This is a genomic window from Bacillus sp. JJ1532, from assembly GCF_036965085.1.
Classification (GTDB): domain Bacteria; phylum Bacillota; class Bacilli; order Bacillales; family Cytobacillaceae; genus Cytobacillus.
Genome location: NZ_JBALOW010000016.1, coordinates 88,143 through 145,813, shown reverse-complemented (window position 1 = coordinate 145,813; position 57,671 = coordinate 88,143). Strand labels below are relative to the sequence as shown.

At 38.3% G+C, this 57,671-nt stretch carries 53 protein-coding genes, 1 tRNA gene, 1 pseudogene, 1 riboswitch and 2 other annotated features (1 of these 58 only partly in view); of the genes and pseudogenes, 51 read left to right on the top strand and 4 right to left on the bottom strand.

Features of this window, described 5'->3' with window-relative positions; translation table 11 throughout:
• The 6 genes from thrS to V7122_RS07655 form a co-directional block, all read left to right on the top strand.
• Nucleotides 1-134, top strand: the end of a protein-coding gene (thrS, locus tag V7122_RS07680) for a threonine--tRNA ligase (protein ID WP_335344231.1). Its footprint begins 1,798 nt before the window's first position; 134 of the gene's 1,932 nt are visible here — the last part of the coding sequence; the start codon falls outside the window, past its left edge; its stop codon occupies nucleotides 132-134.
• Nucleotides 135-343: 209 nt separating this feature from the next.
• Nucleotides 344-472 (top strand) — a sequence feature (ribosomal protein L20 leader region).
• Between the two features lie 150 nt (nucleotides 473-622).
• Nucleotides 623-1,126: a translation initiation factor IF-3 gene (gene infC / locus V7122_RS07675; RefSeq protein WP_066292582.1), complete on the top strand. Its 504-nt coding sequence runs from the start codon at nucleotides 623-625 to the stop codon at nucleotides 1,124-1,126.
• 15 nt (nucleotides 1,127-1,141) lie between these two features.
• Complete coding sequence (gene rpmI, locus V7122_RS07670) at nucleotides 1,142-1,342, top strand: 50S ribosomal protein L35 (RefSeq protein WP_066292584.1); 201 nt, start codon at nucleotides 1,142-1,144, stop codon at nucleotides 1,340-1,342.
• 25 nt (nucleotides 1,343-1,367) lie between these two features.
• Complete coding sequence (rplT, locus tag V7122_RS07665; protein WP_335344229.1) at nucleotides 1,368-1,727, top strand: 50S ribosomal protein L20; 360 nt, start codon at nucleotides 1,368-1,370, stop codon at nucleotides 1,725-1,727.
• Nucleotides 1,728-1,781: 54 nt separating this feature from the next.
• Nucleotides 1,782-2,054, top strand: coding sequence for a DUF1294 domain-containing protein (locus tag V7122_RS07660; RefSeq protein ID WP_335344228.1), 273 nt, complete (start codon nucleotides 1,782-1,784; stop codon nucleotides 2,052-2,054).
• Nucleotides 2,055-2,124: 70 nt separating this feature from the next.
• Complete coding sequence (locus V7122_RS07655) at nucleotides 2,125-2,694, top strand: TVP38/TMEM64 family protein (RefSeq protein WP_335526213.1); 570 nt, start codon at nucleotides 2,125-2,127, stop codon at nucleotides 2,692-2,694.
• A 31-nt stretch (nucleotides 2,695-2,725) separates the two neighbouring features.
• Here V7122_RS07655 and V7122_RS07650 read toward each other — a convergent pair whose 3' ends face one another.
• The gene (locus tag V7122_RS07650) at nucleotides 2,726-3,142 is read right to left on the bottom strand and encodes a sigma-w pathway protein ysdB (RefSeq protein WP_335344226.1); all 417 of its coding nucleotides are present in this window, start codon (nucleotides 3,140-3,142) and stop codon (nucleotides 2,726-2,728) included.
• A 129-nt stretch (nucleotides 3,143-3,271) separates the two neighbouring features.
• Between V7122_RS07650 and V7122_RS07645 the strand changes: the two genes are divergently transcribed.
• Nucleotides 3,272-3,763, top strand: a complete 492-nt coding sequence (locus tag V7122_RS07645) for a dUTP diphosphatase (protein WP_335344225.1) — start codon at nucleotides 3,272-3,274, stop codon at nucleotides 3,761-3,763.
• Between the two features lie 73 nt (nucleotides 3,764-3,836).
• Nucleotides 3,837-4,922: a M42 family metallopeptidase gene (locus tag V7122_RS07640; protein ID WP_335344224.1), complete on the top strand. Its 1,086-nt coding sequence runs from the start codon at nucleotides 3,837-3,839 to the stop codon at nucleotides 4,920-4,922.
• Nucleotides 4,923-5,186: 264 nt separating this feature from the next.
• On the opposite strand, the gene sspI is transcribed toward V7122_RS07640, so the two are convergent.
• Nucleotides 5,187-5,393, bottom strand: a complete 207-nt coding sequence (gene sspI, locus V7122_RS07635; protein ID WP_335344223.1) for a small acid-soluble spore protein SspI — start codon at nucleotides 5,391-5,393, stop codon at nucleotides 5,187-5,189.
• Between the two features lie 119 nt (nucleotides 5,394-5,512).
• On the opposite strand from sspI, the gene V7122_RS07630 reads away from it, so the two are divergent.
• The 3 genes from V7122_RS07630 to pheT all read left to right on the top strand — a co-directional run bounded on the left by V7122_RS07630 (nucleotide 5,513) and on the right by pheT (nucleotide 10,289).
• Entirely contained in the window at nucleotides 5,513-6,265 is a 753-nt protein-coding gene (locus tag V7122_RS07630; protein ID WP_335526211.1) for a TrmH family RNA methyltransferase, read from the top strand.
• Between the two features lie 522 nt (nucleotides 6,266-6,787).
• Nucleotides 6,788-7,825, top strand: a complete 1,038-nt coding sequence (pheS, locus tag V7122_RS07625; protein ID WP_335347214.1) for a phenylalanine--tRNA ligase subunit alpha — start codon at nucleotides 6,788-6,790, stop codon at nucleotides 7,823-7,825.
• A gap of 49 nt (nucleotides 7,826-7,874) precedes the next feature.
• Nucleotides 7,875-10,289 carry a phenylalanine--tRNA ligase subunit beta gene (gene pheT, locus V7122_RS07620; protein ID WP_335526209.1) on the top strand — a complete coding sequence of 805 codons (2,415 nt, stop codon included), beginning with the start codon at nucleotides 7,875-7,877 and terminating at the stop codon, nucleotides 10,287-10,289.
• 36 nt (nucleotides 10,290-10,325) lie between these two features.
• On the opposite strand, the gene rnhC is transcribed toward pheT, so the two are convergent.
• Entirely contained in the window at nucleotides 10,326-11,267 is a 942-nt protein-coding gene (gene rnhC, locus V7122_RS07615) for a ribonuclease HIII (protein ID WP_335484283.1), read from the bottom strand.
• 126 nt (nucleotides 11,268-11,393) lie between these two features.
• Here rnhC and zapA point away from each other — a divergent pair, with 126 nt between their 5' ends.
• The 13 genes from zapA to V7122_RS07550 all read left to right on the top strand — a co-directional run bounded on the left by zapA (nucleotide 11,394) and on the right by V7122_RS07550 (nucleotide 26,661).
• The gene (gene zapA / locus V7122_RS07610; RefSeq protein WP_335345238.1) at nucleotides 11,394-11,657 is read left to right on the top strand and encodes a cell division protein ZapA; all 264 of its coding nucleotides are present in this window, start codon (nucleotides 11,394-11,396) and stop codon (nucleotides 11,655-11,657) included.
• A gap of 3 nt (nucleotides 11,658-11,660) precedes the next feature.
• On the top strand, nucleotides 11,661-12,203 hold the full coding sequence (locus tag V7122_RS07605) for a CvpA family protein (protein WP_335484281.1): 543 nt from the start codon (nucleotides 11,661-11,663) through the stop codon (nucleotides 12,201-12,203).
• Between the two features lie 102 nt (nucleotides 12,204-12,305).
• Nucleotides 12,306-14,027 (top strand): DNA polymerase/3'-5' exonuclease PolX, encoded by a 1,722-nt coding sequence (gene polX / locus V7122_RS07600; RefSeq protein WP_335526207.1) that lies wholly within the window; start codon nucleotides 12,306-12,308, stop codon nucleotides 14,025-14,027.
• 64 nt (nucleotides 14,028-14,091) lie between these two features.
• Nucleotides 14,092-16,446, top strand: coding sequence for an endonuclease MutS2 (locus V7122_RS07595; RefSeq protein WP_335526205.1), 2,355 nt, complete (start codon nucleotides 14,092-14,094; stop codon nucleotides 16,444-16,446).
• 18 nt (nucleotides 16,447-16,464) lie between these two features.
• Nucleotides 16,465-16,872 (top strand): DUF350 domain-containing protein, encoded by a 408-nt coding sequence (locus tag V7122_RS07590; protein ID WP_335345234.1) that lies wholly within the window; start codon nucleotides 16,465-16,467, stop codon nucleotides 16,870-16,872.
• A 369-nt stretch (nucleotides 16,873-17,241) separates the two neighbouring features.
• Nucleotides 17,242-18,945: an AMP-binding protein gene (locus V7122_RS07585; RefSeq protein ID WP_335526203.1), complete on the top strand. Its 1,704-nt coding sequence runs from the start codon at nucleotides 17,242-17,244 to the stop codon at nucleotides 18,943-18,945.
• Between the two features lie 232 nt (nucleotides 18,946-19,177).
• Nucleotides 19,178-19,765 (top strand): TetR/AcrR family transcriptional regulator, encoded by a 588-nt coding sequence (locus V7122_RS07580; protein WP_335345233.1) that lies wholly within the window; start codon nucleotides 19,178-19,180, stop codon nucleotides 19,763-19,765.
• A gap of 35 nt (nucleotides 19,766-19,800) precedes the next feature.
• Nucleotides 19,801-20,574 carry an enoyl-CoA hydratase gene (locus V7122_RS07575; protein ID WP_335526201.1) on the top strand — a complete coding sequence of 258 codons (774 nt, stop codon included), beginning with the start codon at nucleotides 19,801-19,803 and terminating at the stop codon, nucleotides 20,572-20,574.
• A gap of 301 nt (nucleotides 20,575-20,875) precedes the next feature.
• Nucleotides 20,876-21,649 (top strand): electron transfer flavoprotein subunit beta/FixA family protein, encoded by a 774-nt coding sequence (locus V7122_RS07570; RefSeq protein WP_335526199.1) that lies wholly within the window; start codon nucleotides 20,876-20,878, stop codon nucleotides 21,647-21,649.
• A 40-nt stretch (nucleotides 21,650-21,689) separates the two neighbouring features.
• The gene (locus tag V7122_RS07565) at nucleotides 21,690-22,667 is read left to right on the top strand and encodes an electron transfer flavoprotein subunit alpha/FixB family protein (protein WP_335526197.1); all 978 of its coding nucleotides are present in this window, start codon (nucleotides 21,690-21,692) and stop codon (nucleotides 22,665-22,667) included.
• Between the two features lie 193 nt (nucleotides 22,668-22,860).
• Complete coding sequence (trxA, locus tag V7122_RS07560; RefSeq protein WP_335345229.1) at nucleotides 22,861-23,175, top strand: thioredoxin; 315 nt, start codon at nucleotides 22,861-22,863, stop codon at nucleotides 23,173-23,175.
• A gap of 71 nt (nucleotides 23,176-23,246) precedes the next feature.
• Nucleotides 23,247-25,019 carry an excinuclease ABC subunit UvrC gene (gene uvrC / locus V7122_RS07555; protein WP_335526195.1) on the top strand — a complete coding sequence of 591 codons (1,773 nt, stop codon included), beginning with the start codon at nucleotides 23,247-23,249 and terminating at the stop codon, nucleotides 25,017-25,019.
• 64 nt (nucleotides 25,020-25,083) lie between these two features.
• Nucleotides 25,084-25,263: riboswitch (Lysine riboswitch) on the top strand.
• Nucleotides 25,264-25,431: 168 nt separating this feature from the next.
• Nucleotides 25,432-26,661, top strand: coding sequence for an aspartate kinase (locus tag V7122_RS07550; protein WP_335526193.1), 1,230 nt, complete (start codon nucleotides 25,432-25,434; stop codon nucleotides 26,659-26,661).
• A 50-nt stretch (nucleotides 26,662-26,711) separates the two neighbouring features.
• On the opposite strand, the gene V7122_RS07545 is transcribed toward V7122_RS07550, so the two are convergent.
• Nucleotides 26,712-27,167, bottom strand: a complete 456-nt coding sequence (locus tag V7122_RS07545; protein WP_335526191.1) for a YslB family protein — start codon at nucleotides 27,165-27,167, stop codon at nucleotides 26,712-26,714.
• A 374-nt stretch (nucleotides 27,168-27,541) separates the two neighbouring features.
• Here V7122_RS07545 and V7122_RS07540 point away from each other — a divergent pair, with 374 nt between their 5' ends.
• From V7122_RS07540 to lonB, 27 genes and pseudogenes are all read left to right on the top strand, one after another.
• Nucleotides 27,542-28,150, top strand: a complete 609-nt coding sequence (locus tag V7122_RS07540) for a succinate dehydrogenase cytochrome b558 subunit (protein WP_335345225.1) — start codon at nucleotides 27,542-27,544, stop codon at nucleotides 28,148-28,150.
• A 67-nt stretch (nucleotides 28,151-28,217) separates the two neighbouring features.
• On the top strand, nucleotides 28,218-29,969 hold the full coding sequence (gene sdhA / locus V7122_RS07535; RefSeq protein ID WP_335345224.1) for a succinate dehydrogenase flavoprotein subunit: 1,752 nt from the start codon (nucleotides 28,218-28,220) through the stop codon (nucleotides 29,967-29,969).
• Nucleotides 29,970-29,988: 19 nt separating this feature from the next.
• Entirely contained in the window at nucleotides 29,989-30,750 is a 762-nt protein-coding gene (gene sdhB, locus V7122_RS07530; protein WP_335345223.1) for a succinate dehydrogenase iron-sulfur subunit, read from the top strand.
• Nucleotides 30,751-30,871: 121 nt separating this feature from the next.
• On the top strand, nucleotides 30,872-31,339 hold the full coding sequence (locus tag V7122_RS07525) for an acyl-CoA thioesterase (protein WP_335489187.1): 468 nt from the start codon (nucleotides 30,872-30,874) through the stop codon (nucleotides 31,337-31,339).
• Nucleotides 31,340-31,482: 143 nt separating this feature from the next.
• Complete coding sequence (locus tag V7122_RS07520) at nucleotides 31,483-31,707, top strand: helix-turn-helix domain-containing protein (RefSeq protein ID WP_057771856.1); 225 nt, start codon at nucleotides 31,483-31,485, stop codon at nucleotides 31,705-31,707.
• 186 nt (nucleotides 31,708-31,893) lie between these two features.
• Nucleotides 31,894-32,352: a MarR family winged helix-turn-helix transcriptional regulator gene (locus V7122_RS07515; RefSeq protein ID WP_335345221.1), complete on the top strand. Its 459-nt coding sequence runs from the start codon at nucleotides 31,894-31,896 to the stop codon at nucleotides 32,350-32,352.
• Between the two features lie 10 nt (nucleotides 32,353-32,362).
• Nucleotides 32,363-33,157, top strand: coding sequence for a glutamate racemase (gene racE, locus V7122_RS07510; RefSeq protein WP_335345220.1), 795 nt, complete (start codon nucleotides 32,363-32,365; stop codon nucleotides 33,155-33,157).
• A 303-nt stretch (nucleotides 33,158-33,460) separates the two neighbouring features.
• On the top strand, nucleotides 33,461-35,596 hold the full coding sequence (gene recQ, locus V7122_RS07505; RefSeq protein WP_335489184.1) for a DNA helicase RecQ: 2,136 nt from the start codon (nucleotides 33,461-33,463) through the stop codon (nucleotides 35,594-35,596).
• Between the two features lie 144 nt (nucleotides 35,597-35,740).
• Complete coding sequence (locus tag V7122_RS07500) at nucleotides 35,741-36,811, top strand: GerMN domain-containing protein (RefSeq protein WP_335526189.1); 1,071 nt, start codon at nucleotides 35,741-35,743, stop codon at nucleotides 36,809-36,811.
• 98 nt (nucleotides 36,812-36,909) lie between these two features.
• Nucleotides 36,910-37,680 carry a ribonuclease PH gene (gene rph / locus V7122_RS07495; protein WP_335526187.1) on the top strand — a complete coding sequence of 257 codons (771 nt, stop codon included), beginning with the start codon at nucleotides 36,910-36,912 and terminating at the stop codon, nucleotides 37,678-37,680.
• Between the two features lies 1 nt (nucleotide 37,681).
• Nucleotides 37,682-38,287, top strand: coding sequence for an XTP/dITP diphosphatase (locus V7122_RS07490; RefSeq protein ID WP_335526185.1), 606 nt, complete (start codon nucleotides 37,682-37,684; stop codon nucleotides 38,285-38,287).
• A gap of 3 nt (nucleotides 38,288-38,290) precedes the next feature.
• On the top strand, nucleotides 38,291-38,800 hold the full coding sequence (locus V7122_RS07485; protein WP_335345215.1) for a metallophosphoesterase family protein: 510 nt from the start codon (nucleotides 38,291-38,293) through the stop codon (nucleotides 38,798-38,800).
• A gap of 140 nt (nucleotides 38,801-38,940) precedes the next feature.
• Nucleotides 38,941-39,017: transfer RNA gene (locus V7122_RS07480), tRNA-Arg, on the top strand.
• A 408-nt stretch (nucleotides 39,018-39,425) separates the two neighbouring features.
• Nucleotides 39,426-39,611 (top strand): annotated as a pseudogene (locus tag V7122_RS07475) (tyrosine-type recombinase/integrase); the annotation flags it as partial.
• A gap of 311 nt (nucleotides 39,612-39,922) precedes the next feature.
• Nucleotides 39,923-40,633, top strand: coding sequence for a hypothetical protein (locus tag V7122_RS07470; RefSeq protein WP_335526183.1), 711 nt, complete (start codon nucleotides 39,923-39,925; stop codon nucleotides 40,631-40,633).
• A gap of 262 nt (nucleotides 40,634-40,895) precedes the next feature.
• Complete coding sequence (locus V7122_RS07465; protein ID WP_335526181.1) at nucleotides 40,896-41,606, top strand: hypothetical protein; 711 nt, start codon at nucleotides 40,896-40,898, stop codon at nucleotides 41,604-41,606.
• Nucleotides 41,607-42,515: 909 nt separating this feature from the next.
• Nucleotides 42,516-42,770: a binding site (T-box leader), on the top strand.
• 82 nt (nucleotides 42,771-42,852) lie between these two features.
• On the top strand, nucleotides 42,853-44,574 hold the full coding sequence (gene ilvB / locus V7122_RS07460) for an acetolactate synthase large subunit (protein ID WP_335526179.1): 1,722 nt from the start codon (nucleotides 42,853-42,855) through the stop codon (nucleotides 44,572-44,574).
• A complete protein-coding gene (gene ilvN, locus V7122_RS07455) occupies nucleotides 44,571-45,089 on the top strand; it encodes an acetolactate synthase small subunit (protein ID WP_335344276.1) in 519 nt (172 codons plus the stop codon). The genes ilvB and ilvN overlap by 4 nt, the downstream gene beginning before the upstream one ends.
• 96 nt (nucleotides 45,090-45,185) lie before the next feature.
• Nucleotides 45,186-46,208 carry a ketol-acid reductoisomerase gene (ilvC, locus tag V7122_RS07450; protein ID WP_335344277.1) on the top strand — a complete coding sequence of 341 codons (1,023 nt, stop codon included), beginning with the start codon at nucleotides 45,186-45,188 and terminating at the stop codon, nucleotides 46,206-46,208.
• Entirely contained in the window at nucleotides 46,195-47,733 is a 1,539-nt protein-coding gene (locus tag V7122_RS07445; RefSeq protein ID WP_335526177.1) for a 2-isopropylmalate synthase, read from the top strand. Before ilvC ends, V7122_RS07445 begins: the two co-directional genes overlap by 14 nt.
• Nucleotides 47,734-47,796: 63 nt before the next feature.
• The gene (gene leuB, locus V7122_RS07440) at nucleotides 47,797-48,909 is read left to right on the top strand and encodes a 3-isopropylmalate dehydrogenase (protein ID WP_335344279.1); all 1,113 of its coding nucleotides are present in this window, start codon (nucleotides 47,797-47,799) and stop codon (nucleotides 48,907-48,909) included.
• Nucleotides 48,910-48,985: 76 nt separating this feature from the next.
• Entirely contained in the window at nucleotides 48,986-50,398 is a 1,413-nt protein-coding gene (gene leuC, locus V7122_RS07435) for a 3-isopropylmalate dehydratase large subunit (RefSeq protein WP_335344280.1), read from the top strand.
• 25 nt (nucleotides 50,399-50,423) lie between these two features.
• Nucleotides 50,424-51,017, top strand: coding sequence for a 3-isopropylmalate dehydratase small subunit (gene leuD / locus V7122_RS07430; protein ID WP_335353300.1), 594 nt, complete (start codon nucleotides 50,424-50,426; stop codon nucleotides 51,015-51,017).
• A 514-nt stretch (nucleotides 51,018-51,531) separates the two neighbouring features.
• The gene (locus tag V7122_RS07425) at nucleotides 51,532-52,560 is read left to right on the top strand and encodes a tetratricopeptide repeat protein (RefSeq protein ID WP_335526175.1); all 1,029 of its coding nucleotides are present in this window, start codon (nucleotides 51,532-51,534) and stop codon (nucleotides 52,558-52,560) included.
• A gap of 161 nt (nucleotides 52,561-52,721) precedes the next feature.
• The gene (gene tig, locus V7122_RS07420; protein WP_335526173.1) at nucleotides 52,722-54,005 is read left to right on the top strand and encodes a trigger factor; all 1,284 of its coding nucleotides are present in this window, start codon (nucleotides 52,722-52,724) and stop codon (nucleotides 54,003-54,005) included.
• Between the two features lie 408 nt (nucleotides 54,006-54,413).
• Nucleotides 54,414-55,676 carry an ATP-dependent protease ATP-binding subunit ClpX gene (clpX, locus tag V7122_RS07415; RefSeq protein ID WP_335526170.1) on the top strand — a complete coding sequence of 421 codons (1,263 nt, stop codon included), beginning with the start codon at nucleotides 54,414-54,416 and terminating at the stop codon, nucleotides 55,674-55,676.
• Between the two features lie 217 nt (nucleotides 55,677-55,893).
• The gene (gene lonB, locus V7122_RS07410; RefSeq protein ID WP_335526168.1) at nucleotides 55,894-57,561 is read left to right on the top strand and encodes an ATP-dependent protease LonB; all 1,668 of its coding nucleotides are present in this window, start codon (nucleotides 55,894-55,896) and stop codon (nucleotides 57,559-57,561) included.
• Nucleotides 57,562-57,671: the final 110 nt, after the last annotated feature.

The window sequence follows — 57,671 nt, the reverse complement described above, 5'->3', positions numbered from 1 at the left end:
CATATATGCTTGTAGTCGGCGATAATGAGGTAGCCGAAAAGGCGGTCAATGTTCGTAAATATGGAGAGCAGAAATCTGAAACAGTTCCATTTGCAGATTTTATTGCGGGATTGAAGGAAGAAGTTAAAAGATAATTGAGATATATCGACAACTTTCCGAATATATCAGCGACTTTCTAGAGCTCTAAAGTTTGAGAAACTCTGCTCAATTATTGGAAAATCTCAAAAATGTATTGCATGATTCCGATACATTTGTTACAATTTTCTTCGTTGCAACAGAAATGAACGTTTGACATGAAAACATCTTTTGTGATATAGTTGCTAAGGTAAATTGAATACAGTTTGAGGAAAAGAAGAAGCACCCGCTTCTCACCTGATTGACGCAAAGAGCAGTTGGCAGGTTTTACGTAAACATTGTTGTTTAAATTTTGTACGTAAAGTGTGGGTGTTGTCATCCACACTTTTTTTATTGGATTTAAACAGATCTGCGTCTCTTTGGAACAGATATGTTATGTATTCTTGCGAATGTAGCTTTCGTCCGGTGCAATAGGCTCTAATGCCTTCTTGACCCAAATGTTGTGTTCGCATATTAACCTTGGAGGTGTCTAACTATTAGCAAAGATATGTTGTTAAACGAGGGCATTCGCGCCCGTGAAGTTCGTCTTATTGACCAAAACGGCGAGCAATTAGGAATCAAGTCAAAAATCGAAGCACTTGAAATTGCTGCACGAGTTAATCTTGATGTTGTTCTTGTTGCACCGAATGCAAAACCTCCTGTAGCCCGTATCATGGACTATGGAAAGTTCAAGTTCGAGCAGCAGAAGAAAGATAAAGAAGCTCGCAAAAATCAAAAGATTATCAGTGTTAAAGAAGTTCGTCTAAGCCCAACAATTGATGAGCATGATTTTAATACAAAGCTTCGCAATGCAATTAAATTCCTTGAAAAAGGCGATAAAGTTAAAGCATCGATTCGATTTAAAGGACGTGCCATTACCCATAAGGAAATTGGTCATCGTGTATTAGTTCGCTTTGCTGAGGCTTGCACAGAAGTAGCTACTGTAGAATCACATCCGAAAATGGATGGCCGCAGTATGTTCATGATGCTAGCACCTAAAAACGAAAAGTAAGAGGAGGAATTCCAAATGCCAAAAATGAAAACTCACCGCGGCGCTGCTAAGCGTTTCAAAAGAACAGGATCTGGAAAACTTAAGCGTCACCACGCTTACACAAGCCACTTGTTCGCTAATAAATCTCAAAAACAAAAGCGTAAGCTTCGCAAAGGAACTCTTGTTTCTTCAGGCGATTACAAACGCATCCGTTTCTTATTAGTAAATCTTAAGTAATATCCGATATTAGGAGGGAAATCATATGCCACGTGTAAAAGGCGGTACAGTTACTCGCAAACGTCGTAAAAAAGTTCTTAAATTAGCTAAAGGTTATTTCGGTTCAAAACATACATTATATAAAGTTGCTAACCAACAAGTAATGAAATCTTTAATGTATGCTTACCGTGATCGTCGCAACAAAAAGCGCGATTTCCGCAAACTATGGGTTACTCGTATTAACGCAGCAGCTCGCATGAACGGTCTTTCTTACAGCCGTTTAATGCACGGTTTAAAGCTTGCTGGCATCGAAGTAAACCGCAAAATGCTTGCTGAATTAGCAATCGCTGACGAAAAAGCATTCGCTGAATTAGCATCTGTAGCTAAGCAAAACTTAAGCAAGTAATATATCTGCCATTCTCGATTAGAGGATGGCTTTTCTATTTTGGAGGTATAAATCATGCTAAAGATATTTATTACTTTGTTTATCATTATTAATATAGCGGGTTTTTACTTGATGAAAATCGATAAGAATAAAGCAAAAAACCATCAATACCGAATAAGCGAAAATACATTATGGCTTGTAGCCATTTTTTTCGGTGCTACTGGCATGACGCTAGGGATGAAAACCTTCCGTCATAAAACAAAGCATTTCCAGTTTAAATACGGTTTGCCGGTACTATCTCTCCTTGAAATAGGTCTCCTCCTATTTGCATTTAATCTTTTGTCATAACTGTCGGAATCCCTCAATAAGCTGTAAAAGAAGACAGCAAGGATTTTAAGCATTAAGAGGGTGAGTGAAGATGAATGATCAATTATCATTGCTATTTGTGATGATTGAAACAGCCGGAATTTTAGCCCCCATTGCCTTTATATTATTTCATATTTTAAGGCAATTTTTCTTTATTCCTGTTCCTCTCGTATGTCTAACAGGAGGAATTTTATTTGGCAGTTTTTTTGGCAGTTTATACTCGTTAATTGGTTTAATGCTAAGCAGTATTCTTTTCTATTTTCTTATTAGCCGTATGCCGAAAACACATGCTAAACTATCAAACTTAAAAAAACGATGGTTTGGGGAGTATCGGAATCTAAGTGTAGGTCAAATAGCTGTATTAAGGCTTATCCCCTTTATTCATTATCATTTACTGAATTTTTGCCTAATTGAGCGAAACAAAAGCTTTCAGGATTATCTTAAGAATTCATGGATAACAAATCTGCCTTTAGCCATTTTCTACACGGTGTTTGGAGAATTTATAAGTAGGTTTACTCCATCAATGTTTCTCATCATCTTACTCTCCCTTGGGGTCCTTGTTTTCATATTAAGGGAAAAAGTAACTGTGATTAAGTGGAGGGAATTTTTTAAAGCTGCATAAAGAAAAAACGTTCGGGATTTTCCGAACGTTTTTAACTGTGTTCATTGAATGGTGTTTCGGGTGTCTTACTTTTTTCCATAAACTCTTTGATGGGACTTTTCCAGTCGATTTTTGCATTCGGGTAATTTTCGTATACTTTTCTTTCGATAAATTGTAAATCTTCTCGAACCATTCCTTTCAGTGAGGCAAGGTTTCTAGGCCAAATAAAGATAGAGATGACCTCAAAAGCGTTTTCAGTTGTCCCTAAGTATTTTTCCCCTTCAAACAAAACTCCTTTATAAGTAATCAAAAAGTTTTTACGCACATTGTTAGAATCATCTAAGAAATAATACCGTTTCTGCTCATGGGCCAGTTCGAGCTTCCGTTTCGGATTTAATAAATATTTGAACACGCTATAGATGAGAAAAATTATAATAGCAAATAGCAGGAAGCGTATTAGCCACATCATAAGAAGCCCCTCCAATTGTATTTTCCTTTCATTACGAATAACCCAACAAAAAAGTTTCAACTTTCTATACTTTTGTTATAATTTTTTTATAATTATTTATAAGTAGACCTAAAATTAGGATGGTGTAAAATGAATTATCAAAAATTATTTACTATGCAAAAAGGACTGGATGAACATATTGAAACAAAGCATCAGCTGCAGAATGAAAATTTAATTGATCGTAAAGTGCTGGCATTACTTGTAGAATTAGGAGAACTTGCGAATGAAACGAGGTGCTTCAAGTTTTGGAGTTTAAAACCCTCATCCCCTAGGGAAACTGTTTTAGAAGAATTTGTGGATGGTGTTCATTTTATTCTTTCACTTGGAATAGAGTGCGGTTTTTCACAGGAAAGTGAATATTTAGGACAGAAAGAAGCAAAAACTTCTATAAGTGATCAGTTTTTGCATGTGTTTGAGTTAGTAAGTATGTTCAAAAACAGCAAGGCATTAGAGGATTATAAAGAACTTGTTCAAGCCTACATACAATTAGGAGAGCTTCTGGGCTTTAATGCAAAGGAAATCGAGAAAGCATATATTGATAAAAATGAAGTTAATTATGAAAGACAACGACAAGGGTACTAAATGGGTATTTTCTTTTTGTTATTAGAAAATTTTAGTATAATAAAACCGAATACATATTAAGGGAGTCGAAATAATGACGAAATTAGATGCAACGTTAACGATGCTAAAGGATTTAACTGATGCAAAAGGGATTCCTGGCAATGAGCGTGAACCCCGCGAAGTCATGAAGAAATACATAAGTGAATATGCCGATGAAGTGACAACTGATGGACTTGGCAGTTTAATTGCCAAAAAAGTCGGGAAAGAGGACGGCCCGAAAATAATGGTTGCCGGCCATTTAGACGAAGTAGGTTTTATGGTTACAAATATTGATGATAAAGGATTTCTTCGTTTTCAGACCGTTGGCGGCTGGTGGTCACAAGTCATGCTTGCTCAGCGGGTAACGATTGTGACAAACAAAGGGGATGTAACTGGAGTCATCGGTTCAAAGCCTCCGCACATTCTTTCTCCAGAAGCAAGGAAAAAGCCAGTAGACATTAAAGATATGTTTATTGATATCGGTGCTTCTAGCAAGGAAGAAGCGAAGGAGTGGGGCGTGAAACCTGGTGATATGGTCGTTCCATATTTTGAATTTACAGTGATGAATAATGAAAAGATGCTTCTTGCAAAAGCATGGGATAACCGTATTGGCTGTGCGATTGCCATTGATGTTCTAAAATCACTTAAAGATGCTGATCATCCAAACATTGTTTATGGAGTAGGAACAGTTCAGGAAGAGGTTGGACTTCGTGGTGCCCGTACATCCGCACAAAAAATTGAACCGGATATTGCTTTCGGGGTGGATGTAGGAATCGCTGGAGATACTCCTGGCATCACAGAAAAAGAAGCATTAAGCAAAATGGGTAAAGGCCCTCAAATCATTCTTTATGATGCGTCCATGGTTTCTCACAAAGGCTTGCGTGATTTAGTAACAGATACAGCTGATGAATTGAATATTCCATATCAGTTTGATGCTGTGCCAGGAGGTGGAACAGATTCAGGTGCTATTCACTTAACACATAATGGAGTACCTGCATTATCCATTACGATCGCTACCCGCTACATTCATTCGCATGCAGCCATGCTTCACCGTGATGACTATGAAAATGCTGTAAAGTTAATTGCCGAGGTCATTAAACGCCTTGATAGAGAAACGGTTGAAAAGATTACGTTTCAATAATTACAAAGAAAAAAGATGAGCCAACTAGGTCATCTTTTTTCGCTTATACTATTTATCGCAGATTAACGGGCTGTAAGATCCCCACTTAAAGAATTTGATTAAAACGAAAATTTCTAGGTGGGAGATCAACAGCCCGTAAATGCCCGATTGGTTCAACTAACAATCAGTGTGGGATGAAGGCCGACTAAGATTGCCACGTACTGTGGTAACATCGGCACTAGCACGTCCTGTGCATTGAAAACACCCACTGATTGAAGTTTCACTTTATTTCAATCCATTCTCCAATGTTTGAAGCATCTCCTGTTTATCTTGATCAGAGGAGTTCTTCCAAATCACTTCGAATAATACTCCTAATCCAGGGAGCATTTTTTCCTCTCCGTTTTGGATAGCATCAACAATTGTATCCTTTAATTCGTCTTGTGAATTACCTGAAACATTGTGTATAATTGCGTTTCTTAAGTTTAAGTTCATTGACAGCACTCCTTCCGTATAATCGAATCGTTATTATGATTTCATTTTTTGGATTTATTATGTATTTTATTTGGGCTATAATAAGAAAATTGGAGCAAAAAATAAAGGAGAGTGAGAGTGTGAAGTATATTCACTCTGCGAATAACCCTCAAGTTAAGCAATGGAAAAAGCTTTTAACGAAAAAGGAAAGAGACAAAACGGGAACCTTTTTAGTCGAAGGCTTTCATCTCGTTGAAGAAGCATTATTAAACGGACGTATTGAAGAAATTGTGGTCAGTGAAAATACTGGATTGCCGCCTTCATGGAATTATGGAGAAATTCCAGTAACGTTAGTAACGAATGACATTATTCAAAGTTTATCTGATACGGAAACACCTCAAGGGGTAATCGCCATTTGCCGTCAGCCCGAGTTTAACGCTGATCAAATTAATGGAAACAAATATTTGCTAATTGATGCGGTTCAAGACCCTGGAAATTTAGGCACGATGATTCGAACAGCGGATGCTGCGGGCGTGGATGCTGTAATCATTGGGGATGGTAGTGTAGATAGCTATAATCCGAAAGTACTCCGCTCCGCACAAGGCAGTCATTTTCACCTCCCGATAGTTAGAGGAAATCTTTTTGACTGGATTAGTAAGCTTACGAAGGAAAACATCCCTGTGTACGGCACGGCATTAGAAAATGCAAAAGAGTATACAGAAATTGAAACTAAGGGGAGATTTGCCTTAATAGTCGGCAATGAAGGAAGCGGCGTACGAAAGTCGATTTTAGGAGAAACAACTGATAATCTTTATATCCCCATTTACGGAAAAAGTGAATCGTTGAATGTTGCGATAGCAACAGGAATTTTGCTATATTACTTAAGAAATTAGTAATTGGGCGCTTTTTTTCAGAAAACCGTTTGAAACTATGTGAAGAATATACTATAATTACAGGAAAATTATATTGTTATAAAACAATGATGGAGAAAAGTAGCTTGCAGGGAACTTTTCAGGGAGAGAATGCCTAGACTGAGAGCATTTTCAGAGGGAAAGCAAGAGAAATTTCACCTCCTGAGTTGGCATCGGGACCATTAAAAAGCTTTTTGAGTTAGATTGCTGTCTAGCTCCAGCGGCTAGCCCCTCGAGGTCATAAGCCAATTCTCCCAGAAAGGAAAAGTACACCTTTCCGGGAGCCTTGTCTTATGCTTGTCAGGGCTGACCAAGCCGCTTCCGCTTTTCGGTGTAAAGATGTTCCGGCTTATTGCCGTTATCCGAATGAAGCGAATACATAAAGCGATCAATACATGCTTTTTGTGTTAAAAAGGGTGGTACCGCGAATCCAAAACCTCGTCCCTTTATGGGATAGAGGTTTTTTATTTTGGAAAAAAACAGATTTAAAGGAGGATTTTTTAGATGCAAGAGCGTTTAAAAGAACTGCAAAGCGAAGCGTTGGACAAAATCAGTCAAGTGTCCGATTTAAAAGAGCTAAATGATATTCGAGTATCCTATTTGGGAAAAAAAGGACCCATTACAGAAGTATTGAAAGGCATGGGGAAATTATCTGCCGAAGAACGCCCAGTCATGGGGGCACTAGCGAATGAAGTACGTGATGCTATTGCAGCAGGAATTGAAGAGAAGCAAATACATTTAGAAGAGGCAGCTGTTCAAGAAAAACTGGCAGGTGAAAAAATTGATGTTACCTTGCCAGGCCGTCCAGTGAAAACGGGAAATCATCACCCTCTTACAAGCATCGTAGAGGAAATTGAAGACTTATTTATTGGGATGGGTTATACAATTGCTGAAGGACCCGAGGTAGAAAGTGATTATTATAATTTCGAAGCGCTAAACTTGCCAAAGGATCACCCAGCTCGTGATATGCAGGATTCCTTCTATATTACAGAAGACATTCTTCTACGTACCCAAACATCCCCTGTACAAGCGAGAACAATGGAAAAGCACAAAGGGAAAGGTCCTGTGAAAATTATTTGTCCAGGAAAAGTGTTCCGACGTGATAATGACGATGCTACACACTCCCATCAGTTTATGCAAATTGAAGGTCTAGTTGTCGATGAAAACATTCGCATGAGTGATTTAAAGGGAACTTTAGAATTGTTCGCGAAGAAGTTATTTGGAGAAGACAGAGAAATCCGCTTACGCCCAAGTTTCTTCCCATTCACTGAGCCTTCAGTAGAGGTGGATGTATCCTGCTTTAAATGTGGTGGGAAGGGCTGTAACATTTGCAAAAAAACCGGCTGGATTGAAATATTAGGAGCTGGTATGGTCCATCCGAATGTACTTGAAATGTCAGGCTTTGATTCAAAGAAATACTCTGGATTTGCATTCGGAATGGGAGTGGAGCGGATTGCCATGCTGAAATACGGCATCGATGATATTCGCCATTTCTATACAAATGATGTGCGTTTCTTAAAACAATTCTCTATTAATGAATAGTTTACAGCTGCTAAAAGGGTTAGAAAAATGAGATACAGGAGGATATAACATGTTTGTTTCATATAAATGGCTGCAGGATTATGTTGATTTATCAGGTGTGACCCCAGCAGAGCTTGCAGAAAGAATTACGAAAAGCGGTATAGAGGTTGAAGGCATAGAGGTTCTAAATGAAGGGATTCGGGGTGTTGTCATTGGGCATGTTCTTGAAAGAGAGCAGCATCCGAATGCTGATAAATTAAATAAATGCTTAGTCGATATTGGTGGTGAAGAGCCTGTACAAATCATTTGTGGCGCACCTAATGTTGATAAAGGGCAAAAGGTTGCAGTCGCAACAGTTGGTGCCGTTCTACCAGGCAATTTCAAAATCAAAAAGGCAAAGCTTCGCGGAGAGGAATCAAATGGAATGATCTGTTCCCTTCAGGAGCTTGGGATTGAAAGCAAGCTTATGGCAAAGGAATATTCAGAGGGCATTTATGTATTCCATCAAGGGGCCGAGGTTGGAACAGATGCAATTGAACAATTACATCGAGATGACCAAGTGTTAGAGCTTGGCTTAACTCCGAATCGTTCTGATTGCTTAAGTTTACTTGGAGTTGCCTATGAAGTGGCAGCGATTTTAGGAAGAGAAGTGAAGCTTCCTGAAACAGATCATGCTGAGTTATCAGAAAATGCTTCTGATTATATTCGAGTTGATGTGGAGGCACCTGAAGATAACCCGTTATATATTGCAAAAGTCATTAAAAATGTACAAATCAAGCCATCTCCTCTATGGATGCAAGGAAGATTGATGGCATCAGGCATTCGTCCGCATAATAATGTTGTTGATATTACAAACTATATTTTGCTTGAATATGGCCAGCCGCTTCATGCTTTCGACTATGACCGTTTTGGGTCAAAGCAAATTCTCGTTCGCCGTGCGAAGGATGGAGAAATCATCCAAACACTAGATGAAGCAAAAAGAGAATTAACTTCAGACCACCTACTTATCACAAATGGCAAAGAGCCAGTTGCCCTTGCGGGTGTTATGGGAGGCTTGGACTCTGAGGTACAATCCGATACAAAAACGGTTCTTCTTGAATCTGCATTTTTTAAAGGCGCAACAGTCAGAAAAGCATCTAAAGATCACGGTTTACGAAGCGAAGCAAGCGCGCGTTTCGAAAAAGGCGTTGATCCAAACAGAGTAAGAGCAGCAGCAGAAAGGGCTGCACATCTGCTCGAAAAATATGCTGGCGGAGAAGTGTTAGCAGGTTCTGTGGAAGCTAATACATTAAAGGTTGAACCGGCCATCGTTTCTGTTACATTAGATAAAATCAATCGTGTACTGGGAACATCATTAGAAATGAAAGACATTGAGGATATTTTTGCCCGTCTTCAATTTGAAACAAGTGTGGACGGAGATTCTATTATCGTAACAGTTCCTACCCGCCGTGGTGATATCACCATTGAAGAGGATTTAATTGAAGAAGTAGCTAGACTATTTGGCTATGATAATCTTGGATCAACTCTTCCATTTGGTTCATCAACACCGGGCCATTTAACAGCCTATCAAAATAAGCGCAGAATCGTCCGCAGATACCTTGAGGGAGCAGGCCTATACCAAGCGATCACTTATTCATTGACAAGCGGATCGAAAGCAACGCAATATGCATTAGAAACGCGGGAGCCCATTCGTTTGGCGATGCCGATGAGTGAGGAGCATAGCACACTTCGACTAAGCATCATTCCACAGCTCCTGAATGTCTTAAAACACAATGCTGCACGACAAAATGAACATCTTGCTGTTTATGAGATCGGAGATGTATTCCTTTCAGAAGGCAAGGATGTATTGCCAGAAGAACGAGAACATCTTGCTGGTGCAATAACAGGTTTGTGGCAAAGCCATCTATGGCAAGGAGAAAAGAAGCCAGTTGATTTCTTTGTTGTAAAAGGAATTCTTGAAGGCTTATTTGCTAGTATCGGTCTAGAAAATGTAATTGAGTATCGTCAAGCTGTAAGAGATGGATTGCACCCAGGCAGAACAGCAGACATCATCTTGAATGGCGAAGTAGCTGGTTTTGTAGGCCAAACGCATCCAACAGTAGAAAAAGAATACGATTTAAAAGAGACTTATGTTTTTGAGCTAAGCTTAAAGGCTATTTTAGAAGCAGAGACAGCGCCTTTACATTACCAAGCCATCCCGCGCTATCCATCTATCACACGTGATATCGCGCTCGTTGTCGATAAAGCTGCAGCTGCTGGAGAATTAGGAAGTATTATTAAGGAAGCAGGCGGAGCATTATTGAAGGAAGTTCAAGTATTTGATTTATACGAGGGCGATCGAATGGAGGAAGGTAAGAAATCTATTGCCTTCTCGCTTAAATATTTTGATCCTGAACGTACGTTAACGGATGAAGATGTTGTGAAAGCCCATGATAAAGTATTACAGGCAGTGAAGGATAAAGCTGGAGCTGTATTAAGAGGATAAACAACTAGGGGATGCCATTTGTGGCATCCCCTGTTTTTATTTTCGGTACTTCGATGCTACTAATCGCTTCGCCTTTTCTGTATTAGCAAAATGAAGCTTTACGAAGGCTGGCAGGCATTCAAGCCCTTTTTCATGAATAAGCCTCGCAGCTGCCTCATCAACCTTTGCCCCAGCCCCTTTTGTAATCTTAAATCCAGCGGCTTTGCTCAAATTGTCAAAGTGCTTGATGAACGCATATCTTGCGAGAATCGATGCAGCTGCTACTGCTAGGTGAATGCCCTCCGCTTTCGTACTAAAATACACATTTTCCGTTTGGACGACTGACTCCTTTTTTAAGTATGAATAATACACTTCCTCTTTAGCAAACTGGTCAATTAAAATCGCTTCGGGAACGTTTGGAGCAATTTTTTTTAGGAGATGCCCGATTGCTTGATTATGAAGCAAAGCTTTCATTTTGCCCTGTGACATGCCTGATTGCTGCAGTTTATTATATTTTTCATTGTGTAATGTTAATAGACTAAAAGGGACAATATCTTTAATTTCCTTGGCAATGCTCACAATCTTTTCATCATTTAAGTCTTTCGAATCCTTCACGCCTAATTCCTTCAGCAAGGGAATTTGATCCCTATTCACATAAGCTGCCACTACGGTAATAGGTCCAAAATAATCTCCTGTCCCAACTTCATCTGAGCCAATAACAGAAAGAGAGCTAATATTTTTAGGCAAGTGATTTAACTGGTAGCTTTCCTTTTTGGCAGAACTAGAAGGTTTGGCGGGTTTGCCCCATTTCGAAGATTCTTCTTCGCTGCCGCTTCCTTGAAATAATACTTTTCCGGATTTATAAGCGGTAATGGCACAGGATGGCGTTTTCGCGGCAAAGATACTCCCAGGCGGATTTTTATCTGATAGAAAGCGATCGTAATATATTTTCATCTCAGCAATTTCATTTAAAGCTTTAACAAGAACAATATTGCTCATACATTTTGCCCCTTTCCTATAGGCGTTTACATATTCTGTGTTTTTTTGACACGCTTCTACTTCCCACGTTTTTATGTTTCATGTTATGATATGGATTAGGATTCTAACGGAATGGAGGCATAACGATTGTCAGATGTACAAAAAAACCGTACGAGTGTAGATATATATGGACAGCAATATATTATTATCGGTACTGAGAGTCATAGCCATGTTCGGCTTGTTGCCTCAATGGTTGATGATAAAATGCGTGAAATCAGTTCCAAGAATCCTTATCTTGACAGCAGTAAATTAGCCGTTTTAACGGCTGTCAATGCCGTTAATGATTATATCAAGCTGAAGGATCGTCTAGAAAGGCTTGAAATTGAATTAAAAGAGAAAAGGACTGAATAAGTCATGCTAGATCTTGCCATACTCATTATATTAATAATAGGTTTTTTCGTTGGCTTAAAGAGGGGCTTTATTCTGCAATTGATCCATTTAGTCGGCTTTATTATCGCATTTATTGTTGCTCATATGTATTTTGAAAAGCTGGCCCCTAAATTAACCTTATGGGTTCCTTACCCAAATCTCCAAAGCAATTCAACAATGCGAATGCTATTTGATCAAGTCAATCTTGAAGATGCTTACTATCGCGCCATTGCCTTTGTCGTGATTTTTTTTGCGGTAAAAATTGTCCTGCAAATGATAGGAAGTATGCTTGATTTTGTTGCACACCTGCCGGTTCTAAAGCAATTAAATGTTTGGGCAGGCGGAATATTAGGTTTTATAGAAATATATCTTATCATGTTTATTCTATTATACATAGCAGCATTAGTACCAGTAGATTCCATTCAAAATGCCATAAATGAATCCTTTATGGCAAAAGGAATTGTAAAAAATACTCCGATATTTTCTCAGGCTATAAAGGAGATGTGGATTGAATACATAGCTTCTTAACTTCTCTAAAGCAGAGAAGTTTTCTTTTTAAGCAGATAAAAACTGATATTTATAGGAAACAATATTCACAATACAAGTTTTTCAAAAAAGTAGGTGTTCAATATGGGAATTAATAAAAAAGATGCTATTCGGCTCTTAGAAACGATTGCGATTTATATGGAGCTCAAGGGAGAAAACCCTTTTAAAATAGCTGCTTTCCGTAAAGCGGCTGCTGCATTAGAGGCAAATGATCAGAGTTTGACCGAAATAGAAGATTTTACGAAAATTTCTGGGATTGGAAAGGGAACTTCTGCGGTCATTGAGGAGTATATAGAGTTAGGACATTCAACTGTTTTGAATGAACTGAAGGAAGAAGTGCCAAAAGGATTAATTCCGCTGCTTCAATTGCCTAGTCTCGGAGGTAAAAAAATTGCGAAGCTGCATAAGGAGCTAGGGATAGAAAATGCAGCTGACTTGGAAACGGCTTGCCGAAATAAACAAGTACGGGAACTTGCCGGATTTGGGGAAAAATCAGAAGAAAAGATTCTTGCTGCATTAAGTCAAGTGGGAGGCAGACCGGAACGGCTGCCACTCGCTTATATGCTTCCGATTGCAGACTCCATCGAATCTGTTTTAAATGACATAGATGAGGTTGAGAATTTTTCACGAGCGGGCAGCTTAAGAAGAATGAGAGAAACTATTAAGGATTTAGATTTTATCATTGCAACGACTAAACCAGAGGTCGTAAAAGAAAAACTATTAGCCCTTCCACTGATTAAGGAGACGATTGCGGCTGGGGATACAAAGGTTTCAGTCATTCTAGAACATAGCTATGATATATCCGTTGATTTTCGTCTAGTCATGCCTGAGGAATTTGCAACTACGCTTCATCATTTTACTGGCTCCAAGGAACATAATGTAAGAATGCGTCAGCTTGCTAAAGAACGCGGGGAAAAGATTAGTGAATATGGAGTAGAAAATATTGAAACCGGCGAAGTTGCCACTTTTACAACTGAAAGGGAGTTTTATGCACATTTCGGGCTCCCTTATTTTCCACCCGAAATCAGGGAGGACGGAAAGGAAGTAGATGAATACTCTGCTGAATTGGATTTAATCACTCTTTCCGATATAAATGGTGATCTCCATATGCACACGACTTGGAGTGATGGTGCCCATACGATTGAAGAAATGGTTGAGGCCTGCCGTGCACGAGGCTATAAATATGTTGCCATAACGGATCACTCTCAATATTTAAAGGTTGCAAATGGATTAACTTCTGAACGCTTAAGAAAGCAAAAAGAAGAGATTAAACGGCTAAATGAACGCTACGATGATATAACTATTTTATCTGGTGTTGAAATGGATATTTTACCTGACGGAACATTAGATTATGATGATGAACTACTTGCGGAAATGGATATCGTCATCGCGTCTATTCATTCGTCCTTTTCCCAGCCGAAAGCAAAAATAATGGAACGGTTAAAAACAGCCTTGAAGAATCCCCATGTTGACATCATCGCTCACCCAACTGGCAGAAAAATTGGCCAAAGGGATGGCTATGAAGTAGATATAGATCTATTGATTGAACTCGCAAAAGAAACGAATACTGTCTTAGAATTAAATGCAAATCCGAACAGGCTAGACCTTGCCCCTCAGTATATTCGCAAGGCCCAAGACGCTGGTGTGAAAATAGTGATTAATACAGATGCCCATAAGATGGACACATTGACTCATATGTCTATCGGTGTATCGACAGCAAAAAAAGGCTGGATTAAGAAAAGCAGTGTCCTTAACGCCATGGATATTGGAGAGCTGCTGGAATTTATAAACAATAAGGATAGATAGGAGGCTAGCAGAACTTGTTAGCTTTAGCTGTCCTTTTGCATTTCGAATAGGAGGTCACATCCTCATGCAGGAAAGAATTTTTAAAGTGCTGGAGTTTAATAAAGTAAAGGAACAATTACTCGAGCATGTATCATCTGAGTTAGGAAGAAGAAAAGCAGAACATTTAATGCCATCTGTCGATTTTGAAGAAGTTCAGCAGTGGCAGGAAGAAACAGATGAAGCTGTAAAGGTGCTTCGAATTAAAGGCAACGTCCCGCTAGGCGGAATATATAATATACGGCCGCATGTCAAAAGGTCACTCATTGGCGGGATGCTAAGCCCGCATGAATTAACACAAGTAGCAAGCACTGTTCATGCAAGCAGACAAATTAAAAGATTTATTGAAGAGTTTGTAGATGAAAATGAGAATTTACCTATATTAAGCAGCTATGTTCTTCGTATTATCGTCTTAGCTGATTTGGAAACAACGATCAAAAATGCAATAGATGACAACGGAGAAGTATTGGATAGTGCGAGTGATACGCTTCGGTCTCTTCGAAATCAATTGCGTACGAAAGAATCCCGGGTTAGAGAAAGACTGGAAAGCATGATCCGTTCGTCAAATGCGCAGAAGATGCTTTCTGACGCCATTATTACGATTCGTAATGATCGCTTTGTTATTCCAGTCAAACAGGAGTACAAAGGGCATTATGGCGGAATTATCCATGACCAAAGCTCTTCAGGTCAAACATTATTTATCGAACCTCAATCGATTGTCCAATTAAATAATGAGCTTCAGGGAATTCGTGTGAAAGAGCAGCAGGAAATTGAAAGGATTTTAATAGAACTTTCAAGCAAGGTAGCAGAAAATAGTTCGGAGCTAGAAGCAATTGTTGATGTTCTAACCGAAATAGATTTTATGTTTGCTAAAGCGCGTTACAGCAACCGGATGAAAGCATCAAAGCCTAAGGTAAATTATGAGGGGAGAATATCTTTATTTAAGGCGCGTCATCCGCTTATTCCTGCGGACGTTGTAGTAGCGAATGACATTTCATTAGGAAAAGACTTTTCGACCATCGTTATAACAGGTCCAAATACCGGAGGGAAAACCGTCACATTAAAAACAGTTGGCTTATGTACGCTAATGGCCCAAGCCGGACTGCAAATCCCAGCCTTAGATGGATCTGAAATTGCTGTCTTTGATGCTGTGTATGCAGATATTGGCGATGAACAATCTATCGAACAAAGTCTTAGTACCTTCTCCTCTCATATGGTGAATATTGTTGACATTCTAAATAGGGTAGACTTTAACAGTCTTGTTCTCTTTGATGAATTAGGTGCAGGAACAGACCCTCAAGAGGGGGCCGCTCTTGCTATTTCCATATTAGATTATGTATATAAACGAGGAGCAAGGGTCATTGCAACGACTCATTATCCTGAATTAAAAGCATATGGTTATAATCGGGAAGGAGTCATCAATGCGAGTGTAGAATTTGATATTGATACACTTAGCCCGACATATAAGCTGCTGTTAGGGGTTCCCGGCCGAAGCAATGCATTTGAAATTTCCAAGAGGCTTGGCCTCCAAGAAGATGTGATTGACACAGCCCGTTCCTATATAAGTGCAGACAGCAATCAGGTTGAGAATATGATCGCTTCGTTAGAGGAGAGCAGAAAACAGGCTGAAGCAGACAAGGAAGAAGCAAGTGACCTTTTAAGAAGTGCTGAAATGCTTCATAAAGATTTGCAAAAGCAAATGATCGAATTTTTTGAGCAAAAAGATACTTTACATGAAAAAGCGGCAGAAGAGGCCGAAGCTATTATCGACCAAGCGAAGGCCGAAGCTGAAAAAGTCATCCGTGATTTAAGAAAAATGCGTATCGAAAAAGCAGCAGAGATAAAAGAACACGAATTAATTGAAGCAAAGAAACGTCTGGAAGAGGCAGCGCCTAAAATTAAAAAGACAAACAAACTAATTACAAGTAAAGCTAAGCATATATTTAAGCCCGGGGATGAAGTAAAGGTTTTAAGCTTTGACCAAAAAGGAACCCTGATTGATAAGACATCTGACAAAGAATGGCAAGTACAAATTGGGATTCTAAAAATGAAGGTAAATGAAAAGGATTTGGAGTTTATTAAAAGTCCAAAACCAGTGGAAACAAGACCAATGGCGATTGTAAAGGGAAAAGACTTTCATGTTAGTCTTGAACTAGACCTGCGAGGGGAACGATATGATAATGCTCTGCTTCGAGTGGAGAAATATATCGATGATGCACTGCTAGCTGCCTATCCTCGTGTTTCCATCATACATGGAAAAGGAACTGGTGCACTTAGACAGGGTGTACAGGAATACTTAAGAAATCATCGTTCAGTCAAAAAAATCCGGTTCGGTGAAGCAGGCGAAGGCGGATCAGGTGTAACGGTTGTTGAATTTAAATAACGGATTGGGAGAGAAGAAATGAACCAATTTTGGGAAAATGATTTTGTACAAACGGCGGGGTATTATAGTGTTGTCATTTTATGTATGATCGTATTCTTAGCTGTTTTCGAATTGGTCACGAAATATCGGAACTGGGATGAAATCAAAAATGGGAATATAGCGGTTGCTATGGCAACAGGGGGAAAGATATTCGGGATTGCCAATATTTTTAGACATTCCATCATGATAAATGATTCACTTTTCACCATGATCAGCTGGGGAGTATTCGGCTTCTTTCTACTGTTAACTGGTTATTTTATCTTCGAATTCCTTACACCGAAATTTAAAATTGATGAAGAAATTGAAAAAAATAATAAAGCTGTTGGATTCATATCCATGGTTATTTCGATTGGTTTGTCCTATATTATTGGGGCAGGCTTATCTTAAGGAGCGGGGATATAAGTGGATAAATTAGCAAAAGTATTATTTGGTTTTTGTGGGTTGTTTGTTGTAATCGGTGCTATTTACTTATTATTTATTGCCTAATCTTTTTTTAATATAGTTTTCAAATCGCCATAATCATATGGCGATTTTTTTGTAACCTGATGTATTTAGATATAAATCCAGTTCTTCTCTATCGAGAGTGTAAATAAGATAAATATATTAACTCTTACAATAAAGTAATTGATTATTTGGACATGTTAAAAATATACAGAAACCTATTATTCCAATTGTCATGTAAACTTCATTATATTATAATAAGAACGAACAATTGGAATGTTCTAAATATTTAATACTTTAGAAGGAGGGAATATGTTGTTACCTAATAAGCCTTGGCTTCAAACGTATCCGGAAGAAATACCCTCATCTTTGACATATCCAAATCAGCCTGTTCAAGACTATTTAAAAAAAGCGGCTGATGATCATCCAGAGAAAATTGCCATTCATTTCATGGGAAAGGAATTTACTTATCGAACCATTTATGAATCCTCTTTAAAGCTTGCTTCCTATCTTCAGGAACTTGGAATTGGGAAAGGTGATCGGGTAGCTATTATGCTGCCGAATATTCCGCCTGCTGTTATTAGTTATTTTGGCATCCTAATAGCTGGAGGAATTGTCGTACAAACGAACCCTCTTTATACGGAGCGGGAGCTTGAATACCAAATGAAGGATTCAGCGGCGAAGGCGATCATTACGATGGATATATTGTTTCCAAAGACAACGAAGGTTAAGCCGCAAACTGATTTACAGCATATAATTGTAACCGCTATCAAAGACTTCCTTCCTTTTCCGAAAAACTTAGTTTATCCTTTTCTGCAAAAGAAGCAATATGGAATCGTTGTAAACGTCAGGCATGAAGGAAACAACCATTTATTAACTGAAATTCTAAAGCAGCCAGCGAAAAAACTGAAGGAATATGAATTTGATTTCGAAGAAGATTTAGCGCTATTACAATATACAGGTGGAACGACTGGATTTCCGAAAGGGGTTATGCTGACACATCGGAATCTTGTCGCAAATACGTCCATGTGTAAGGCTTGGCTTTATAAATGTAAACGTGGGCAAGAGGTTGTTCTAGGCTTATTGCCATTTTTCCATGTGTACGGAATGACAACGGTGTTAATTTTATCGGTTATGGAAGCGCACAAAATGGTTTTGCTGCCAAAATTCGATGTAGAGACAACATTGAAGACGATTCAAAAACAAAGACCGACTCTGTTCCCAGGGGCTCCAACCATCTATATTGGACTATTAAATCATCCGGATTTGGGGAAATATGATCTTTCCTCTATTGATTCGTGTATAAGCGGTTCAGCAGCTCTACCTGTAGAGGTACAGCAAAAGTTTGAAGAGGTAACAGGCGGCAAGCTTGTTGAAGGCTATGGTTTAACAGAATCTTCACCGGTAACCCATGCTAATTTTCTCTGGGATCGTCCGCGTGTAAAGGGAAGTATTGGTGTACCATGGCCAGATACAGATGCAGCAATTCTGTCATTAGAAACTGGAGATTTTCTTCCGTCCGGTGAGATTGGAGAAATTGTCGTTAAGGGTCCGCAAGTCATGAAGGGATATTGGAATCGTCCAGAGGAAACAGCTGAATCCTTAAAGGATGGCTGGCTTTTAACGGGTGACCTCGGGTATATGGATGAACAAGGCTATTTCTATGTTGTTGACCGTAAGAAGGATATGATTATCGCTGGCGGCTATAATATTTATCCGCGTGAAATTGAAGAAGTCCTTTATGAACACCCTGCCGTACAGGAGGTTGTAGCAGCTGGAGTACCTGATCCATATCGTGGAGAAACGGTAAAAGCTTATATTGTCTTAAAAGAAGGGACAAACGCAAATAAAGAAGAATTAAATGAGTTTGCCCGAAAATACCTAGCAGCTTATAAGGTTCCACGACTTTACGAATTCCGGGATGCGCTTCCGAAAACAGCTGTTGGAAAAATATTGAGAAGAGCCCTGATAGATGAAGAAAAAAAGAGACTAAATGATGATCAGGAAAAGCAGGCTTAATTTTGAGTCCGAGCTTCTACTTCGGCTCTTTATTTTTGAAGAATTAGGCTTGTACCATTTTTTAATAAATGACATAATAGATCCGTCCATCAAAAATTGCACAACAGTTTCTTGACAGAACGGAATTGTAGAACTATTATAAAAATATGAATGACGATTCATTCATTATGATTAGCAATCATTCGCCCTTTATACAGATAAAAGCCTACACTTTCTTGGAAGGAGGGACACGATGAAAAAGAACAAACCTAAATATCGTCAAATCATTGATGCCGCAGTCATAGCCATTGCAGAGAACGGGTATCATCAGGCACAGGTTTCCAAAATTGCCAAGCAGGCTGGCGTTGCTGACGGAACGATTTACTTATATTTTAAGAATAAAGAAGATATCCTTATCTCTCTCTTTCAAGAAAAAATGGGATACTTTGTTGAGAAATATGAAGAGAAAATTGCAGGAAAAGAAACAGCCGCAGAGAAATTATTAGTATTGGTTGAAACACATTTTAATATGCTTTCTGAGGATCGTCATCTTGCCATCGTGACTCAATTGGAACTCAGACAGTCCAATAAGGAGATCCGTCATAAAATTAATGAAGTTCTAAAAGGAGTTCTTTCTTTAGTTGAAAAAATACTAGTAGAAGGAAAAGAAAACGGTGAGTTTTCTGCCGCTTTAGATACCCGATTAGCACGCCAAATGATTTTTGGCACGATGGATGAGACAGTCACAACTTGGGTGATGAATGAGCAAAAGTATGATTTAACCTCGTTAGCAGGACCCGTGCATCAACTGCTTCTCAATGGCTGTGCCGCGCGTCAATAACCATTGAATTTTTTTGAAAGAAAAGGGGATGAAATATGGAGTATTTAAAATGGTCAAATCAGGATATGGTAGCTACTATTACGATTGAACGCCCTCCGGCAAATGCTCTTTCTTCAGGATTATTGAAGGAGTTATCGGCTTTATTAGATGAAATTGAAGCCAATGACGAAATCAGGGTCATCTTAATACACGGAGAAGGGCGTTTCTTTTCAGCAGGAGCAGACATTAAAGAATTTACAACAATCAAAACTGGAAATGATTTCTCTAAACTTTCAACCTATGGCCAAGAATTATTTGAACGAATGGAAACATTCCCTAAGCCTATCATAGCTGCCATTCATGGTGCCGCACTTGGCGGTGGGTTAGAGCTTGCTATGGGATGTCATTTTCGATTAGTCGCCGAGAATGCTAAGCTAGGGTTGCCTGAGCTGCAGCTTGGATTAATCCCCGGGTTTGCAGGAACACAGCGTCTTCCGAGGCTCGTTGGTACAGCTAAGGCTGCCGAAATGCTTTTTACAAGTGATCCGATAACAGGATTAGAGGCAGTACAATATGGTCTTGCCAACCATGCTTACCCTGAAAGCGAGCTTTTAGAAAATGCCTATAACATAGCAAAGAAAATTGCCAAGAAGAGTCCAGTTTCCATTAAGGCTGCTATCGATCTTTTAAACTATTCAAAGCCTAAAGAATACTTTGAAGGAGTAAAGATGGAAGCAAAACTGTTCGGAGATGTATTTGTCTCAGAGGATGGAAAAGAAGGAATTTCTGCATTTATCGAGAAAAGAGAACCGAAATTTACAGGAAAATAGAAATAATTATTTTTTTTCGATAACAATTTTTCTAGCAATCTATTATAATTATCATGTACGGGGTGTACGACCCACGTATGAAATGAATTTTCTTAATCTTTAGAAGTGGTGAAATTTTTTGCTACAAGTTTAACCTTCATTTTTCAGTCATTAGCTATTTTTATCTAGCTACAGTGCCTAGGGGCTCGCCGACTAAAAACGCCACGTCCTAATGTCTTCGTCGGCACTAGTACGTCCTGTACGTCGGAGGTCATAAGCCCCTGGGCGAGGCACTTACGCTTTTACTATTAGGAGGGATATCATGAACATCTATGTTTTAATGAAAAGAACCTTTGATACAGAAGAGAAAATTACGATTTCAGGCGGTCAAATAAACGAAGATGGAGCAGAATTTATCATTAACCCTTATGATGAATATGCAATCGAGGAAGCTATTCAAGTTCGTGATGAAAATGGCGGGGAGGTAACGGTTGTCTCTGTCGGAAATGAAGAAACTGAGAAACAGCTCCGTACTGCCCTTGCTATGGGTGCTGATAAAGCTGTATTAATTAATACTGAAGATGATCTAGAATACGGTGATCAATTTACAACTGCAAAAATTCTTTCCGAATATTTAAAAGACAAGGATGCTGACTTAATCATTGCTGGAAACGTTGCGATTGACGGCGGTTCGGGTCAAGTTGGACCTCGTGTAGCTGAACTTCTAAACATTCCTTATGTCACAACGATTACAAAGCTCGATATTGCGGGCAGTAATGTAACTGTTGTTCGTGATGTTGAAGGGGATTCTGAAATAATTGAGACAAGCCTGCCTTTATTAGTAACAGCTCAGCAAGGATTAAATGAACCACGCTACCCATCATTGCCAGGGATTATGAAAGCAAAGAAAAAACCGCTTGATGAGCTTGAGCTTGATGATCTTGACCTTGAGGAAGACGATGTTGAGGCAAAGACAAAAACAATTGAAATCTATCTTCCGCCTAAAAAAGAGGCAGGAAAAATCCTCGAAGGCGAGCTTGCAGATCAAGTAAAAGAACTTGTACAACTTCTTCATACTGAAGCAAAAGTAGTCTGATCGGAATATACAAGAATATGAACGCAGGGGGTAAAGCATAATGGCTAGAAAAGTATTAGTTTTAGGTGAAGTCCGTGACGGATCATTGCGTAATGTATCCTTTGAAGCAGTGGCTGCAGCAAAAACCGCAGCAGAAGGCGGAGAAGTTGTAGGAATATTAATTGGCGATTCTGTAAGCGCTTTAGGCGGAGAATTAATCCAATATGGTGCGGACCGTGTTGTAACCATTGAAAATGAAAAACTTAAGCAATATACATCAGATGGCTACTCACAGGCTGTTATGGCTGTCATTGATACGGAAAAGCCGGATGGACTGATTTTTGGCCATACAGCTTTAGGCAAGGATCTAGCTCCAAAAATTGCAGCTAAATTAAGCTCAGGATTGATATCCGATGTAACTGCCTTAGAAATAACAGGAGGCAACTTAGTTTTCACTCGTCCTATTTATTCAGGAAAAGCATTCGAAAAGAAAATTGTTACTGATGGTTTAATTTTCGCTACGATCCGCCCGAATAATATTAGCCCGCTTGAAAAGGACGAATCTAGAACAGGAGACGTTTCTTCTCTATCAGTTGATATTAAAGATCTCCGCACCATTATTAAAGAGGTTGTCCGCAAGGCAAGCGAAGGAGTCGATCTATCTGAAGCGAAGGTTGTAATTGCTGGAGGGCGCGGAGTCAAGAGTGAGGAAGGCTTTGGTCCATTAAAAGAGCTTGCAAAAGTTCTAAATGGTGCGGTTGGGGCTTCTCGTGGCGCCTGTGACGCAGATTATTGCGACTATTCATTGCAGATTGGGCAAACAGGAAAGGTTGTTACACCTGACCTTTATATCGCGTGCGGAATTTCAGGAGCGATTCAGCATCTTGCCGGTATGTCAAACTCCAAAGTTATTGTGGCGATTAATAAAGACCCTGAGGCAAATATTTTTAAGGTTGCAGATTATGGGATTGTCGGAGACCTGTTTGAGGTAGTTCCGATGCTTACAGAAGAGTTTAAGAAGCTGTTAATAAATGCATAAGCTAACTATATAAACGAGCGGCTATATGCCGCTTGTTTTCTATATAGGAATGATTTCAAACCAAAAATTCAATATGAATAGTTATTGAAAATATAGGGGAAATTACGGTCGAAGCAAATCGTTAGCATGTGGGAATAAACAATGGTATACTGTCGTTATATTTATTATTCACTTAAAAATAGGAGGCATTTCGATGGCTATTATAAACGCTACAGATCAATCTTTTTCTACTGAGACTGGTTCAGGAGTTGTCCTTGCAGATTTTTGGGCACCATGGTGCGGACCTTGTAAAATGATCGCTCCAGTACTTGAAGAGCTAGATACAGAAATGGGCGATAAAGTAAAAATCGTCAAGCTAGACGTAGACGAGAACCAAGAAACTGCAGGAAAATATGGTGTTATGAGCATCCCGACTTTAATCGTTTTTAAAGACGGAGAAGTTGTAGATAAAGTAGTTGGCTTCCAGCCGAAAGAAGCTCTTGCAGAACTTCTTTCAAAACATGCATAATAAGATTAGATTTGTAAGGGGTCTGACTTGTAGTCTGACCCCTTAAGTATTTCTATTCCGGAAGTGATCAAATGAATGAAATTATTAAAAATAAATTAATGCTATTGCCTGATCAGCCAGGCTGCTATCTAATGAAGGACCGTCAAGGAACTATCATCTACGTAGGAAAGGCAAAGGTTTTAAAAAATCGTGTCAGATCCTATTTTACTGGTTCACATGACGGAAAAACACAAAGATTAGTCAATGAAATAGAAGACCTCGAATATATTGTGACATCCTCTAATATAGAAGCTTTAATTCTTGAGATGAACTTAATTAAAAAGTACGATCCTAAATATAATGTTATGCTCAAGGACGATAAAACCTATCCATTTATTAAACTAACTGCTGAGAGACATCCCCGCCTCATAACTACCCGAAAGATCAAAAAAGATAAGGGGAAATATTTTGGGCCTTATCCAAATGTCCATGCTGCAAATGAAACAAAGAAGCTGCTTGACCGAATTTATCCATTAAGAAAATGTACAACCTTGCCTGACCGTGTCTGCCTTTACTATCATTTAGGACAATGTTTAGCTCCTTGTGTGAAAGAAGTAAGTGAGCAGGAATATAAATTAATGGTTGATGAGATTACCCGTTTCTTAAATGGAGGCTATAAGGAAATAAAAAAAGAATTAACAGAAAAAATGACAGCCGCTGCTGAAGAACTTGACTTTGAAAAGGCAAAGGAGTTCCGTGATAGGATCGCTCATATTGAAGCAACAATGGAAAAGCAAAAGATCACAACAACAGACTTTACAGATCGAGATGTATTCGGCTTTGCTGTCGATAAAGGCTGGATGTGTGTTCAGGTATTCTTTATCAGACAGGGGAAACTCATTGAACGGGATGTTTCAATGTTTCCAATTTATAACGAGCCTGACGAAGAAATGTTAACATACCTAGGTCAATTTTATTTAAAGGCCAATCACTTTAAGCCAAAAGAAATATTGCTGCCTAATACGGTTAATTCAGATATGGCTGAAGAGCTTTTAGAAGTAAAAACATTTCAACCTCAACGAGGCCAGAAAAAAGATTTAGTCCAATTAGCTTCTAAAAATGCAAAAATCGCCCTTCAAGAAAAGTTCTCCCTTATTGAGAAGGATGAAGAACGAACCATTAAAGCGATTGAAAATTTGGGGAACCAACTAGGTGTTTATACCCCTCATCGAATTGAGGCTTTCGATAACTCGAACATTCAAGGAACAGATCCCGTATCAGCCATGGTTGTTTTTATTGATGGCAAGCCCGAGAAAAGAGAATATCGTAAATATAAAATAAAATCTGTGCAGGGACCGGATGATTATGATTCTATGCGAGAGGTCGTACGTAGAAGGTATTCTCGGGTATTAAAAGAAAACCTGCCTCTTCCAGATTTGATCATCATTGATGGAGGAAAGGGGCATGTTGAGGCAGTAAGAGATGTATTGGAAAATGAATTGGGCCTTGATATCCCTATCTCAGGTTTGGTAAAAGATGAGAAGCATAGAACTTCACAGCTCTTGTACGGGAATCCATTAGAAATTATTCCACTTGGGAGAAACAGTCAGGAGTTCTATCTGCTGCAAAGAATTCAAGATGAAGTCCACCGTTTCGCCATAACGTTCCATCGCCAGCTTAGAGGGAAAAATGCTTTTCAGTCAGTGCTGGATGAAATTCCTGGTATTGGGGAAAAGCGCAAGAAGCAGCTCCTAAAATCCTTTGGGTCTGTCAAAAAGATGAAAGAGGCTAGCATAGAGGAATTTAGAAAAATTGGTATTCCCGCAAATATTGCGGAAGAATTAAAAAGAAAATTAACGGAATAGTATTGTTAGAAGAAAAAGAGCATGCTATAATTACTGAAAATTCAATATCACTTTATAGTATTAAAGTGAAGGTAGAGGTGCGAACTTCATTAGTAAAAGCTTGGAGAAGTATGAGCTTCAATGAAAAGCTTTGAAAGGGAATGTTTGCCGAAGTGGATAAAGTCTCATAACTTTTTTCGCTGGTCTTGCATTGAATAAATGTAAGATTGTCAAGACAAAGCCGTCTTGGAGAGCTATCTCACTGTGTAAATCGTATTTTTTATACGTTTATAAAACACAGCAATGAGATAGAATCTCATTGCTTTTTTTTATGCAGAAATCCAATCAATCGGGTATTTCCGGCATATTTTATAATGCAATTTAAGAGACGGCTTCCAATCAACAATTTTTACATTAAGAAAGAGGGAAAAACATGGGACTTATCATTCAAAAGTTTGGTGGAACATCTGTTGCTAATGTAGAAAAAATTCGAAATGTCGCCAATCGGGTAATCGAAGAAAAGAATAAGGGCAATGATGTCGTTGTGGTTGTTTCTGCAATGGGGAAATCTACCGATCAACTTGTCAGTCTGGCAAAGGAAATTTCCTCCTCTCCAAGCAAAAGAGAAATGGACATGCTTTTAACTACAGGTGAACAGGTGACGATTTCTTTATTAGCAATGGCCTTAACAGAAAAGGGATTTCCAGCCGTATCCTTAACAGGCTGGCAGGCAGGAATAAAAACAGAATCAGTACACGGAAATGCAAGAATATTGGATATAGATACTTCTAAGCTGAAAAGTGAGCTTAACGAAGGGAGGATTGTAATTGTTGCGGGGTTCCAAGGCATAACGGAAGACGGATCCATTTCAACATTGGGTCGTGGGGGCTCAGATACGACGGCAGTCGCAATAGCCGCTGCTTTAAAAGCGGATAAATGTGATATTTATACAGACGTGACAGGAGTGTATACAACAGATCCGCGCTATGTTAAAGACGCAAGAAAATTATTAGCGGTTTCCTATGATGAAATGCTTGAGCTTGCTCATTTAGGTGCTGGCGTATTGCATCCTAGAGCAGTAGAATTTGCAAAAAACTATCAAATCCCAATTGAAGTGCGTTCAAGCAGTGAAAGTGAATCAGGGACTATAATCGAGGAGGAAGTAAACATGGAAGAGAATTTAGTTGTCCGGGGAATAGCATTTGAAAACGAAATCACAAGAGTCACTGTTATTGGGTTGCCGAACTCCTTAATTGGGTTATCCACAGTCTTCTCTGAATTAGCAAAAAATCATATTAATGTTGATATTATTATTCAAAGTACATTAGCAGAACAATCAGCTAATCTATCCTTCTCGATTAAAAATGAAGATCTTGATGACACCATAAAGGTTCTAGAAAACTGTAAGAATAAATTAAACTATAGCCGTATTGAATCTGAGACGGGTCTTGCCAAAGTTTCGATTATTGGTTCAGGAATGGTTTCAAATCCAGGGGTAGCAGCTGAGATGTTTGAAGTGCTGGCCTCCAATGATATCGAAGTAAAGATGGTGAGTACATCAGAAATTAAGGTTTCAACGGTTATTGGACAAGAAAAAATGGTACAGGCTGTTGAGGCCCTTCACGAAGCCTTTCATTTATCAGGTATATCGATTAAATCTTAATATTAAGAAAGAGGCTTTCATTGTACCGAAAGCCTCTTTTTCGTCAGAAGTTAATATTCGATTTTGTCCTTTTTATCCCATTTAACTGTAAACTGAATTTTTCCTTTTCTTTTATTAGGATGTTCATACGATTCGCAAATTACTTCAGATTGCAGTTCAATTTGCTGAGCAATAAACCCTGCCTCAAGCTGAAAAGTGCATCGATTATTATTTTTACAGCGCTCTTGTATGAAAGAACTTGAAAGTTCAAATTCCATCTCATTTTTTGATTCTTTCTTAAGGACTAGGTTTCCCCATGAAGCTTGCTCGAAGAAATCAATTATTTCGGACACTGTCTTTTGAGGATATTTACGTGCAAGGGTTTTTCCAGCCCAATATAATATTTCAGGCGCATCATCGCCTAATATGTCGTGTAAAAGAACTTCCCTTATCAATTCGTATCCAAAGACAGAAATGGATTCGGTTTTTTGTTCAATTGGAATTAATTCTGAAGCTGTTTCGTTCAAGCTAAGATCCCCTCTTTCTATTATTCTTCTATTATATACAAATGAGAAGGAATTTAGTTATAGAATGATGAAAAAGCTGGCTGTTTTGCAGTGGAAGATTAATACTTTTTTAATATATTAAACCAAACGGGCTATCACTTAATAAATATGGTTAAATAGGTCAAAATACGTAATATTAATATATTTTTATGATTTTGATATTTACAACATTTTATGTAATCGTTTCCTTGACGCTCTAGGATGTTGGGAGTAAAATGGACATGTCACATAATTGTAAGAAAATGATATGCCATTTTCGAATTGATGTTTTGGTGAAATTCTTACATACGAAGTAACGACACCTTACATCTTGCAAAAAAATAGGGGGGTAAATCATGGCGGGTAATCGAGAGTTTTTAAATCGCAGATTGCATTCATTGCTAGGTGTTATACCAGTAGGACTATTTTTAGTTCAGCATCTAGTAGTCAATCATTTTGCAACAGGGGGAGAGGAGTCTTTTAATAAGGCAGCAGGTTTTATGGAAAATCTGCCGTTTAGAATTATTTTAGAAACCTTTATTATTTTCTTGCCTTTATTATTTCATGCCATCTATGGGCTTTATATTGCTTTTACAGCAAAAAACAATGTAAGCAAATATGGATTCTTCCGTAACTGGATGTTCATGCTGCAACGTGTGTCTGGTGTTATTACACTTATTTTCATTGCATGGCATGTATGGGAGACTCGTGTACAAGCTGCATTTGGCGCAGATGTTAATTTCCAAATGATGGAGAATATTCTTTCGAATCCATTTATGTTCTGGTTTTATATAGTAGGCGTTATTTCAACAATCTTCCACTTCTCTAATGGATTATGGTCTTTCTGTGTAAGCTGGGGGATTACAATTTCACCTCGTTCACAATTAATAACAACATACGTTACAATTGTTATCTTTATTTTATTATCAATTGTCGGTATTCGTGCGATTACAGCATTTGTTTAATAAGAAGTAGAAAATGTTCGGATGAAATTTTGCTTTAGTTTTACTATGTAATAGGGAGTGAGTCACTATGGCTAAAGGTAAGGTAATCGTTGTCGGCGGCGGTCTAGCCGGCTTAATGGCAACAATTAAAGTTGCAGAATCAGGGACTCCGGTTGAGTTATTTTCCTTAGTACCGGTTAAACGTTCTCACTCTGTTTGTGCCCAAGGCGGCATTAACGGAGCTGTTAATACAAAGGGTGAAGGAGATTCACCATATATCCACTTTGATGACACTATTTACGGCGGAGACTTTTTAGCAAACCAGCCGCCAGTTAAAGCAATGTGTGAAGCAGCACCTGGAATTATCCATTTATTCGACCGTATGGGTGTTATGTTTAATCGTACACCTGAAGGTTTACTCGATTTCCGCCGCTTTGGTGGAACACAGCATCACCGTACTGCATTTGCTGGAGCTACAACAGGTCAGCAACTTTTATATGCCTTAGATGAACAAGTACGCCGACAAGAGGTTGTAGGACTTGTTACGAAATACGAAGGCTGGGAATTCTTAGGTGCCGTTATTGATGATGATGGAGTTTGCCGTGGAATTTCAGCACAGAATTTAACTTCTGGTGAAATCCAAACATTTGCTGCAGATGCCGTTATTATGGCTACAGGCGGCCCTGGAATTATTTTTGGTAAATCAACAAACTCAGTGATCAATACAGGATCAGCTGCTTCTATTGTTTATCAGCAAGGGGCTTATTATGCGAATGGTGAATTTATTCAAATTCATCCAACTGCAATCCCTGGAGACGATAAGCTTCGTCTTATGAGTGAATCTGCACGTGGTGAAGGCGGACGTGTTTGGACTTATAAGGATGGTAAGCCTTGGTATTTCCTTGAAGAGAAATATCCTGCATATGGGAACCTAGTACCGCGTGATATTGCAACACGTGAAATTTTTGATGTATGTGTCAATCAAAAACTAGGTATTAATGGAGAAAACATGGTGTATCTGGATCTTTCTCATAAAGATGCGCATGAGCTTGATATTAAACTTGGCGGAATCATCGAAATTTACGAGAAGTTCATGGGTGATGATCCACGCAAAGTTCCAATGAAGATCTTCCCTGCCGTTCACTATTCAATGGGTGGACTATGGGTGGACTATGAACAGCAAACGAGCATTCCTGGCTTATTTGCAGCAGGTGAGTGTGATTATTCACAGCACGGTGCAAACCGTTTAGGTGCAAACTCCTTACTTTCAGCTATTTACGGTGGGATGGTTGCTGGACCAAATGCGGTTAAATATATTGATGGTCTTGAGAAAAGCGTTGATTCTATTTCTTCTTCTGTATTTGATCGTCATGTTAAAGAAGAGGAAGCAAAATGGAATGGCATCTTGTCTTTAGATGGAACTGAAAACGCTTATGTTCTTCATAAAGAACTTGGTGAGTGGATGACTGATAACGTGACAGTTGTTCGTGAAAACAGCAAGCTATTGAAAACGGATGAGAAAATTGTAGAGTTAATGGAACGTTTCAAAAACATTAATATTAACGATACAGCAAAATGGAGCAACCAAGGGGCTGCATTTACTCGTCAACTAAAAAATATGCTTCACTTATCTCGTGTTATTACAATTGGTGCATATAACCGTAATGAAAGCCGTGGGGCTCATTACAAGCCAGAATTCCCTAATCGTAATGATGAAGAATTCTTAAAGACAACAATGGCAAAATACACTGGAGAAGATACTGCTCCTGCCTTCCATTACGAGGAAGTTGATATTTCATTAATTGAACCACGTAAACGTGACTATACAAAAAAACATTAAGAGAAGGGGAGAGTAAGTGATGAGTGACAAAAAAACAATTCGCTTTATTATAACTCGTCAAGACAGTCCAGATTCTGCACCTTATGATGAAGAGTTTGAAGTGGAGTACCGTCCGAACTTAAACGTTATTTCAGCACTCATGGAAATACGCCGTAACCCTGTTAATGTGAAAGGTGACAAAACAACACCAATAGCATGGGATATGAACTGTCTTGAGGAAGTTTGCGGTGCCTGTTCAATGATTATTAATGGAAAACCACGCCAATCTTGTTCGGCGCTAGTTGACCAATTAGAGCAGCCAATCCGTTTAGCTCCTATGCGTACGTTCCCTGTTGTAAGAGACTTACAAGTAGATAGAAGCCGGATGTTTGATTCATTGAAAAAGGTTAAAGCGTGGATTCCAATTGACGGTACGTATGATCTTGGTCCAGGACCACGTATGCCGGAACCAAAACGTCAATGGGCATACGAGTTATCTAAATGTATGACATGTGGTGTATGTTTAGAAGCTTGTCCGAATGTAAATAGCAAAACAAACTTTATGGGACCGGCTGTCTTTAACCAAGTTCGCTTATTTAATGCCCATCCAACTGGGGAAATGAATAAAGCTGAGCGTTTAAATGCGTTTATGGAAGATGGCGGAATGACAGGCTGTGGAAATTCACAAAACTGTGTGCAATCATGTCCAAAAGGAATTCCTATTACAACATCAATCGCTGCTGTAAACCGTGCAGCTACATTACAATCTTTCAAAAACTTCTTTGGAAGCGATCAAGTTTAATAAACGAAAGCCCTTCTTCCACTTGGAAGAGGGGTTTTTTGTTTTCAATTTATTCTAATAGTTATATAATTGTAGAATAAATGAATGATTATTCACTTTTGATTAGAGTGGGGGAGATTACATGAACAGAATAGGCTATATAAAGGATTTTTCTGCTTGGGAAGAAGGTTTTGAATTTTTTCATCCTGTTAAGGTCCGTTTTTCAGAAACAGATATGTTCGGTCATTTAAATAATACAGTTCCCTTTACTTATTTTGAAGTAGCAAGAATTGAATTTTTCAAAAGCATCGGCTTTATGCAGAATTGGGTAAATCCAAAAAATGAAACCATTCCCGTTGTAGCTGATTTGCAATGCGATTTTTTAAAGCAGGTTTTCTTTGATGAACGTTTAAAAATATATGTGAAGGCAGCAACGATCGGTACAACTTCAGTAGATCTTCACTATATGGGGAAAAAAGAGGATGGATCCGTCTGCTTTACGGGCAGAGGGACAATGGTTCAAATTTCGAAGAAAACAGGAAAAGGCTATCCATGGACTGAAGAAATGAAAACTTTGCTTCAAAATCATGTCACGAAGCTTACTAATTAATTTTAATAACTTTTTTAAAATAAAATCTTCTCCACTAAGGAATTGGTGTCACTCAAGTCCTCTGCCTTACATAAGATATTGTGACTAAATATATACCCATCCCGCGGTTCATAGCTGGCGAAAGGCAAGGAGGGTTACAATACTTGAAGGAGAACGAATTTACTCATAAGCCGTTACTCACCAAACGAGAAAGAGAAGTATTCGAACTGTTAGTACAGGATAAAACAACTAGAGAAATCGCTGGTGAATTGTTTATAAGCGAAAAGACGGTTCGGAACCACATTTCGAATGCCATGCAAAAGCTTGGTGTTAAGGGGCGATCACAAGCTGTTGTAGAGCTCCTTCGAATGGGAGAGCTAGAACTTTAATTAAGACCGGCCATCCATTATTGGATGCCGGTTTATATTATTTAATAAGTAAATTATATTTAATATACGCTTCTATATTTAATTCAGCCTTGAAATTTAGCTGAAAAAAGGTGAAAATAAATGCAATAGAGCTTGTGGATTATATCACTTGTTGGAATAGAAATAGCAATATAGGAGTTGTATGTAATGGATTTAGAAGATGTGAAAGCAGTTGATGAAATAGATACAGTAGCTATGATAGAAAAAGAGCTGCGCTATATATCAGGCATTATTAAGCAAAAGGGCCGTGAAATATTAAGCAATTACAAAATTACTCCACCCCAATTTGTTGCCCTCCAATGGCTTTTTGAAGAGGGAGATATGACAATTGGAGAGCTGTCGAATAAAATGTATCTTGCCTTTAGCACAACGACAGATCTTGTTGATCGTATGGAAAAAAACAACCTTGTTAAACGGGTTAAAGACCCTAATGACCGAAGAGTTGTTCGAATCCATCTTTTGGAAGAAGGGGAAAGGATTATTGACGAGTGTATTAAAAAGCGGCAATTATATTTAAAAGAGGTACTCGTTAATTTCACCGATGAAGAGGTTCAGCTCCTAAAAAATAACTTAACAAGATTACATCAAGATATGCGCGAAGAATGAGGCGGTTCGATTGGAAAATCCGATAGGTATTATTGATTCAGGTGTCGGAGGCTTGACTGTAGTGAAGGAAGTAATGAGGCAGCTCCCAAATGAGGAAATTATATATTTGGGGGATACGGCACGATGTCCATATGGACCAAGGCCAGGTGAAGAAGTTAAAGCATTTACTTGGGAAATAACGAGGTTTCTTTTAAACAAACAAATCAAAATGCTAATTATTGCCTGTAACACTGCAACAGCCGTTGCACTAGATGAAATCAGAAGTTCGCTGCCTATACCGGTAATTGGAGTGATATCTCCAGGAGCAAGAGCAGCGATAAAGAAAACAAAAAATAAAACGATTGGTGTCATAGGCACAGAAGGAACGATAAAGAGCGGCGCATATGAAATGGCCTTAAGGCAAATTAATAGCCGGGTAGTGATTCATAGCCTAGCCTGTCCTAAATTTGTCCCCCTCGTGGAAAGTGGGGAATTTGAGGGTCTTTTAGCTGAGAGGATCGTAACTGAAACGTTGCAGCCATTAAGAAATAAAGGAATGGATACACTAATATTAGGTTGTACACATTATCCATTGCTTGAGCCGTTAATACAAAAGGCAGTAGGGAAACAAGTCGGCGTTATTAGTTCAGGAGACGAAACAGCAAGAGAGGTTAGTACGATTCTTTATCATCAAGGCTTATTAAATAGCTGTCAGGACGAGCCAAAACATCATTTTTACACAACAGGATCGACAGATATTTTCACAAAAATTGCTTCCGAATGGTTGGCTGTACCAGTTCAAAATGTAAAAAAAGTTAAGTTATAGACCTCCTTTAGGGAGGTTTTTGTATTGGATAGGATTATCTGAGCATAGCGGTCACCAGTTCCGTTATTTGATGCAAAATGGGTTGATTTTTTATGTTTGCGGACATTGGTTCCTTCATTATGTAAAAAAACAGTGATTTTTATGCTTATTTTCGTATATAACGTATTCTGTGTCCGATTAGATCCTAAATAACCGTTGTTTTATGCTAATAATGGCTTTTGCGTCCGCATTAGCAATTCATTTCCAAGTCTATGAGAAAAATGATAAGATTATATCAAATATAATAGAATAAGGTGATATATTTTGTACGCACAGGCAGAAACTTATTTAAAGCAATACTTTGGATATTCCACATTTCGTTCCGGGCAAAAGGAAATTATCCACAATTTGCTGCAGCATAAAAATACGCTCGGCATCCTTCCAACTGGAGGAGGCAAATCCCTCTGCTTTCAGATTCCCGCACTCATTCTCCCAGGAACAGCCATTGTCATCTCTCCATTAATTTCCTTAATGAAAGATCAAGTTGATTCATTAATCACTGCAGAAATTCGAGCCACATTTATTAATAGCTCCCTTAATATGCAGGAATATAAAAAAAGAATGGCTGATATCCTTGCCGGGAAGTATAAATTAATTTATGTTGCTCCAGAACGTTTTGAATCAGACAGCTTTATAGACATGCTCAATTCTCTACAAATATCTATGATTGTATTTGATGAGGCCCATTGTATTTCCCAATGGGGCCATGATTTCAGACCAAGCTATCGTTCCATCATTAATCATTTGGGCAGACTTAATCAAGAACCCGTAGTTGCAGCATTAACAGCAACAGCCACAAAGGATGTTGCGGATGATATTCGGAATCTCTTACATATTCACGAATCTGATAGCTTCATTACGGGTTTTGCAAGGGAAAATCTTGCTTTTAACGTGATGAAGGGTGTTAACAAAAGAGAATTTATTACACAATATTTGAAGAATCATCCTAGAGAATCAGGGATTATCTATACATCAAGCCGGAAAGAAACTGATCAGCTTTACAGCTACTTAAAGGAAAAGAACCATTCTGTTGCTAAGTATCATGCAGGAATGGGGGAGGATGCACGTAAGGAGTCACAAAACCACTTTGTTTTTGATGAAGCTGATATTATGATCGCGACTAATGCATTTGGAATGGGAATTGATAAATCCAATGTTCGTTTTGTTATCCATTATAACCTCCCGCGTAATATCGAAGCTTATTATCAGGAAGCTGGCCGAGCAGGAAGGGATGGAGACGAAAGCTCTTGTTATTTATTATTTTCACCGCAGGATATTCAGCTGCAAAAGTTTCTTATTGAGGAATCCAACCTTGATTTCCAGAAAAGAGAGCAAGAATATAATAAATTAAAACAAATGATCCACTACTGTCATACTGAAAAATGTCTGCAAGCTTATATTATCGAATATTTTGATTCGCAATATGAGAATGCAGGCTGTGGAAAATGCAGTAATTGTTTGGATAAGCGGGAGCAGATCGAAATAACGGAGGAGGCGCTCATGATATTCTCCTGTATTAAAAGAATGGGAGAACGATTTGGTGTCACCTTAACTGCACAAGTATTAAAAGGTTCCCAAAACAAAAGGATTCGCGAATTTCAGTTTGATAAATTAACCACATATGGTTTGCTTCAAAATTATAAGGAAAAAGAAATTTCGGACATCATCAATTATTTACTGGCTGAAGGATATTTAACATTAACAGATAGTAAATTTCCGGTAGTCAGACTTGCTGAGAGGGTCGTACCAGTAATAAAGAAACAAGAAAATGTTTATATGAAAAAGACAATTCAAGCCCCTATAAAGGAAGCAGAAGAAAATAGTGATTTATTTTCAGAACTGCGGACTTTGCGAAAATCGATTGCGGATCAGGAAAAGGTTCCTCCTTATGTGGTCTTTGCAGATACTACTCTAAAAGAAATGAGCCAGTATTTTCCGATTGATCGGGAGGCAATGCTAAGAATAAAGGGTGTAGGGCAAGTAAAGTATGATAGATATGGTGAATTATTCATTGAAGAAATTAAGAAATTCATCAATGATCACAATATTAACGCTGTTGCTATTCAGCAGGTAGAACCACGTTCAGACGATAAGGAGATAAACGATGCGCCTAGCTATTTATTATCCTACCAATATTATTCGGAAGGGATAACGATCGATGAAATTGCCAAAAAGCGTAAATTTTCAGCGATTACCATTCAGAACCATATCATTCGTGCTGTTCAAGAAGGAAATGCGTTGCAATGGTCTGATATTTTTAATGAAGAGACAGAACAAATCATTATGGAGGCTGTAAAAAGAGTAGGAAGGGAAAAACTGAAACCAATTAAAGATGAACTCGACTCTAATATTGATTATTTTACTATTAAAGCAGTCTTAGCGAAAAATGAATACACTTAAGTAGTTAATTGCCAATAAACAAATTCGTATGGCCCATCCAAAGACAGTTCTACAAAAAAAGCCGAATTTTTTTTCATCTAGCCGGTCTAAATTACAAATAGGCTCGTATACATGTTAGTACAAACTGTTCTTTGGAGGGATTATATGTTTATAAATAAAAAAACAACGATCGTTTCGGCTGTCTTTGCGTCATCGGTGTTTTTATCAGGTTGCGGGTTATTTGGTGGGAGCGGAAAAGAACAAATTGATCCGCCGAAATCAGTTGCCTACGAAGAAGATCAAACGGCTGTTGAAGGTCAAGAGGATGCGGGAATGGAAACTGCAGGAAATGATGAAGCTGTTACAAACACTGTGCAAACGGAGCTTTATTTAATTAATAAAGATGGATTAGTAGTCCCTCAAACTTTAAATCTGCCGAAAACAGAATCAGTCGCAACTCAAGCTTTGGAACATTTAGTAAAGGATGGTCCAGTAACAGAAATGCTGCCTAATGGCTTCATGGCTGTTCTGCCTGTTGATACGAAATTATCTGTTGATATTAAAGATAAGGTGGCAACAGTCAACTTCTCTAAAGAATTTAGGGAATATCAGGCTGAGGAGGAATTGAATATCCTTCAATCTATCACATGGACATTAACTCAATTTGAGTCGATCGATAAAGTAAAGTTTAAATTAAACGGTCATGAGCTTAATGAAATGCCTGTAAATGGCACTCCTATCGGTGAAGCATATAGCAGATCAAATGGTATTAATCTCGATACTTCAGATATCCTTGATATTCGCAATACGAAGCCTGTTACTGTCTACTATATTGGTGGAGAGGCAGACTCTTACTATTATGTTCCAGTAACTAAGAGAGTAACGAATACTGAGCCTAACAATTTGCGAGCTGTTGTAAACGAGTTAGTTAAAGGTCCTGGCATTTCCTCAAACCTTGAAAGTGACTTCGTAGCAGATGTTAAGCTTTTGGATGATCCAAAAATTGAAAATGGAAAAGTGACCCTTAATTTTAATGAGTCTGTATACAGCAGTTTTGAAGAGAAAATTGTTTCCAAGCATTTATTAGAAGCGCTTGTTCTTTCATTAACTGAACAAAAAGGAATAGAAAGTGTTGCGATCACTGTTAATGGCAAGTCAGATTTTGTCAATGAAGAAGGAGAAAAAATGGCAGAGCCTGTTACACGTCCGCAAAAAGTAAACACAGGTAGTTTTTAAAAAAAGTTTTTTGATATACTATATAAAGACAATGAAAGAGGAGGCAATGGACGCCCCCTCTTCTTTATTGTTTTTGGAATAAGGGAGGAATTTAACTTATGCGTGCTGACGGAAGGGAACAACAGCAATTAAGACTTATACATATTGAAACGGATTATTTAAAGCATCCTGAAGGATCTGTGTTAATAAGCGTTGGAGATACAAAAGTTATTTGTACTGCCAGTATAGATGAACGGGTTCCTCATTTTATGAGGGGAGAAGGAAAAGGATGGATTACAGCTGAATATTCCATGCTTCCTAGAGCGACCGAACAACGGAATATTCGTGAAGCGGCGAAGGGGAAAATTTCTGGACGAACAATGGAAATTCAGAGATTAATTGGACGTGCTCTTCGTGCCGTTGTTGATCTTGAGGCAATCGGAGAGAGAACAATCTGGCTGGATTGTGATGTGATCCAAGCGGATGGAGGCACGCGGACTGCCTCCATAACAGGGGCATTCGTTGCCATGGCATTGGCTTTAGATAAAATTGCAAAAAGCAAAAAGCTAGCAAGCTACCCAATCAAAGACTTTTTAGCTGCAACAAGTGTAGGAATATTAGAAAATAAACAAGTTGTCGTAGATTTAAATTATATAGAAGATTCTAAAGCTCTTGTTGATATGAATGTGGTCATGATAGGCAATGGGGATTATGTTGAGTTACAAGGAACAGGAGAAGAAGCTACCTTTTCATACACCGAGCTCCAGGAGCTATTAAAAGCGGCCCAAAACGGAATGGCCTCCCTTTTTGAAATGCAGAAAGAGGCACTTGGTGAAGCAATAACGAGTAAAATTAATGCAAGAAAAGAAAGTTTAGAGGGGAAGGCGTAGAATGCAAGAAGTGATTATTGCTACAAAGAATGCAGGAAAAGCAAAAGAGTTTGAGCGCATGTTCATGCCGCTTGGCTATAAAGTTAAAACCTTAATAGACTATCCGGAGATAGATGACATTGAAGAGACTGGGAGTACCTTTGAAGAGAACGCGATTTTAAAAGCAGAAAGTGTCTCAAAGGCACTAAATAAAATCGTGATTGCAGATGATTCCGGCCTTTCTATCGATGCGCTAAACGGCCGGCCAGGTATTTACTCTGCTCGTTATGCTGGAGAAGAAAAAAGCGATGAAGCCAATATGGCGAAAGTGCTAGATGAATTAAATGATATACCTGATAAAGACCGACAGGCTAGGTTTTACTGTGCATTGGCTGTTGCTGTTCCAGGCCTTGAAACATTTACTGTTTCCGGTACGTGTGAAGGATTGATCTTGCGAGAAAAAAGGGGCTCAAATGGTTTTGGATATGATCCAATATTCTTTGTAGTGGACAACGAGAAAGCCATGGCAGAATTAAAACCAGAAGAAAAGGCGGAAATTAGCCATAGGGCACAGGCCTTAAGAAAATTAGAAAGCAAGCTCCCTGCCCTTCTCTCGGAAGGCAGGTAATCCATGAGAATTTTGATTGTCAGTGATAGCCATGGTTTGACGGATGAATTAGCGGAAATAAAAGAGAATTCAATGGAAATAGATAAACTGATACATTGCGGGGATTCTGAATTAAAGTCGGATCACCCGTGCTTAGAGTCTTTTACTGTAGTGCGTGGAAATTGTGATGTTGATAACTCATTTCCGGAGGAACTTGTAGAGGATTTAGGTGGTCATAAGGTTTTCATTACCCATGGCCATCGCTATGCTGTAAAATCAACCTTATTAAATCTAAGCTTGCGTGCTAAGGAAGTCGGTGCCAAGATTGTTTGTTTTGGCCACTCCCATAATCTAGGGGCAGAAATGATTGATGATATTCTTTATATCAATCCAGGAAGCATTCGGCAGCCAAGAGGACGAAAAGAGAAAACATATGTTATTATGGACATTGAAAAAGATGAAATTTGTCTGAGTGTTTATGATTTAAAGCTTGGAGAAATTAATGGATTATCACAAAAGTTTTTACTAACGTAAGATGTAATTGAAGCATATATTATTTAGGGGAAGATCACTTTCCCCTAAATAAAAAAATATTTACTTTTTATGTTGACATTTCATTGTTAGCCTAATATAATAAAACTTGTCGCTGAAGTTATTCTTTAAATATTTAATATGTCCCAGTAGCTCAGCTGGATAGAGCATACGCCTTCTAAGCGTACGGTCGGGAGTTCGAATCTCTCCTGGGACGCCATACTACATAATTAATGAATATCGTCATATCAACCTCTTATATCGTTTAGTGAAACGGTCAGTATAACGGTCATGTAAGAAATTACACCGTATATCGACTTACTAACGATATAGGAGGTTTTTTTGTATGACAAAAAAGAAAGTAACTTTCGGTTACAGAAGATTTAAAGGGGTTATTTGAGAAAATCGAGTAGCAGGATTGTAAAGAAAAAGAAGGTGGGTCGGTCTAATGAACGGGATACCGATCGGTTTACCTTAGAAAAAGCTCTAGCAACTATTACTCTACAAATTGAGATAAGCGGCAACCGCCTACGCACATAAGCTAGTATAATATTCACGTAAATCATTTTAGGAATAATGTAAACGTAAAATATGTTGATGAACTTAACCCCGACCACGTTTATATCGCATTAGAAACTCAGACGTATATAAAAATTCAAAAAGGCTGAACAAATACTCAAAGCAATTATGCTTAAAGAACATTAATTCCCATGCTTTGCAGATAGGTTTCGCACAGAACTTACTCGAAAAAGGAGCAAATATTGCTCGTATATCGAAGGCGCTCGGTCACGGTAATTTAGCGGTAACGACTTAATATCTACATTGTGGTAAAGAAGAAGTAGCTGAAAGCTTTTATAAATCTAACTAAAGTGACGCCTAGGAGCGTTCTTTTTTTATCATAGAGCCTTTGTGGTTATGTTTACTAAATATAAAGAATTATTTTAGTAATATAAGCAGGGGATCAATTCAAATCGAATCTACTGATAATTGTATACACGATTTAATATTAGAGAAAAAGCGAACCTACTACTACTAATAGAGCAATGAGCTCATTTTGTTATATACACAGTTGGAAACAATTGTATAATATTAGTAGATAAATACAGCAAAGTAAGGAGAGTTTCTATGGAAGTTTCAAAAACTAGGAATTTCAAGTTAGCCTATTTGATAAATGAAAGGAAGTTAAGAGAACTCGATTCAATTATTAAAGAAGTTTCAGATGAAATTGAATATGAGGTATCCTGCATAGATGGTACATCTATTAAGTTTACGACTTTGGAGGATTTAATAAATTATCCAAACAGGAAAGAAAAACAATATAAGGAAATTGAGGTAAGGACTTCTTATCGGAGTTCTAGACCGGTTAGAATACATGTAAATTTTATGAGTTATCAATATGCTGATTCCATAAGATTTCGGATAAGCGGAGATGAGAGAAACGTTGATTATCAAGCAGGAAGAATTGAAGGTTTTATTAATAGCTTAAAGCAGTGGTACAGTTTTTTGGCGGTTAATAATATAATTTCAACTTTTATTGTAGTTTTTATAGCACAATTAATCCCAGTAGCTATTATGTATTCATTGGGTATTCTAAATAAATTTCATTCCCTTTGGTGGATTGGTTTCATTACAGCCATGATTGCTATTTTTGTCTATGATAAAGTTAAGGTTTACTTGTTTCCTATTTCAGCATTTGAACTTGGAGATGGCATTGATAGAATAAAAAACCTAAACTTTGTTAGAAATTTGATTTTGGTCGGAATATTTTTAACTATTGTATTAACCTACCTAGTTAACCAGATTCCTAATATAGGTGAAAATTTTTTAACAAAGTAACCCTTAACTAGGGGCGTTTACTTTGACTGCAAATACAAATTTTTGCAGTATTTTTATTTATTGTAGGGCTAATTGAGTCAATAGGTACAGTAGTACAGTAATTAGACATCTTGTATTTAAAGGCTAGGAACAGGCGCACAATTCTACCATTTGCTCACGTATTAAATATTGATAAGAATAGCACGTTAATGAACCTCGTAACAACGGTTGCTAGGGAGCTAAAGTAGAAAACGAAAAGTAATTTTAAAATGGAGGAAAACAAATGCAAGAATACATTACTGATAACTTAATAAGTATTATTGGTATACTTACTACAATAATAATTGCGGTAATAACGTTTATAAAAAATAAAAAACGAAAAGAATTATCGTTTGATGTTCTTTCCTCAACTTCACTTCTAATCAAAGACGAAGAGTTAAAAAATAGGATTAAACTAACAATAGATGATGCAGAAGTAAAGGAAGACATTCACCTAGTCTTAGTGAAATTAATTAATACTGGGAATGTGCCGATTAAACCAGATGAATTTATTGAGGAGCTAACGATAGAGTGTAATGGTTCTATTATAGTTGCAGAGGTAAAAGAAACAGTTCCGCCGAATTTAACTGTAAAAGTTGACAATGGTGTAGGAGATATTTTTGGAATTGCATCTGTAGAACCATTGTTATTAAATCCTAAAGACGAGATAATATTCAAATTTTTAGTTAGCTTATATAAAAATGATATTTCATTTAATGGGCGAATTGTGGGTGTTCAAAAAATTAACAAACGAAAAAGCAGATTACCTTTAACCTCAACAATTTTGGGTATAGGAACAATAATTGTAATGTTATTACTAGGAAATTATGAGAAAGATTTTGAAATGATTAAATTTTATACACTTAGCGCATCACTTTTAACAGGAATGCTTGCTTCGGCTACAGTGCTTGCAATTCATGAAATGCGGAAAGGTAAAAAAGAATTAAATCAGTAAACTTATAAATAGATTTGCAGAGAAATTGAAAAGGCTTTAATATCAATATTTAATGTACTTATGCTTAATAGAATTGTGGTACATTTGTTTGTATTTTTGAAACAATCGTAGGGTTATCACACTCGCTTATTGTTTCTGCTGAAGCCCCTTACTTTAACTCAAGGGATTTACGTATATGAATTGTGAATTAATATTCAACATTTGCGCATATTTTTAGGCGCTCTTTTCATACGCTTAAAGTTTCATAACTCAAGAGTTATAGCAATAAAGAAGGTGTACTATAATAAGCACCCTAAATGTTCAATAACTCTAATATAAATAAATATTATTCATTCTCACTATCGAGAATAAAAACTTCTATCTCCTTAATTAATTCTAAGAAATCAACGTAAAATTACACAATATATTTTTATACTCGAATAGTAAAAGAAAAAAATGTAATTTATTTAAGTTAAAAACGGTGACTACACGTAATTTTAAAGCATGGTTCTTATCTTTTCATCTAGAGCAATTCTTGCTATATCACCAATATTAATAATGTTGTCATCTGTTCTTCTACCTGATATCTCATCAATTTTTCCGAACCCAATTAAGGAAATTCCCTTAATTTAAATTGATTGAATTTAATTTGTTCATAAAAAAGTTAAAAAATTTATTATATGTATGAACATTTGTAAATCAACGATGAAAGCGGATACAGCAAAACAGAGTAATTAAAATTATCAAATAATTTGCAAATAAGGTGTTGACGGTTTAATAAAATCAGCGTAAGATAGTCCTCAATATAAGAAAATAAAAAGCTCAACAAAAGGTAAGCATACACTTTAGTTGATAAATTAATTTCTTGAAGCAGTTTTTTTTAACCTAAAAGTTCAATGGTTTAAAGCAGTAAAAAATCAAGTAATATTGATTAAAGCGAAGAAGAGGATAAGTAGTTTTATGTTATGGGATTAGCAGAGAGCCGGCGGGTGCTGAAAGCCGGTAATTCCAACGTAAAATGAACTCACCTCAGAGCACCAGCTTGAAAGATCTTTCTAGTAGAGTTGGTCGGGTGTTGCCCACCCGTTATCAAAACGAACAGGATTATCTGTTCATAAGTGCACGCTTTTGCGTGAATTTAGGGTGGTACCGTGGAATAGGTTATTAAGCCTTTTCATCCCTTTACCTGCGATAAGTAGGTTTATGAGGGATGGAAGGGCTTTTTTTATTGAAATTATGTAAGGAACAAAGAGGAGGTTTTATTAGAATGTTGCAGGAAGCTGCCTATACAGAATCAAAGTCTGAGACTACAACAGTCACGGGTGCAGATCTGTTATTAGAAGCCTTGGAAAGGGAAAAGGTAGAAGTAATTTTTGGATATCCAGGAGGAGCAGTCCTACCGATTTATGACAAAATTTATCATTCAAAAATCCTCCATGTTTTGCCTAGACATGAACAAGGCGGAATTCATGCCGCTGAAGGCTACGCAAGGATTTCTGGTAAGCCAGGGGTAGTGATCGCCACTTCAGGACCAGGAGCGACGAACATTGTGACAGGATTAACAGATGCCATGATGGACTCCTTGCCGCTTGTCGTATTTACAGGTCAGGTAGCAACAAGTGTCATCGGTTCAGATGCTTTCCAGGAAGCGGACATTCTGGGAATTACAACACCAATAACAAAGCATAACTATCAAATTCGAAATATTGAGGATATTCCAAGGATCGTGAAAGAGGCATTCTATATTGCATCTAGCGGAAGACCTGGTCCAGTGCTAATAGATGTTCCAAAGGATATTGCAGCTTCTGTATCAAGTCGTCCGGAAGAACAAGAAATTAATTTACCTGGGTATCAGCTAACGTTACAGCCTAACTATTTACAAATTCGTAAATTAACTGAAGCTGTAAGCAGTGCAAAGAAACCAGTCATACTAGCGGGTGCAGGGGTGCTTCATGCTAAAGCTTCTCAAGAATTAAAGGAATATGCCGAACAGCAGCAGATTCCTGTTATCCATACATTGCTAGGCTTAGGCGGTTTCCCTGCTGATAATAAACTTTTCGTAGGGCTTGCAGGGATGCATGGCTGCTATGCGGCAAATATGGGCCTAAGTGAATGTGATTTACTTATCAATATCGGAGCACGCTTCGATGATAGATTAACGGGTAATTTACAGCACTTTGCACCTAAAGCAACAGTAGCTCACATCGATATTGACCCAGCTGAAATTGGCAAAAACGTGCCGACAGCTATTCCGATTGTAGCTGATGCAAAGGAAGCATTAAAGCAATTGGTTCAGCAAAATGGAAAGCCGCCAGTCAATACCGAGTGGCGTGAGCAGATCCAAAAATGGAATGAGGAATATCCGTATTATTACGGAGTGTCTACTGAAGACAATTTAAAGCCTCAGAAAACAATGGAGATGCTATTCGAGAAAACAGCCGGAAATGCAATTGTTGTTACAGACGTTGGTCAGCATCAAATGTGGGCAGCGCAGTATTATCGTTTTAACCAAGCAGATAGATGGGTTACTTCTGGGGGATTAGGAACAATGGGATTCGGTCTTCCAGCAAGTATCGGTGCCCAATTCGCAGATCCGGACGCATGTGTAGTTGCCGTCCTAGGAGATGCCGGATTCCAAATGTCCACACAAGAGCTTGCTGTAATAAGGGAATTTAATCTTCCAATTAAGATTTGTATTTTTAACAACCACTCTTTAGGAATGGTACGTCAATGGCAGGAAATCTTCTATGAATCGCGTTTTTCACATAGTAAAATCTCGGTTCAGCCCTCTTTCGTGAAACTGGCTGAAGCATACGATATTAAAGGGTATGTGATTAGATCAGAGGAAGAAGCAGAGAAAATTTTAAACGAAGTATTAAATGATCGTGAACCTGTTCTGTTAGATTTCAGAATTGATCCAAATGAAAATGTATATCCAATGATCGCACCAGGAAAAGGATTGCATGAAATGGTAGGTGCTAAGCCTTGAAAAGAACAATAAGCATGACAGTACTAAACCGTCCAGGAGTATTAAATAGAATAACAAACTTATTTTCTAAGCGGAATTTTAACATTGAAAGTATTTCAGTTGGCCTGACAGAACATGAAGGCGTTTCTCGAATCACATGTGTTGTCCATGTAGAGAGTGATCGTGAAGCTGAACAAATCACGAAACAGCTTAATAAGCAAATTGATGTATTAAAGGTAGTAGATATAAGTGATCAATCAATTGTCGCAAGGGAATTAGCCTTAGTAAAAGTTCTTGCAACTCCACAAACAAGAAGCGAAATTTATTCACTTATTGAACCATTTCGAGCAACTGTTATCGATGTGGGCAAGGACAGCTTAGTTATTCAAATAACGGGTGAATTTGAAAAGATTGAAGCCTTTATTGAACTAATTAAGCCATACGGTATTAAAGAATTAGCGAGAACTGGAACAACGGCCTTCCCTAGAGGGACACAGAGATCAGCAAAAGAATTAAAGACAATTTCAATTGTTTAAGAGAATGGTGCTAATCATTCAACTCATTAAACTAGTATAATAACTAAAAAATTCAAAATAAAAAATAAACTTTAGACGAAGAAAGGGAGAATAACAATGGCAAAAATGTACTATAACGGAGACGCAAATGCAGCATATTTAAATGGAAAGAAAGTAGCAGTAATTGGTTACGGTTCACAAGGTCATGCACATGCACAAAATATGAGAGACAGCGGTGTTGAAGTTGTCATTGGTCTTCGTCAAGGAAAGTCATGGGATAAAGCAGTGGAAGATGGCTTCCAAGTATATCCTGTAGGCGAAGCAACTGCACAGGCAGATATCGTAATGATTCTATTGCCAGATGAGCAGCAAACAAAAGTATATATTGAAGAAATCAAGCCTAACTTAACAAATCAAGCCATCATGTTCGCTCATGGTTTCAACGTTCACTTTAACCAAATCGTGCCTCCAGCAGATTGTGATGTTTTGCTAGTTGCTCCTAAAGGCCCTGGCCACCTTGTTAGAAGAACGTTTGAACAAGATGCAGGTGTTCCAGCATTATTCGCTATCCACCAGGATGTAACAGGCGAAGCAAAAGAACTTGCTTTAGCATATGCAAAAGCGATCGGATCGTTGCGTGCAGGCGCATTAGAAACAACATTCAAAGAGGAAACAGAAACAGATCTTTTCGGAGAGCAAGCAGTACTTTGCGGTGGTTTAACTGCACTTGTAAAAGCTGGTTTCGAAACATTAGTAGAAGCTGGATATCAGCCAGAACTTGCTTATTTTGAAACATTACACGAGCTAAAGCTAATTGTTGACCTAATGTATGAAGGCGGAATGGCTGGAATGCGCTATTCAGTATCTGATACAGCAGAATGGGGAGATTTTGTAACAGGTCCTCGTATTGTTGATGCTAGAGTGAAAGAGGAAATGAAAGCTGTTCTTAAAGATATTCAAGATGGCAAATTTGCACAAGGCTGGATCATTGAAAACCAAACAAACCGTCCAGTTTATACGGCAATCAAGACTAGAGAAAACGAGCATTTAATTGAAAAAGTAGGTAGAGAACTAAGAGCAATGATGCCGTTCATTAACCAAGGCAAAAAGAAAGAAGTTGTCGGCAGTGCAAAAAATTAAAATATTCGATACAACTTTGAGAGATGGGGAACAATCTGCCGGTGTCAATCTTAACTTATCAGAGAAACTTGAAATTGCGAGACAACTAGAAAGATTAAACGTCGATATCATTGAAGCTGGCTTTCCAGCAGCATCAAAAGGTGATTTTTCATCTGTTCAAAAAATTGCTCAAATGGTTAAAAATTGTTCTGTAACGGGTCTTGCACGCGGCGTCATTTCCGATATTGACGTTGCTTGGGAGGCGCTCAAAGACGGTGCAGAGCCTAGATTGCATACATTTCTTGCGACATCACCAATTCATCGCCAATATAAATTGAAGATGTCAAAGGAAGAAGTAATTGAGAGGGCAGTTGAATCTGTTAAGTATGCTGCTAAAAAGTTCCCGATTATTCAATGGTCTGCAGAGGACGCTTCGAGAACTGAACTTCCTTTCTTAGCTGAGATTGTTGAAAAGGTAATCCAGGCTGGAGCTCACGTCATTAACCTGCCAGATACGGTTGGATATGGGACCCCGGAAGAATACGGAAAGATTTTTAAATACTTAAGAGAACATGTTCCTTCTATTGATAAGGTTTCTTTATCAACTCATTGTCACGATGATCTTGGGATGGCTATTGCTAACTCATTGGCAGCGGTTGAAAACGGAGCAACTCAGGTTGAAGGAACAATCAACGGAATTGGCGAAAGAGCTGGGAACGCAGCTCTTGAGGAAATTGCAGTAGCCCTGCATATTCGGAAGGATTTCTACCAAGCTTCAACTCGCTTGAATCTTCAGGAGATTAGCCGCTCAAGCAGTATCGTGAGCAAACTGACCGGAATGGTTGTTCCAGCTAATAAAGCAGTAGTAGGCAAAAATGCATTTGCCCATGAATCTGGTATTCACCAGGATGGAGTACTAAAAGAAAAAACAACTTACGAAATTATTTCTCCAGAATTAGTTGGTGTACAATCCAATTCTTTAGTACTTGGAAAGCATTCCGGAAGACATGCCTTTAAAAATCGCTTAAATGAACTAGGCTTAAATGTTCCAGATGATGAGCTTAATAAATTATTTGTTTCCTTTAAAGAATTGGCCGACCGGAAAAAAGAATTGACTGATTATGATTTAGTTGCACTTGTACTTGATGAAAAATTATCAAAAGAAGTTAGCTTCTATGAATTAAATCAAATTCAGGTTCAATATGGAACAAATCAAATCCCGACAGCAACAGTTACATTGATGGGTATTAACAAGGAAGTCATTCAGGAAGCTGGGACTGGGGCTGGCAGCATCGAGGCGCTTTATAATACGCTAGAAAAATGCGTAGATGGATCCATTAATTTATTAGATTATCGAATCCAGTCAGTTGGTGCAGGCAGGGATGCTTTAGCAGAAGTTTATGTAAAAATGAAATACTTGGATATCGAGACGAGCGGGCGCGGACTTGCACAGGATGTGCTGGAGGCTTCAGGAAAAGCGTATTTAAATGCCATTAACAGAGTCATTTATATGAAAAATATGGGTCGTGAACTTAGTTTAACCTAGTAAATAATAAGGTTACTTTGGATCATCTAGAAAATCACATAAATATTAAACGGAGGGATAAAAATGGAGAAGCGTATCGCTGTACTACCAGGAGATGGAATCGGCAAAGAGGTGGTAAAAGGAGCAATAGAAGTTTTACAGGCTGTTGGAGAGCGTTTCGGTCACCAGTTTCATTTTGAATATGGAAAAATTGGTGGGGAAGCAATTGATACGGTTGGAACACCGCTGCCCGATGAGACAGTTGACCTATGCAAGCAAAGCGATGCGGTTTTACTAGGGGCAGTTGGCGGTCCTAAATGGGAGAGCCAGCCACCCCACCTCCGGCCCGAACGCGGTTTATTGAAAATTCGTAAGGATTTAAATTTATATGCCAATTTAAGACCAACTAGCTATTATCAAAGTCTTGCAGATTCTTCCTCTCTTAAAAAGGAAGTTATTGAAGGCGTAAATATGCTGATGGTTAGGGAATTAACGGGCGGCTTATACTTTGGAAAGCCAAGTGAACGTATAACAAGAGATGGCGAAGATGCTGTCGTAGATACATTGTTTTATAAAAAAGAAGAAATGCAAAGAGTCATTAAGCTTGCATTTGAGCTTGCAAAAGCACGTAAGGGGAAAGTGACTTCAGTCGACAAGGCTAATGTATTGGAATCGAGCAGAATGTGGAGAGAGGTAGCCGAAGACATTTCAAAGGACTATCCTGAAGTCGTTCTCGAGCATATGTTAGTTGACAATGCGGCAATGCAGCTTATTAGAAAGCCGACACAATTTGATGTCGTAGTTACTGAGAATTTGTTTGGAGACATCTTAAGTGATGAAGCTTCAGTTCTTACTGGCTCATTAGGAATGCTGCCATCAGCAAGTTTATCAGCGGAAGGGCCATATCTATATGAACCAATCCATGGATCAGCTCCTGATATCGCCGGGAAAGATCTTGCTAATCCACTAGCAACGATTCTTTCAACAGCCATGATGCTAAGACTTTCATTTGGAATGAATGAGGAAGCAGAAGCCATTGAACATGCAGTAAATCAAGTGCTTGAAGCCGGATACCGCACAGGAGACATTATGTCGTCCGGAATGAAACAAGTTTCAACTACTGAAATGATTGCTGAAGTAAAAGCAACATTGCTTGATAATGAAGCTATTTTGAACATCATGGGTGCTTATGCATAGAAAAGCGGAAACGATTGGACACGACCAGAATTGGTCGTGTTTATTTTAAAAATAACAATTGGAGGGGGAGGAAAAAATGGGAAAGTCAATTATTGAAAAAATTTGGGAACAACATATTGTCCATCAGGAAGAGGGGAACCCTGACCTATTATATATTGACCTGCATTTAGTCCATGAAGTTACATCTCCACAGGCGTTTTCTGGACTGAGAATGAAGAATCGTAACGTAAGAAGACCTGATAAAACCTATGCAACCGTTGATCATAACATCCCAACAGATAATCGTTATGAAATCAAGGATACTGTTGCTTTAAATCAAATGTCGACTTTAGAAAAGAACTGTACAGAGTTTGGCGTTCAACTAGCAGGCATTGACAGCCCGGATCAAGGGATTGTTCATGTTATCGGACCTGAGCTTGGTTTAACTCAGCCAGGAATGACTATTGTTTGCGGTGATAGTCATACATCCACACATGGAGCTTTTGGATCCATTGCGTTTGGAATTGGGACTAGCGAGGTAGAACACGTTTTAGCGACTCAAACAATTTGGAGAGCAAAGCCAAAAACATTAAAGCTAGAAATTAATGGTGAGCTTAAAAAAGGCGTGTCTGCAAAGGACGTAATTCTTTACGTTATTGCGAAATATGGAATTGATTTCGGAACAGGTCATGTAATTGAATATTGCGGAGACACGATCAAGAGAATGACTATGGAAGAAAGAATGACAATTTGTAATATGTCCATTGAGGGCGGAGCACGTGCTGGACTTATAAGCCCAGATGAAACGACATTTAATTATATTCAAGGAAGAAGATATGCTCCAAAGGGCGAGGATTTCTCTCAGGCTGTGGATAAGTGGAAGGAGCTTGCTTCAGACGCAGATGCCGAATATGATCGTGTCATCGCTATTGATGCAAATGACATTGCTCCAATGGTGAGCTGGGGGACAAATCCATCGATGACTGCAAAAATAAGTGATCGAATCCCGACTATGAATGATTGCAAAACGGAAATTGAAAAGAAATCGCTTGAACGGGCATTGGCCTACATGGGATTGCAGGAAGGTCAAAAAATTGAAGATATTGAGATTCAGCATGTCTTTATTGGCTCTTGTACAAATTCAAGAATTGAGGATCTGCGCCAGGCTGCTAGCATTGCAAAAGGAAAGGAAGTCCATCCGAATGTTAGGGCACTTGTCGTTCCAGGTTCACAGCAAGTGAAGAAGCAAGCAGAATCAGAAGGGTTAGATGTCATCTTCAAACAGGCTGGGTTTGAATGGCGTGATTCCGGCTGCAGCATGTGTTTAAGTATGAACAATGATATCGTTCCTAGCGGAGAGCATTGTGCTTCTACCTCCAATCGAAATTTCGAAGGCAGACAAGGTTCTGGAGCAAGAACACACTTAGTCAGCCCAACTATGGCTACAGCAGCTGCGATCTTTGGAAGATTCGTTGATGTTAGCTCATTGATTACGGCAGAGACAGTTTAATCATAGGAAAAAGGAGGGAATAAGAATGAGCGGTTTTAAAGTTTTAGAAGGAAAAGCGGCAGCTCTTGATCGAGCAAATGTGGATACAGATCAAATTATCCCGAAGCAATTTTTAAAAAGAATAGAAAAAACAGGATTTGGCCAATTTTTATTTTATGATTGGCGTTTTTTGAAGGATGGGGAGCCTAATCCAGACTTCGAATTAAATCGTCCCGAAAACGCAGGTGCAACCATTTTAATTGCCAATGAAAATTTTGGATGCGGCTCATCAAGGGAGCATGCACCTTGGGCGCTATTGGATTATGGCTTTAAAGCGGTCATTGCCCCTTCATTTGCTGATATTTTTCATCAAAATTGCTTAAAGAACGGAATACTTCCAATTCAGCTCAAAGAGGATGAAGTATCCTATTTATTAGCCAAAGGAAAAACTCAAGCGTTTAAGCTGAAAATTGACTTAGAACAGGAAACGATCTCAGATGATAGCGGCTTCTCCACATCTTTCCCTATAAATGATTATTGGAAGAAGATGCTGATGAACGGCTGGGATGAAATTGAAATTACCCTTCAGCTCGATGATAAAATTGATGAATATGAAAAAACTTTAACAGCTGTTAAGTAAACAAAAGGATTCACAGTTTTCTCTGTGAATCCTTTTGTTTCGTCCAGCTGCAGCGCCTACCCCCGACGTACAGGACGTACTAGTGTCGACAATACGACAGGACAAGGAAAGCTTCGTCAGCGACACATCGCACGACCAAAAGTGAAGCTTTTGGGAGGACGTCGCGTTTTTGTCGACCTCGAGGTCACAAGCTTGTCTAGCTTCGGCTCCTAGGGACTCGAGACATAAGCCAATCCCTTCCAGAAGGCAAAGTACGCCTTCCTGCAGGGCTCGTCTTATGCTTTTCGTCCCTGATCAGTCGCCTACACTTTTCGATCAATCCTCCCAGAAAGGTAAAAGACAACCTTTCCGAGAGGCTTGTCTTGTGCTTGTCGGGGGTGACCACAAAGGAAAGCTTCTGCGAATGAACATCGCAGGAACAATTGTCCTTTGATTGTTCCGAAGGCGCTTTCGCATTTGTTCTTTAATCATAATCATGCTACACTAACTTCAAAAACGAAGCGGCGTGACATAAATGAAAAAACGGAATCGGAAAAAACTAAACGATAAAGTTCTCCTTTTTCCTGGTCTGGAAAAGAGACTTTTGGAAAAAGGACTTGAAAGCCTTCAGCAAAAAAGGTTCCGTCAGGCGATTAATTTTCTTGAAGAGGCTTTAGTATTAGAACAAGAAAATAATGATATACATATTGGGCTCGTTCTTGCTTATTTTGAGTCCGGCCAATTGACGAAAGCAAAGGAATTGGCAAATAGTATGCTCCAAAAGGGCATAGGAGATTATATTCAAATTATTGACCTCTATTTAATGATTCTCGTGCAATTACATCAGTACGATGATATTGTAAAGACGATTGAAATATTAATAGAAGAAAAAGAAATACCAGCAGATAAAATGGAGCATTTTACACGTATGCTCCAATTTAGCAAAAGAATGGCTGAATCATCTCCCAATATTCATTCAGATGATCCTATTCAGGATGAACCTTTGGATGTGGAAATAAATCTTTTTTCATTAAAAGATCAGCACGAGCAAATCCAAATGGCTACAATGCTAACAAATAGAAACTTAAAGCCTTATATTAATCAAATAAAGGCTTATCTAGAGTCAAGTGAAGGACAGCCATTCTTTAAAACAATGCTATTAAATGTTTTAATTGAACATGAGTATGAAAAAGAGGTTAATGTGCAAAAACTCGGGGAATGGATGATAGTAAGACCTTCAAATCTCCAAGGTGCTCAGCATAATAGTCAGATGGATGAATTGCTAAACATCGTAGCCGAGCAGCTTGAACATGAAGACCCTATTCTCTTTGAACATATCAAAAGTTTGATAGAGCGCCATTTATTTATTCTATATCCTTTTCTGCTTAAGCCCTTTAGTGAAAATGTTTGGGGGGCTGCCTATCATCATCTTGCAGCGGAGTATCAAGGACTCCATTATTCTATAAAGGATCTCGCTTTAAGATACAAAGTTATGGAGAAAGAGATAGGTCATGCAGGGGCATTTTTAAAGAAAATAGAAGAAATTTCATCCCCAAATTATTAGCTTCATTGTTGAAAGCTAGGGTCTGTATGTTATAATATAATGGTTGTATATGTAAATGGTATTTATTATGTAAAAAAATGATAATGCTTGGGAATCGAGCTGTATCAATACCAATTCGTTACGAATGAAATGATAATAGATTGTTGGAGGGAAATAATTATATGTCTGCTAAATTTGAAAAGCTAGAAGGGAACGTTGGAGTTCTTACAATTGAAGTAGATGCAGAAAAGGTAAACGAAGGTTTAGACGCTGCATTTAAAAAAGTCGTTAAACAAATTAATGTACCAGGCTTCCGTAAAGGAAAAATGCCGCGCGGAATGTTTGAAAAGCGTTTCGGTGTTGAATCACTTTACCAAGATGCAGTTGATTTTCTTCTACCTGAAGCATATGCAGGTGCAATCGAAGAAACTGGAATTGAGCCAGTAGATCGCCCAGAAATCGATGTAGAACAAATCGAAAAAGGCAAGAGCTTAATTTTCACAGCAAAAGTAACTTTAAAGCCTGAAGTAAAGCTTGGCGAATATAAAGGGCTTGAAGTAGAAAAATTCGATACAGAAGTAACTGAAGAAGACGTAAATAACGAGCTTAAATCTATGCAAGAAAGACAAGCTGAGCTTGTCGTGAAAGAAGAAGGCAAAGCTGAAACAGGCGACACAGTTGTAATGGACTTCGAAGGATTTGTTGACGGAGAAGCATTTGAAGGCGGAAAAGCTGAAAACTATTCTCTTGAGCTTGGTTCAGGTCAATTTATTCCTGGATTTGAAGATCAATTAGTTGGCACTGCAACTGGCGAATCTAAGGATGTTGAAGTATCATTCCCTGAAGAGTACCATGCTGCTGAATTAGCTGGCAAGCCTGCTGTGTTTAAAGTAACTGTTCATGAAATCAAAACAAAAGAACTTCCTGCTTTAGATGATGAGTTCGCTAAAGATGCAGACGAGGAAGTTGAAACTTTAGACGCTCTTAAAGAAAAAGTAAAAACACGCTTAGTAGATAGCAAGAAGCATGAAGCTGAGCACTTTGTTCAAGATACTGTAGTAGAAAAAGCTACAAAAAATGCTGAAATCGACCTTCCATCTGTAATGGTTGATACAGAAATCGACCGCATGATGAATGAATTTGAACAACGTCTTCAAATGCAAGGAATGAACCTTGATCTTTACTTCCAATTCTCTGGTCAAGATAAAGATGCATTAAGCGCTCAAATGAAAGAAGAAGCAGAAAATCGCGTACGTGTAAACTTAACACTTGAGGCAATTGCGAAAGCAGAGAACATTGAAGTAACAGACGAAGAAGTAACTGCTGAGCTTAGCAAAATGGCTGAAATGTACAACATGTCAGTTGAAAGCATTGAAAAAGCTCTTGGAAGTTTAGAAAGTCTTAAGACTGACCTTCAAATTAAAAAAGCAGTTGAGTTCTTAGTAGAAAACAGCAAAACTGTTTAATTATAAGCACACCTACAAATAAGAAAACATAATGAACAAGGCGCGATTTATTCGTGCCTTGTTTTATACAATGGACAAATAATAAACATACAGAACGTCTTTTTATTACCTACATATGAAGGATTTGGATAAATTCTTTCGATTTAAATTAATCAATAATGGTTAAGCTTAGTTTATTAGGAATATAATTTTAACATAAGTAAAATGTGAATCCTCTTTGCAAACAAAGATACATAATAGAACATATCTGACTCATAAGTGTTTTCATTTCCTGTCCATTGTGAAAATATGTTACAATGCAATACATAACAAAAAATTGATTGTAAAGAAAAGGTTTAAAATACTAACGGTTTGCATAAGATTCGCGGAAATAATAACGAATGGATGTTTTTTTAAGGGGTGAAGGATTTGTTTAAATTTAGTGATGAAAAAGGACAATTAAAATGTTCTTTCTGTGGAAAAACGCAGGATCAAGTGCGAAAACTTGTTGCCGGTCCAGGTGTATATATATGTGATGAGTGTATAGAGCTCTGCACCGAAATCGTTGAAGAAGAGCTTGGAACCGAAGAGGAAGTTGAGTTTAAAGATGTCCCGAAACCAGCTGAAATCCGTGACATTCTCGATGAATACGTAATTGGACAGGATCAGGCGAAAAAATCATTATCAGTAGCTGTATATAATCATTACAAGCGTATTAATTCCAATAGTAAAATCGATGATGTGGAGCTTTTCAAAAGTAACATTTGTATGATTGGACCAACGGGAAGCGGAAAAACCTTATTAGCACAAACGTTAGCACGTATTTTAAATGTGCCGTTTGCTATTGCAGATGCTACTTCTCTAACAGAAGCAGGCTATGTAGGTGAAGATGTTGAAAATATTTTATTAAAGCTTATTCAATCAGCAGACTATGATGTTGAGAAAGCAGAAAAAGGCATTATTTATATTGATGAAATCGATAAGGTAGCCCGTAAATCAGAAAACCCTTCAATAACTAGAGATGTTTCTGGTGAAGGGGTTCAGCAAGCACTATTAAAAATTCTAGAGGGGACTGTGGCAAGCGTTCCGCCTCAAGGTGGCCGTAAACACCCTCATCAGGAATTCATTCAAATTGATACAACGAATATTTTATTTATTTGTGGAGGTGCCTTTGATGGCATCGAACAAATTATTAAGCGCCGTTTAGGTCAAAAGGTTATTGGCTTTGGTTCTACTACAAAGGATACCGAGGTAGATCAAAAAGAACTTCTAACTAAAGTTCTTCCAGAGGATCTTCTGAAATTTGGTTTAATCCCAGAATTTATTGGCCGTCTTCCAGTCATTGCAAGTCTTGGCTTGCTAGATGAAGAAGCATTAATTGAAATTCTTACTAAACCAAAAAATGCATTAGTAAAGCAATATCAAAAGATGCTCGAGCTTGACGATGTAGAGCTTGAATTTGAAGATGAGGCACTAGTGGAAATTGCGAAGAAAGCAATTGAGCGCAAAACAGGAGCCCGCGGACTTCGTTCTATTATTGAAGGAATTATGCTGGATGTTATGTTTGACCTTCCTTCTCGTGATGATATTAAAAAATGTATCATTACAAAGGAAACGATTACAGAAAATATATCACCAAAGCTCATTCTTGAAGATGGAACGATTGTAAAAGAAGAAAGAACTTCTGCATAACAAGCAGCAGAGGATACAAGAAGAGTAAACTTTTTCTCTTCAAATACTTTAAGCCAAACCTTTAGGGTTTGGCTTTTTTGCTTGGATATTAGGGACATTTTCAAGCCGTATAATACAAAATCCCCCCAGCTTTTTACAGCAAAATCTTGTTTATTCCAACTCAGTCAGGGAGATACTAGCATATATCACCGAGAACTAGATTGCAGGAGGGAAAAGTATGAGTTGGACGGGGATCGCCTTATTTATTCAATTGTTTTTTGGAATTGTGATTGGTCTTTATTTCTGGAATTTGCTTAAAAATCAACGAACACAGAAAGTATCAATTGATAGAGAATCAAGAAAAGAAATGGACCAATTGAAAAAGATGAGGTCCATCTCTTTAACTGAGCCTTTAGCAGAAAAAGTTCGCCCATCAAGCTTTGCAGACATAGTAGGTCAAGAGGATGGAATAAAATCGTTAAAAGCAGCCTTATGCAGCCCAAACCCGCAGCATGTGATCATCTACGGACCTCCAGGGGTAGGAAAAACAGCCGCAGCAAGATTAGTTTTAGAAGAAGCGAAAAAGACAGCAAAATCCCCTTTTAAACTTTCATCTGTCTTTATCGAATTGGATGCCACTACAGCCCGATTTGATGAAAGAGGGATTGCAGACCCGCTGATCGGGTCGGTTCACGACCCTATTTATCAAGGTGCAGGAGCCATGGGACAAGCTGGAATACCTCAGCCGAAACAAGGGGCTGTCACAAATGCACATGGCGGCGTCCTATTTATTGATGAAATCGGGGAGCTTCATCCTATCCAAATGAATAAGCTTTTAAAAGTGCTAGAGGATCGGAAAGTATTCTTGGAAAGCGCCTATTATAATGAGGAGAATACCCAAATTCCAAACCACATCCATGATATTTTTAAAAATGGGCTTCCGGCTGATTTTCGATTAATTGGAGCGACTACAAGAACCCCAAGTGAAATTCCTCCGGCCATTCGGTCCAGATGTATGGAGGTATTTTTCCGGGAGCTGGCTGAAGAGGAAATCGCTGATGTCGGCAGAAGAGCAACAGAAAAAGTTAATCTGGCCATTAGTGAAAATGGATTAATGATTCTTGCTTCTTACGCACGGAATGGCCGTGAAGTAGTCAATATGATCCAAATTGCAGCAGGGCTTGCCATTACAGAAGATCGAAATTACATAAAAGATGAAGACATCGAATGGGTCATTCAATCGAGTCAGCTAACACCAAGAATGGAAAGAAAAATAAACACCCGTTCTGAAGTGGGATTAGTGAATGGTCTAGCTGTATATGGCCCAAACTCAGGCGCCCTTCTTGAAATTGAGGTTACCATTATTCCAGCTCAAGATAAGGGCAGTATAAATATTACAGGTATTGTTGAAGAGGAAAGTATTGGCGGACAAGGAAAATCCATTCGCAGAAAAAGTATGGCAAGAGGATCCGTTGAAAATGTAATAACCGTTCTTCGCTCGATGGGAGTTCCAGCAAGCGACTATGATATCCATGTTAACTTTCCAGGCGGTGTTCCAATAGATGGCCCATCCGCAGGCATTGCGATGGCCACCGGGATTTATTCAGCCATTTACAAGTATCCTATTGACCATACAGTTGCCATGACAGGAGAAATAAGTATTCATGGGCATGTTAAACCAGTTGGCGGTGTTTATCCGAAGGTAAAGGCAGCGAAAAAGGCTGGGGCCCAAACCGTTATTATTCCAAAAGAAAATATGCAATCCATACTAAAAGAAATAACCGGAATCAAAATTGTTCCAGTAAGCCATTTGAATGAAGTTTTTGAAATAGCCTTATTGAAGAACTTTCACCTGGAACAATCCATCACTGCTTCAATCGAATTGGCAAAAAAAGAAAGCATCTAGATGGTCAACTTCGGCTAATTGTTCCCAGCATGAAAGCCGAAGTTTTCTTTATGTCGAGAAGACGGATATAGGTTGACGCGTCCATCCAGCTCCGTTGGACGGACACTTTG

What these genes read in the sequence shown, in the direction of transcription:
- infC (WP_066292582.1), top strand. Translation starts at nt 623, where the DNA reads ATGTTGTTAAACGAGGGCATTCGCGCCCGTGAAGTTCGTCTTATTGAC.
- rpmI (WP_066292584.1), top strand. Translation starts at nt 1,142, where the DNA reads ATGCCAAAAATGAAAACTCACCGCGGCGCTGCTAAGCGTTTCAAAAGA.
- rplT (WP_335344229.1), top strand. Translation starts at nt 1,368, where the DNA reads ATGCCACGTGTAAAAGGCGGTACAGTTACTCGCAAACGTCGTAAAAAA.
- V7122_RS07660 (WP_335344228.1), top strand. Translation starts at nt 1,782, where the DNA reads ATGCTAAAGATATTTATTACTTTGTTTATCATTATTAATATAGCGGGT.
- V7122_RS07655 (WP_335526213.1), top strand. Translation starts at nt 2,125, where the DNA reads ATGAATGATCAATTATCATTGCTATTTGTGATGATTGAAACAGCCGGA.
- V7122_RS07650 (WP_335344226.1), bottom strand. Translation starts at nt 3,142, where the DNA reads ATGATGTGGCTAATACGCTTCCTGCTATTTGCTATTATAATTTTTCTC.
- V7122_RS07645 (WP_335344225.1), top strand. Translation starts at nt 3,272, where the DNA reads ATGAATTATCAAAAATTATTTACTATGCAAAAAGGACTGGATGAACAT.
- V7122_RS07640 (WP_335344224.1), top strand. Translation starts at nt 3,837, where the DNA reads ATGACGAAATTAGATGCAACGTTAACGATGCTAAAGGATTTAACTGAT.
- sspI (WP_335344223.1), bottom strand. Translation starts at nt 5,393, where the DNA reads ATGAACTTAAACTTAAGAAACGCAATTATACACAATGTTTCAGGTAAT.
- pheS (WP_335347214.1), top strand. Translation starts at nt 6,788, where the DNA reads ATGCAAGAGCGTTTAAAAGAACTGCAAAGCGAAGCGTTGGACAAAATC.
- pheT (WP_335526209.1), top strand. Translation starts at nt 7,875, where the DNA reads ATGTTTGTTTCATATAAATGGCTGCAGGATTATGTTGATTTATCAGGT.
- rnhC (WP_335484283.1), bottom strand. Translation starts at nt 11,267, where the DNA reads ATGAGCAATATTGTTCTTGTTAAAGCTTTAAATGAAATTGCTGAGATG.
- V7122_RS07605 (WP_335484281.1), top strand. Translation starts at nt 11,661, where the DNA reads ATGCTAGATCTTGCCATACTCATTATATTAATAATAGGTTTTTTCGTT.
- polX (WP_335526207.1), top strand. Translation starts at nt 12,306, where the DNA reads ATGGGAATTAATAAAAAAGATGCTATTCGGCTCTTAGAAACGATTGCG.
- V7122_RS07595 (WP_335526205.1), top strand. Translation starts at nt 14,092, where the DNA reads ATGCAGGAAAGAATTTTTAAAGTGCTGGAGTTTAATAAAGTAAAGGAA.
- V7122_RS07590 (WP_335345234.1), top strand. Translation starts at nt 16,465, where the DNA reads ATGAACCAATTTTGGGAAAATGATTTTGTACAAACGGCGGGGTATTAT.
- V7122_RS07580 (WP_335345233.1), top strand. Translation starts at nt 19,178, where the DNA reads ATGAAAAAGAACAAACCTAAATATCGTCAAATCATTGATGCCGCAGTC.
- V7122_RS07575 (WP_335526201.1), top strand. Translation starts at nt 19,801, where the DNA reads ATGGAGTATTTAAAATGGTCAAATCAGGATATGGTAGCTACTATTACG.
- V7122_RS07570 (WP_335526199.1), top strand. Translation starts at nt 20,876, where the DNA reads ATGAACATCTATGTTTTAATGAAAAGAACCTTTGATACAGAAGAGAAA.
- V7122_RS07565 (WP_335526197.1), top strand. Translation starts at nt 21,690, where the DNA reads ATGGCTAGAAAAGTATTAGTTTTAGGTGAAGTCCGTGACGGATCATTG.
- trxA (WP_335345229.1), top strand. Translation starts at nt 22,861, where the DNA reads ATGGCTATTATAAACGCTACAGATCAATCTTTTTCTACTGAGACTGGT.
- uvrC (WP_335526195.1), top strand. Translation starts at nt 23,247, where the DNA reads ATGAATGAAATTATTAAAAATAAATTAATGCTATTGCCTGATCAGCCA.
- V7122_RS07550 (WP_335526193.1), top strand. Translation starts at nt 25,432, where the DNA reads ATGGGACTTATCATTCAAAAGTTTGGTGGAACATCTGTTGCTAATGTA.
- V7122_RS07540 (WP_335345225.1), top strand. Translation starts at nt 27,542, where the DNA reads ATGGCGGGTAATCGAGAGTTTTTAAATCGCAGATTGCATTCATTGCTA.
- sdhA (WP_335345224.1), top strand. Translation starts at nt 28,218, where the DNA reads ATGGCTAAAGGTAAGGTAATCGTTGTCGGCGGCGGTCTAGCCGGCTTA.
- sdhB (WP_335345223.1), top strand. Translation starts at nt 29,989, where the DNA reads ATGAGTGACAAAAAAACAATTCGCTTTATTATAACTCGTCAAGACAGT.
- V7122_RS07525 (WP_335489187.1), top strand. Translation starts at nt 30,872, where the DNA reads ATGAACAGAATAGGCTATATAAAGGATTTTTCTGCTTGGGAAGAAGGT.
- V7122_RS07515 (WP_335345221.1), top strand. Translation starts at nt 31,894, where the DNA reads ATGGATTTAGAAGATGTGAAAGCAGTTGATGAAATAGATACAGTAGCT.
- V7122_RS07500 (WP_335526189.1), top strand. Translation starts at nt 35,741, where the DNA reads ATGTTTATAAATAAAAAAACAACGATCGTTTCGGCTGTCTTTGCGTCA.
- rph (WP_335526187.1), top strand. Translation starts at nt 36,910, where the DNA reads ATGCGTGCTGACGGAAGGGAACAACAGCAATTAAGACTTATACATATT.
- V7122_RS07490 (WP_335526185.1), top strand. Translation starts at nt 37,682, where the DNA reads ATGCAAGAAGTGATTATTGCTACAAAGAATGCAGGAAAAGCAAAAGAG.
- V7122_RS07485 (WP_335345215.1), top strand. Translation starts at nt 38,291, where the DNA reads ATGAGAATTTTGATTGTCAGTGATAGCCATGGTTTGACGGATGAATTA.
- V7122_RS07470 (WP_335526183.1), top strand. Translation starts at nt 39,923, where the DNA reads ATGGAAGTTTCAAAAACTAGGAATTTCAAGTTAGCCTATTTGATAAAT.
- V7122_RS07465 (WP_335526181.1), top strand. Translation starts at nt 40,896, where the DNA reads ATGCAAGAATACATTACTGATAACTTAATAAGTATTATTGGTATACTT.
- ilvB (WP_335526179.1), top strand. Translation starts at nt 42,853, where the DNA reads ATGTTGCAGGAAGCTGCCTATACAGAATCAAAGTCTGAGACTACAACA.
- ilvC (WP_335344277.1), top strand. Translation starts at nt 45,186, where the DNA reads ATGGCAAAAATGTACTATAACGGAGACGCAAATGCAGCATATTTAAAT.
- leuB (WP_335344279.1), top strand. Translation starts at nt 47,797, where the DNA reads ATGGAGAAGCGTATCGCTGTACTACCAGGAGATGGAATCGGCAAAGAG.
- leuC (WP_335344280.1), top strand. Translation starts at nt 48,986, where the DNA reads ATGGGAAAGTCAATTATTGAAAAAATTTGGGAACAACATATTGTCCAT.
- leuD (WP_335353300.1), top strand. Translation starts at nt 50,424, where the DNA reads ATGAGCGGTTTTAAAGTTTTAGAAGGAAAAGCGGCAGCTCTTGATCGA.
- V7122_RS07425 (WP_335526175.1), top strand. Translation starts at nt 51,532, where the DNA reads ATGAAAAAACGGAATCGGAAAAAACTAAACGATAAAGTTCTCCTTTTT.
- tig (WP_335526173.1), top strand. Translation starts at nt 52,722, where the DNA reads ATGTCTGCTAAATTTGAAAAGCTAGAAGGGAACGTTGGAGTTCTTACA.
- lonB (WP_335526168.1), top strand. Translation starts at nt 55,894, where the DNA reads ATGAGTTGGACGGGGATCGCCTTATTTATTCAATTGTTTTTTGGAATT.